This is a genomic window from Aeromonas tecta (assembly GCF_000820185.1).
GTDB classification, from domain to species: Bacteria; Pseudomonadota; Gammaproteobacteria; order Enterobacterales; family Aeromonadaceae; genus Aeromonas; species Aeromonas tecta.
Map to the genome: position 1 here is coordinate 225171 of NZ_CDCA01000028.1, position 56282 is coordinate 281452.

General features: G+C 62.2%; 56 protein-coding genes (2 of these 56 cut by a window edge). 28 read left to right on the top strand and 28 right to left on the bottom strand.

Annotated features, from left to right (window positions below):
• Together metB and BN1137_RS12800 are read left to right on the top strand one after the other, a co-directional pair.
• On the top strand, positions 1-196 hold the end of the coding sequence (gene metB / locus BN1137_RS12795) for a cystathionine gamma-synthase (protein ID WP_050718970.1). 974 nt of this gene lie to the left of the window's left edge; 196 of the gene's 1170 nt are visible here — the last part of the coding sequence; its start codon lies beyond the left edge, outside the window; its stop codon occupies positions 194-196.
• Entirely contained in the window at positions 197-2650 is a 2454-nt protein-coding gene (locus BN1137_RS12800) for a bifunctional aspartate kinase/homoserine dehydrogenase II (RefSeq protein WP_050718971.1), read from the top strand.
• Between the two features lie 76 nt (positions 2651-2726).
• Here the strand turns inward: BN1137_RS12800 and BN1137_RS12805 are convergent, their stop codons facing one another.
• Together BN1137_RS12805 and BN1137_RS12810 are read right to left on the bottom strand one after the other, a co-directional pair.
• Positions 2727-3416 (bottom strand): LrgB family protein, encoded by a 690-nt coding sequence (locus tag BN1137_RS12805; RefSeq protein ID WP_050718972.1) that lies wholly within the window; start codon positions 3414-3416, stop codon positions 2727-2729.
• A complete protein-coding gene (locus tag BN1137_RS12810) occupies positions 3409-3810 on the bottom strand; it encodes a CidA/LrgA family protein (protein WP_050718973.1) in 402 nt (133 codons plus the stop codon). Before BN1137_RS12810 ends, BN1137_RS12805 begins: the two co-directional genes overlap by 8 nt.
• A gap of 125 nt (positions 3811-3935) precedes the next feature.
• Here BN1137_RS12810 and BN1137_RS12815 point away from each other — a divergent pair, with 125 nt between their 5' ends.
• On the top strand, positions 3936-4832 hold the full coding sequence (locus BN1137_RS12815; protein WP_050718974.1) for a LysR family transcriptional regulator: 897 nt from the start codon (positions 3936-3938) through the stop codon (positions 4830-4832).
• An 87-nt stretch (positions 4833-4919) separates the two neighbouring features.
• Here the strand turns inward: BN1137_RS12815 and pdxR are convergent, their stop codons facing one another.
• From pdxR to BN1137_RS23050, 3 genes are read right to left on the bottom strand one after another with little or no spacing between them, the layout of a single operon-like run.
• Entirely contained in the window at positions 4920-6344 is a 1425-nt protein-coding gene (gene pdxR / locus BN1137_RS12820) for a MocR-like pyridoxine biosynthesis transcription factor PdxR (RefSeq protein ID WP_050718975.1), read from the bottom strand.
• A complete protein-coding gene (locus tag BN1137_RS23045) occupies positions 6341-6475 on the bottom strand; it encodes a hypothetical protein (RefSeq protein ID WP_269745123.1) in 135 nt (44 codons plus the stop codon). The genes pdxR and BN1137_RS23045 overlap by 4 nt, the downstream gene beginning before the upstream one ends.
• Entirely contained in the window at positions 6472-6606 is a 135-nt protein-coding gene (locus tag BN1137_RS23050) for a hypothetical protein (protein ID WP_269745124.1), read from the bottom strand. The genes BN1137_RS23045 and BN1137_RS23050 overlap by 4 nt, the downstream gene beginning before the upstream one ends.
• Before the next feature lie 134 nt (positions 6607-6740).
• Here BN1137_RS23050 and BN1137_RS12825 point away from each other — a divergent pair, with 134 nt between their 5' ends.
• From BN1137_RS12825 to BN1137_RS12835, 3 genes are read left to right on the top strand one after another with little or no spacing between them, the layout of a single operon-like run.
• Complete coding sequence (locus tag BN1137_RS12825; RefSeq protein ID WP_050718976.1) at positions 6741-7223, top strand: OsmC family protein; 483 nt, start codon at positions 6741-6743, stop codon at positions 7221-7223.
• On the top strand, positions 7220-7657 hold the full coding sequence (locus tag BN1137_RS12830) for a rhodanese-like domain-containing protein (RefSeq protein WP_050718977.1): 438 nt from the start codon (positions 7220-7222) through the stop codon (positions 7655-7657). Before BN1137_RS12825 ends, BN1137_RS12830 begins: the two co-directional genes overlap by 4 nt.
• A gap of 7 nt (positions 7658-7664) precedes the next feature.
• Complete coding sequence (locus BN1137_RS12835; RefSeq protein ID WP_050718978.1) at positions 7665-8366, top strand: GNAT family N-acetyltransferase; 702 nt, start codon at positions 7665-7667, stop codon at positions 8364-8366.
• A 94-nt stretch (positions 8367-8460) separates the two neighbouring features.
• Here the strand turns inward: BN1137_RS12835 and ybaK are convergent, their stop codons facing one another.
• From ybaK to argE, 4 genes are all read right to left on the bottom strand, one after another.
• Entirely contained in the window at positions 8461-8931 is a 471-nt protein-coding gene (gene ybaK / locus BN1137_RS12840; protein ID WP_042643734.1) for a Cys-tRNA(Pro) deacylase, read from the bottom strand.
• Between the two features lie 275 nt (positions 8932-9206).
• A complete protein-coding gene (yecR, locus tag BN1137_RS22020) occupies positions 9207-9530 on the bottom strand; it encodes a YecR family lipoprotein (RefSeq protein ID WP_083443451.1) in 324 nt (107 codons plus the stop codon).
• A 249-nt stretch (positions 9531-9779) separates the two neighbouring features.
• Complete coding sequence (ppc, locus tag BN1137_RS12845; RefSeq protein WP_050718979.1) at positions 9780-12413, bottom strand: phosphoenolpyruvate carboxylase; 2634 nt, start codon at positions 12411-12413, stop codon at positions 9780-9782.
• 207 nt (positions 12414-12620) lie between these two features.
• Positions 12621-13766, bottom strand: a complete 1146-nt coding sequence (argE, locus tag BN1137_RS12850; RefSeq protein ID WP_050718980.1) for an acetylornithine deacetylase — start codon at positions 13764-13766, stop codon at positions 12621-12623.
• Between the two features lie 261 nt (positions 13767-14027).
• Here argE and argC point away from each other — a divergent pair, with 261 nt between their 5' ends.
• From argC to BN1137_RS12885, 7 genes are all read left to right on the top strand, one after another.
• On the top strand, positions 14028-15035 hold the full coding sequence (gene argC, locus BN1137_RS12855) for an N-acetyl-gamma-glutamyl-phosphate reductase (RefSeq protein WP_050718981.1): 1008 nt from the start codon (positions 14028-14030) through the stop codon (positions 15033-15035).
• Between the two features lie 23 nt (positions 15036-15058).
• Positions 15059-15838, top strand: a complete 780-nt coding sequence (gene argB, locus BN1137_RS12860) for an acetylglutamate kinase (protein ID WP_050718982.1) — start codon at positions 15059-15061, stop codon at positions 15836-15838.
• 25 nt (positions 15839-15863) lie between these two features.
• Positions 15864-16775, top strand: a complete 912-nt coding sequence (locus tag BN1137_RS12865) for an ornithine carbamoyltransferase (protein ID WP_050718983.1) — start codon at positions 15864-15866, stop codon at positions 16773-16775.
• A 55-nt stretch (positions 16776-16830) separates the two neighbouring features.
• Entirely contained in the window at positions 16831-18066 is a 1236-nt protein-coding gene (locus BN1137_RS12870; RefSeq protein ID WP_050718984.1) for an argininosuccinate synthase, read from the top strand.
• 514 nt (positions 18067-18580) lie between these two features.
• On the top strand, positions 18581-19966 hold the full coding sequence (argH, locus tag BN1137_RS12875) for an argininosuccinate lyase (RefSeq protein ID WP_050718985.1): 1386 nt from the start codon (positions 18581-18583) through the stop codon (positions 19964-19966).
• 138 nt (positions 19967-20104) lie between these two features.
• Positions 20105-20632, top strand: a complete 528-nt coding sequence (locus BN1137_RS12880; protein WP_050718986.1) for an RBBP9/YdeN family alpha/beta hydrolase — start codon at positions 20105-20107, stop codon at positions 20630-20632.
• Between the two features lie 84 nt (positions 20633-20716).
• A complete protein-coding gene (locus BN1137_RS12885; RefSeq protein ID WP_050718987.1) occupies positions 20717-21346 on the top strand; it encodes an FMN-binding negative transcriptional regulator in 630 nt (209 codons plus the stop codon).
• A gap of 111 nt (positions 21347-21457) precedes the next feature.
• On the opposite strand, the gene BN1137_RS12890 is transcribed toward BN1137_RS12885, so the two are convergent.
• The 8 genes from BN1137_RS12890 to BN1137_RS12925 form a co-directional block, all read right to left on the bottom strand.
• On the bottom strand, positions 21458-21670 hold the full coding sequence (locus BN1137_RS12890) for a hypothetical protein (RefSeq protein ID WP_050718988.1): 213 nt from the start codon (positions 21668-21670) through the stop codon (positions 21458-21460).
• Positions 21671-21836: 166 nt separating this feature from the next.
• Complete coding sequence (locus tag BN1137_RS12895; protein WP_050718989.1) at positions 21837-22178, bottom strand: DUF1294 domain-containing protein; 342 nt, start codon at positions 22176-22178, stop codon at positions 21837-21839.
• Positions 22175-22762: a sugar O-acetyltransferase gene (locus BN1137_RS12900; RefSeq protein ID WP_050718990.1), complete on the bottom strand. Its 588-nt coding sequence runs from the start codon at positions 22760-22762 to the stop codon at positions 22175-22177. The genes BN1137_RS12895 and BN1137_RS12900 overlap by 4 nt, the downstream gene beginning before the upstream one ends.
• 203 nt (positions 22763-22965) lie before the next feature.
• Positions 22966-23802, bottom strand: a complete 837-nt coding sequence (locus tag BN1137_RS12905; RefSeq protein ID WP_050718991.1) for a transporter substrate-binding domain-containing protein — start codon at positions 23800-23802, stop codon at positions 22966-22968.
• A complete protein-coding gene (locus BN1137_RS12910; RefSeq protein WP_050718992.1) occupies positions 23799-24560 on the bottom strand; it encodes an amino acid ABC transporter ATP-binding protein in 762 nt (253 codons plus the stop codon). Before BN1137_RS12910 ends, BN1137_RS12905 begins: the two co-directional genes overlap by 4 nt.
• Complete coding sequence (locus BN1137_RS12915; RefSeq protein WP_050718993.1) at positions 24557-25219, bottom strand: amino acid ABC transporter permease; 663 nt, start codon at positions 25217-25219, stop codon at positions 24557-24559. The genes BN1137_RS12910 and BN1137_RS12915 overlap by 4 nt, the downstream gene beginning before the upstream one ends.
• Positions 25220-25311: 92 nt before the next feature.
• Positions 25312-25977 (bottom strand): amino acid ABC transporter permease, encoded by a 666-nt coding sequence (locus tag BN1137_RS12920; protein WP_050718994.1) that lies wholly within the window; start codon positions 25975-25977, stop codon positions 25312-25314.
• Positions 25974-27185 carry a threonine synthase gene (locus BN1137_RS12925; RefSeq protein WP_050718995.1) on the bottom strand — a complete coding sequence of 404 codons (1212 nt, stop codon included), beginning with the start codon at positions 27183-27185 and terminating at the stop codon, positions 25974-25976. The genes BN1137_RS12920 and BN1137_RS12925 overlap by 4 nt, the downstream gene beginning before the upstream one ends.
• Before the next feature lie 231 nt (positions 27186-27416).
• On the opposite strand from BN1137_RS12925, the gene BN1137_RS12930 reads away from it, so the two are divergent.
• Together BN1137_RS12930 and BN1137_RS12935 are read left to right on the top strand one after the other, a co-directional pair.
• Complete coding sequence (locus tag BN1137_RS12930; protein WP_050718996.1) at positions 27417-29564, top strand: prolyl oligopeptidase family serine peptidase; 2148 nt, start codon at positions 27417-27419, stop codon at positions 29562-29564.
• 238 nt (positions 29565-29802) lie between these two features.
• Complete coding sequence (locus BN1137_RS12935) at positions 29803-31959, top strand: AsmA family protein (RefSeq protein ID WP_050718997.1); 2157 nt, start codon at positions 29803-29805, stop codon at positions 31957-31959.
• 71 nt (positions 31960-32030) lie between these two features.
• Here BN1137_RS12935 and BN1137_RS12940 read toward each other — a convergent pair whose 3' ends face one another.
• The 3 genes from BN1137_RS12940 to bufA2 form a co-directional block, all read right to left on the bottom strand.
• Positions 32031-32816, bottom strand: a complete 786-nt coding sequence (locus BN1137_RS12940; protein ID WP_050718998.1) for an HvfC/BufC N-terminal domain-containing protein — start codon at positions 32814-32816, stop codon at positions 32031-32033.
• The gene (gene bufB / locus BN1137_RS12945) at positions 32800-33666 is read right to left on the bottom strand and encodes an MNIO family bufferin maturase (RefSeq protein ID WP_050718999.1); all 867 of its coding nucleotides are present in this window, start codon (positions 33664-33666) and stop codon (positions 32800-32802) included. Before bufB ends, BN1137_RS12940 begins: the two co-directional genes overlap by 17 nt.
• A gap of 86 nt (positions 33667-33752) precedes the next feature.
• Positions 33753-34019, bottom strand: coding sequence for a BufA2 family periplasmic bufferin-type metallophore (gene bufA2 / locus BN1137_RS12950; protein WP_050719000.1), 267 nt, complete (start codon positions 34017-34019; stop codon positions 33753-33755).
• A 450-nt stretch (positions 34020-34469) separates the two neighbouring features.
• Between bufA2 and BN1137_RS12955 the strand changes: the two genes are divergently transcribed.
• Positions 34470-35213, top strand: a complete 744-nt coding sequence (locus BN1137_RS12955; protein ID WP_050719001.1) for an SDR family oxidoreductase — start codon at positions 34470-34472, stop codon at positions 35211-35213.
• 265 nt (positions 35214-35478) lie between these two features.
• On the opposite strand, the gene BN1137_RS12960 is transcribed toward BN1137_RS12955, so the two are convergent.
• The gene (locus BN1137_RS12960; RefSeq protein ID WP_050719002.1) at positions 35479-36681 is read right to left on the bottom strand and encodes an NAD(P)/FAD-dependent oxidoreductase; all 1203 of its coding nucleotides are present in this window, start codon (positions 36679-36681) and stop codon (positions 35479-35481) included.
• A 117-nt stretch (positions 36682-36798) separates the two neighbouring features.
• Between BN1137_RS12960 and BN1137_RS12965 the strand changes: the two genes are divergently transcribed.
• Positions 36799-37338, top strand: a complete 540-nt coding sequence (locus tag BN1137_RS12965; RefSeq protein WP_232306940.1) for an RrF2 family transcriptional regulator — start codon at positions 36799-36801, stop codon at positions 37336-37338.
• A gap of 120 nt (positions 37339-37458) precedes the next feature.
• Here the strand turns inward: BN1137_RS12965 and glnE are convergent, their stop codons facing one another.
• The 3 genes from glnE to BN1137_RS12980 all read right to left on the bottom strand — a co-directional run bounded on the left by glnE (position 37459) and on the right by BN1137_RS12980 (position 42287).
• The gene (gene glnE / locus BN1137_RS12970; protein WP_050719003.1) at positions 37459-40344 is read right to left on the bottom strand and encodes a bifunctional [glutamate--ammonia ligase]-adenylyl-L-tyrosine phosphorylase/[glutamate--ammonia-ligase] adenylyltransferase; all 2886 of its coding nucleotides are present in this window, start codon (positions 40342-40344) and stop codon (positions 37459-37461) included.
• A 180-nt stretch (positions 40345-40524) separates the two neighbouring features.
• The gene (locus tag BN1137_RS12975; protein WP_050719004.1) at positions 40525-40965 is read right to left on the bottom strand and encodes a GNAT family N-acetyltransferase; all 441 of its coding nucleotides are present in this window, start codon (positions 40963-40965) and stop codon (positions 40525-40527) included.
• 71 nt (positions 40966-41036) lie between these two features.
• Positions 41037-42287, bottom strand: coding sequence for a methyl-accepting chemotaxis protein (locus tag BN1137_RS12980; protein ID WP_050719005.1), 1251 nt, complete (start codon positions 42285-42287; stop codon positions 41037-41039).
• A gap of 100 nt (positions 42288-42387) precedes the next feature.
• On the opposite strand from BN1137_RS12980, the gene BN1137_RS12985 reads away from it, so the two are divergent.
• The 9 genes from BN1137_RS12985 (at position 42388) to BN1137_RS13025 (ending at position 52211) form a co-directional block, all read left to right on the top strand.
• Positions 42388-43140 carry a potassium channel family protein gene (locus BN1137_RS12985; RefSeq protein WP_050719006.1) on the top strand — a complete coding sequence of 251 codons (753 nt, stop codon included), beginning with the start codon at positions 42388-42390 and terminating at the stop codon, positions 43138-43140.
• A gap of 152 nt (positions 43141-43292) precedes the next feature.
• Complete coding sequence (locus BN1137_RS12990; protein WP_050719007.1) at positions 43293-43898, top strand: TIGR04211 family SH3 domain-containing protein; 606 nt, start codon at positions 43293-43295, stop codon at positions 43896-43898.
• A 155-nt stretch (positions 43899-44053) separates the two neighbouring features.
• Positions 44054-44833, top strand: coding sequence for an NAD(+) diphosphatase (gene nudC / locus BN1137_RS12995; protein WP_050719008.1), 780 nt, complete (start codon positions 44054-44056; stop codon positions 44831-44833).
• A gap of 153 nt (positions 44834-44986) precedes the next feature.
• Complete coding sequence (hemE, locus tag BN1137_RS13000) at positions 44987-46054, top strand: uroporphyrinogen decarboxylase (RefSeq protein WP_050719009.1); 1068 nt, start codon at positions 44987-44989, stop codon at positions 46052-46054.
• 219 nt (positions 46055-46273) lie between these two features.
• Positions 46274-47203 carry an ROK family protein gene (locus BN1137_RS13005; RefSeq protein WP_050719010.1) on the top strand — a complete coding sequence of 310 codons (930 nt, stop codon included), beginning with the start codon at positions 46274-46276 and terminating at the stop codon, positions 47201-47203.
• Between the two features lie 46 nt (positions 47204-47249).
• Entirely contained in the window at positions 47250-48260 is a 1011-nt protein-coding gene (gene epd / locus BN1137_RS13010; RefSeq protein ID WP_050719011.1) for an erythrose-4-phosphate dehydrogenase, read from the top strand.
• A gap of 63 nt (positions 48261-48323) precedes the next feature.
• Positions 48324-49487 (top strand): phosphoglycerate kinase, encoded by a 1164-nt coding sequence (locus tag BN1137_RS13015; RefSeq protein WP_050719012.1) that lies wholly within the window; start codon positions 48324-48326, stop codon positions 49485-49487.
• Between the two features lie 115 nt (positions 49488-49602).
• Positions 49603-50682 (top strand): class II fructose-bisphosphate aldolase, encoded by a 1080-nt coding sequence (gene fbaA / locus BN1137_RS13020; RefSeq protein ID WP_050719013.1) that lies wholly within the window; start codon positions 49603-49605, stop codon positions 50680-50682.
• 215 nt (positions 50683-50897) lie between these two features.
• Positions 50898-52211 (top strand): NAD(P)/FAD-dependent oxidoreductase, encoded by a 1314-nt coding sequence (locus BN1137_RS13025; protein ID WP_050719014.1) that lies wholly within the window; start codon positions 50898-50900, stop codon positions 52209-52211.
• Positions 52212-52270: 59 nt separating this feature from the next.
• On the opposite strand, the gene BN1137_RS13030 is transcribed toward BN1137_RS13025, so the two are convergent.
• The 3 genes from BN1137_RS13030 to cutA all read right to left on the bottom strand — a co-directional run bounded on the left by BN1137_RS13030 (position 52271) and on the right by cutA (position 54936).
• Positions 52271-52711: a hypothetical protein gene (locus BN1137_RS13030; protein WP_050719015.1), complete on the bottom strand. Its 441-nt coding sequence runs from the start codon at positions 52709-52711 to the stop codon at positions 52271-52273.
• A 126-nt stretch (positions 52712-52837) separates the two neighbouring features.
• Complete coding sequence (locus BN1137_RS13035) at positions 52838-54622, bottom strand: protein-disulfide reductase DsbD (protein WP_050719016.1); 1785 nt, start codon at positions 54620-54622, stop codon at positions 52838-52840.
• The gene (gene cutA / locus BN1137_RS13040; protein ID WP_050719017.1) at positions 54619-54936 is read right to left on the bottom strand and encodes a divalent-cation tolerance protein CutA; all 318 of its coding nucleotides are present in this window, start codon (positions 54934-54936) and stop codon (positions 54619-54621) included. The genes BN1137_RS13035 and cutA overlap by 4 nt, the downstream gene beginning before the upstream one ends.
• 194 nt (positions 54937-55130) lie before the next feature.
• Between cutA and BN1137_RS13045 the strand changes: the two genes are divergently transcribed.
• Positions 55131-55472 (top strand): hypothetical protein, encoded by a 342-nt coding sequence (locus BN1137_RS13045; protein ID WP_050719018.1) that lies wholly within the window; start codon positions 55131-55133, stop codon positions 55470-55472.
• Positions 55473-55546: 74 nt separating this feature from the next.
• Here the strand turns inward: BN1137_RS13045 and BN1137_RS13050 are convergent, their stop codons facing one another.
• A complete protein-coding gene (locus BN1137_RS13050; RefSeq protein WP_050719019.1) occupies positions 55547-55984 on the bottom strand; it encodes a PACE efflux transporter in 438 nt (145 codons plus the stop codon).
• 144 nt (positions 55985-56128) lie between these two features.
• Between BN1137_RS13050 and BN1137_RS13055 the strand changes: the two genes are divergently transcribed.
• On the top strand, positions 56129-56282 hold the 5' portion of the coding sequence (locus BN1137_RS13055) for a LysR family transcriptional regulator (protein ID WP_050719020.1). 728 nt of this gene lie beyond the right edge of the window; 154 of the gene's 882 nt are visible here — the first part of the coding sequence; its start codon is at positions 56129-56131; its stop codon lies beyond the right edge, outside the window.

A 56282-nucleotide genomic window follows, 5' to 3' on the forward strand; every position in this document is an offset into this window, starting at 1 on the left:
CCTCGGCGGGGTGGAGAGTCTGGTGGCCCATCCCGCCAGCATGACCCACAGGGCCATGACTCCGGCGGCGCAACAGGCGGCGGGCATCAGCGCCCAGCTGCTGCGCCTGTCGGTGGGCATAGAACACGGTGAAGACCTGGTGGCCGACCTGGCCCAGGCATTTGAACAAGCAGCATTGGCAGAGCAGGTGAAGTAAATGGAACAGCAGCAAGGAGAGGTAGCGGTGGCAGCAGAAGCGGTACAAAAGCGGCGCCATGTGCACAAGTTTGGCGGCAGCAGCCTGGCGGATCCGGTCTGTTATCGCCGGGTCGCCGCTATCGTCGAACAGCAGGTCGGCGGTCATGAACTGATCGTGGTCTCCGCCGCTGGCAAGACCACCAACCGGCTGATCCAGCTGGTGGAGCTGGCGGAAGCCGGGGATGAGGCCGCCGGTGAAGCCATCACCGCCCTGCACGCCTATCAGCAGAGCCTGATCGACGGCCTGCTGGAGGGGGAATTGCAGCTCGACTTGAGCAAGCAGCTCGCCGACGACACCCAGCTGATCGCCAAGACCCTGGAAGGGCAGTTCGATCGCTTCGAGCGCAACGGCCTGCTCGCCTTTGGCGAAGTCTGGTCTGCGCGCCTGTTGGCCGCCCTGCTCAGCAGCCGTGGCGAACCCACCATCTGGCTCGATGCCCGCAGCTTCCTGCGCGCCGAAGACGGCGCCCTGGTCAAGGTCGATACCGCCATCTCCAGTGAGCTGCTCAAGGCCCGCCTGGCGGAGCACTCCGGTCGCATCGTGGTGACCGGCTTTATCGCCGCGGATCTGGAAGGGCGCTCCTTGCTGCTCGGTCGCAACGGCTCCGACTACAGCGCCAGCCTCTTGGCGGCGCTGGCGGACGGCGAATCCACAACCATCTGGAGCGACGTGGCCGGGGTTTATAGCGCGGATCCGCGCCGGGTCAAAGAGGCGCGCCTGTTGGAGCGCCTGAGCCTGGCGGAGGCCAACGAGCTGGCCCGCCTCGGTTCTTCCGTGCTGCATTCCCGTACCCTGCAGCCGGTGGCCGACAGCCGCCAGCGCCTCACCCTGCGTTGCAGCTACAACCCGGACGAGGGTTGCACCCATATTCTGCGCCGGGCACCGCGCTCCGGCGGGGCGCGCATCGTCTCCTCCGTGGATCAGATTGCGCTGATCGAGCTCAAAGTGCTGCCCCAGACCAGCTTTGAGCAGACGGTGGCGGTTATCGAGGCCCATCTGGCCCGCCATCGCCTCAACCCACTCACCCTGCAGCGCCAGCCGGATCGGCGGGTGCTGCGTCTGGCCTACACCCTGGAAGTGGCGGAAGGGGCCTTCGAGGTGCTGCGGGATTTCCAGTTGCAGGGCAGCTTCACCGGCCTCATCCAGAAGGAGGGCTTCAGCCTGGTGGCGCTGGTCGGCGCCGGCGTCACCGACAACGCTGAGCAGTGTCACCGCTTCTATCAGCTGCTGGCGGATCAGCCGCTGGAGTTCGTGCAGGTGGCCAGAGATGGTCTGAGCCTGGTGGCCGTGGTGCGCCAGGTGGTGCTGGAACCCCTGCTCATCGCCCTGCACAGCGCCCTGTTCAGCCGCCCGACCCGGGTCGGCCTGGTGGTGTTTGGCAAAGGTAACATCGGCGGCCACTGGCTTAGCCTCTACGCCCGTGAGAAGGCACGGCTCGAACATGAGCTCAACCTGGCACTCACCCTGTACGGGGTGTTCGACTCCAAGGGCGGCTTGTTGGACGAGGAGGGGCTGGATCCCCTCAAGGTGCGGGACAAGTTTGACCCCAAACCCCTCATCTGGCCCGAGCTACTGGGTCAGCTGGAGCAGCACGGCTTCGATACCCTGATCGCGCTGGACCTGACCGCCAGCGAGACGGTGAGCCGCTACTACCCGGACTTCGCCCAGCTCGGCATTCACATCATCGCCGCCAACAAGTTTGCCGGCGCCGCCGAGAGCGAGTTCTACCAGCGCATCAAGCAGACCTGCCGGGATCATCAGGTGCAGTGGCGCTACAACGCCACGGTCGGGGCCGGCCTGCCCGTCCAGTCCAGCATCCAGATGCTGCGCCAGAGCGGCGATCGCATCCAGAGCGTGTCCGGCATCTTCTCCGGCACCCTCTCCTGGCTGTTCCAGCAGTATGACGGCAGCCGTCCCTTCTCCGAGCTGGTGGACGAGGCCTGGCAGCACGGCCTGACCGAGCCGGATCCGCGCGAAGATCTCTCCGGTCAGGATGTGCGCAGGAAGCTGCTCATCCTGGCCCGTGAGGCGGGCTTTGAGCTGGATTCCGCCGACATCGAGCTGGAAAATCTGGTGCCCGTGTCTCTGCGCAAGCTGACCACGGATCAGTTTATGGACCGCCTCAAGGAGCTGGATGCCCCCATATTGGCGGCGTTCGAGGGGGCGCGCCGGGTCGGCAAGGTGCTGCGCTATGTGGCCCGCTTCGAGCACGACGGCAAGGCGCGGGTCGGATTGGAGGCGCTGGAGCCACACCACCCGTTTGCGAACCTGCTGCCCTGCGACAACGTGTTCGCCATCGAGAGCGACAGCTATCGCACCAACCCCCTGGTCATTCAGGGGCCGGGGGCGGGGCGTGAGGTGACGGCGGCAGCGATCCAGTACGATCTGTGGCAGATCTGCGCCAGCCTATGATGGTTAAGAGCAATGAAGAAGAGGCGCCCCAGGGCGCCTCTTCTGTTTTTGTGGCAGAGCAGATGGTTGGCGTGCGTTACCAGAACAGCTTGCCGAGCAGGGGGGCGAACAGCACGGTCGCCATGCCGGCGATCATCATCACCATGCTGGAGACCACCCCCTCCTCGTTACCCATTTGGTACGCCTTGGCGGTGCCGGCGCCGTGGGCGGAGGCACCAAAGCCCGCCCCCTTGCCGAGGCGGCTGCGAATGGCGAGCACCGCCAGCACACTTTCCCCCACCGCCATGCCGATCACTCCGGTCAGCACCACGAACAGGGCAGTGAGATCGGCGTTGCCACCCACGGAGCGGGTCGCCTCCACCGCGAAGGGGGTGGTGATGGATCGCATGGCCATGCTGCGTTGTAGCAGCTCGGAGAGGTGCAGCCAGCGCGCCAGCAGCACTGTGCTGCCCACCGCCATGATGACGGAGGCGATGACCCCCACCGACAAGGAGAGCCAGTGGCGGCGCATCAGCTGGCGGTTCTCGTAAACCGGCACCGCGAAGGCGACGGTGGCCGGTCCCAGCAACCAGAGCAGCCAGTGGGATTCGGCCATGTAGTCCTGATAGGGGATCTTGAACAGCATCACCATCGCCACCAGCAGGGCCGGGGCCAGCAGCAGGGGCATCAGCGGCAGTATGCGCTTGCGGGCATAGAGCCATTTGCTGGCGTAGTAGAACAGCAGGGTGAGGGCGAAGCAGAGCAGGCCGAGCAGGGTGTCAGACATGGCGACGACTCCGGCGAGCCAGCATCAGTTCGAAGCGATAGACTCTGTCAACCACCAGTGCGGTAGTGCCAAGCACCAAAATTGTGCTGACAACCAGCACCAACATGATGCGCCACCCGTCTTCCAGCAGCAGATCCTGATAGTTGACCACGGCCACCACGGCGGGCACGAAGAACAGCAGCATCTCCGCCAGCAGCCAGCGGGCGCCGGCGCTGAACCACTGGGCCTTGACCACCCCGAGCAGGATGCAGACGAGCAGCAACAGCATGCCGGTGAGGTTGGCGGGCAGGGGCAGATGGAAGGTGCGCACGGCGGTGTCCGCCAGCAGCCAGATGCCGGCCAACAGGACGATTTGGGAGATGGTTTGCAGCCAGCGAAGGCAGAAGGTTTTCATGATGGAGGTCTGTCTGTGAATCTGATCACAGTATAAGAGGGTGGTAAACCTGCAAAAAATGAATTTAAATTATAAAAATAATGCCAATTTGGCATGTTTTAAACTTCATCACCAGGATCCCCGCCATGGATATCCGAGCCCTGCGTTACTTCGTCGAACTGGTGCGGGAGCAGAGCTTCACCCGCGCCTCCGAGAAGCTGTTCGTCACCCAGCCCACCATCAGCAAGATGATCCGCAGCATGGAGGAGGAGTTGGGTCAGCCCCTGCTGAGTCGCTCGGGGCACAGCTTCACCCTGACCGACAGCGGCCAGGTGCTGTTCACCCATGGCCAGTTGGTGCTGGCCCAGATGCAGCAACTGGAGGCGGAGCTCGCCGATCTACAGAGCCTGCAACACGGCCGCCTCGCCCTCGGCATCCCGCCCATGGTGGGCCACGTCTATGCGGATCTCATCCGCACCTATCGCAGCCGCTACCCCAAAGTGGAGCTCTCCATCGTCGAATATGGTGGGCGGCGCATCGAGCAGGCGGTGCTGGAGGGGGAGCTGGATCTCGCCATCACCATGTTGCCGACCAAGGAGGAGGGGGCCCTGAGCGCCCTTGAGCTGGATTGCTATCCCATCCAGGTGGTGCTGCCGGATCTGCCGCGCTGGCGGGATAGGGCCGAGATCCGGCTGGGGGATTTGAAAGAGGAGCCATTTTTGCTCTACACCCAGGCCTTCACCCTGAGCGAGCGGCTGGAGCAGGCGTGTCAGCAGGCGGGGTTCACGCCCCAGGTGGCGGCGCGCAGCAGCCAGTGGGACTTTCTCACCGCCATGGTGCGCAGCGGCATGGGGGTCGCCTTCCTGCCAGAGCCCATCTGCCGGCGGCTGACTCCGGACGGCCTGGTGTTGCGGCCACTGAAGCCCGAGCTGAGCTGGCGGCTCGGGGTGATCTGGCCCGCCAAGCGCTACCTCTCCCGCACCGCCGAGGCCTGGCTGGAGCTATGCAGGGACAGTCAGGATAGGCCTGTGACTCCCCTCTGAGCCGACGTGCGAGCTTGGGGGCCATGCTCTGCCTCACCGGGCAGAGGCTGGTCGAGTCTCGCCTCGTCGTGTGACAGAGGCGCAGGGCTAACCCCTCATTACCTCACCCAGCCGACGACAAAGCTGGCGCAGGGTCTGGTTGTCGAGGCAACCAAAGCCGAGCAGCCAGCCCTCCAGCCTGGGCTCGCCCAGGTAGAACTGGGCAAGGGGGCGCAGGCCCAGCCCCAGTGCATTGGCGGCCAGAGTCCAGCGCTCCTCGCCGCCCGCTGGCAGCAAGGCGGCGCACTGCAATCCGGCGCCGCTGTGGATGGGGGTGAGCAGAGGGCAATGCTCGGCCAGCTCCCGTAGCAGCAGATCCCGCCTGCTTTGGTAGAGCAGGCGGCTCTGGCGCAAATGGGTGGCAAAGTGGCCGGCGCGGATAAAGTCAGCCGCGACCGCCTGCTGCAACTGGTTGCTGTGACCGTCGAAGGCGGCGCGGGCCCGGCTGAAGGCCTCCATCAGCGGGCGCGGCAGCACCAGATAGGCGAGCCGCAGTGAACCGAACAGCACCTTGCTGAAGGTGCCCACATAGATGACCCGCCCCTGGCTATCGAGCCCCTGCAGGGCGGGCAGCGGGCGCTGATCGTACTGATACTCACCGTCGTAATCGTCTTCCAGCACCCAGGCGCCGTGGCGCTCGGCCTCCGCCAATATTGCCATCCTGCGCGCCAGGCTCATGGGCACCCCGAGGGGATACTGGTGGGCCGGGGTGCAGTAGATGAGCCTGGGTTGCGGTAGCCCCCCCGTGGGATTGAGGCCCTCTGCGTCAACCGGCACAGGGTGGATGCGGGCGCCGGCACTCTCCATGGCGGTGCGCGCACCGGGATAGCCGGGATCCTCCACCCAGACGCTATCCCCTGCATCGATGAGCAACTGGGTCGCCAGCAAGATACCCTGCTGGGAGCTGGTGAGGATCAGGATCTGATCCGGTTCGCACTGCACGCCGCGCGATTGCACCAGATAGCCGCTGATGGCGGCGCGCAGCTCGGCCAACCCCTGCGGATCCCCGTAGTTCATCCAGTGGCTGGCACGCTGGCGCCACTGCTGCTGCATCAGCCGGCCCCAGAGTGCCTGTGGGAAGATACGCGGATCCGGCTGGCTGGAGGCAAAGGAGCTGCCCACTTCTGGCACCTCCTCGCAGGCGCCCCCTGCCGCCATCTCCTGACCACGGCGGGACAGCCCGGCCGCCGACTGGGGCGGGCGAGGCTTGGGTCGCACCGCCGCCAGCGCCACAAAGCTGCCTGCGCCCACCTTGCGCACTAAGTATCCCTCGGCCTCCAGCCGGCCATAGGCCAGCTCCACCGTGCTGCGGGAGATGCCGAGATCGCTCGCCAGCAGGCGGCTCGCGGGCAAGCGGCTGTGCTGGGGCAGGTGCCCGGCCAGAATTGCGCCGCGCAGGGTGCGTACCAGCTGCTCATGCAGCGGCAGGTCGTTTTGCTGCTGGTCGGCAAAAAGTGTCGGCAGGGCGGTCATATCAGGCTCCTCGTGGGCTTGGGCAGATGAGCCCTCACCAAGATGGCCTCCCGCAAGGTGCGTACCAGCTGCTCGTGCAGCGGCAGGTCGTTTTGCTGCTGGTCGGCAAAAAGTGTCGACAGGACGGTCATATCAGGCTCCTCGTGGGCTTGGGCAGATGAGCCCTCACCAAGATGGCCTCCCGCAAGGTGCGTACCAGCTGCTCGTGCAGCGGTAGGCTGCTTTGCTGCTGATCAGCAAACAGGGTGGGCAGGGCGGTCATGCTGGCCTCCGGGTGGGCCCTCGGCCCACAAAAATTGGTCTGCTTATATTGGCAAAATTGGTCGGGGTGGCAAGTCCATTATGGCGCTACATTGAGGATCTGAGACAGGAGTACAACCACCACAAGGAGTCGGAATGTCAGAGTTCAGTGCCCTTATCAACTGGCAACGGGGCGCCAGCGAGCCCTTCTTCGATCAGCGTTACAGCCGGGCCCATGAGTGGGAATTTGATGGCGGTGTGCGGGTACCCGCCTCCTCCTCTCCCCATGTGGTGCCCTTGCCCTATTCGGTGGCAGAGAATGTCGACCCAGAGGAAGCCTTTGTCGCGGCGCTCTCCAGCTGCCACATGCTGACCTTCCTCTGGTTGGCGGCCAAGGCGCGCTATCTGGTGGAACGCTATCGCGATCAGGCGATCGGCATCATGGAGGTGGACGAGCGCGGTCGTCAGTCCATCACCCGCGTCACCCTGCGCCCCCAGGTGCTGTTTGCCGGTGAACGCCAGCCGAGCCTGGCCGAGCTGGAGCAACTGCATCATCAGGCCCATGAGCAGTGCTTTATCGCCAACTCGGTCAGAACCCAGGTCAGTACCGAGGTCTCGTTATATCAGGAGTCCGTATGAGTCATGTATTGAGTACCGGGGTGGCGAGCCCACAAGATGCCCGCGCGTTTTTCGAGGCACAGCTGCAATATCGCACCGATCCGGCGGATCTGGCCGCGGACCTGCTTAAGGGAGAGGAGGGGATTGTGGTCATCGACACCCGCTCCCCCGCCCACTACGCCGAGGGCCATGTTCCGGGGGCGGTTTCTTTCCCTCATCGCACCATGAATGCCGCCAGCACGGCGACCCTGCCGAGGGACAAGGTCTATGTCTGCTACTGCGATGGCATCGGCTGCAACGGCTCGACCCAGGGGGCCTACAAGCTGGCGGCGCTGGGCTTTCAGGTAAAAGAATTGATCGGTGGCCTGCACTGGTGGCGCCAGGACGGCTTCGCCGTCGCCACCGGCAGCGAGGCCGGTGTCTTGTTGGAAGGAGGGATTGCCTGTGCCTGTTAAGCCATTGATGAACGAGTTTGATCAACCCGTTGGCGCCGAGGTGCCGGAGTGGGCGGGGGCCGAGTTTCCTCCCAAGGCCATCATGAGCGGTTGGGGCTGCCGGCTGGAGCCGCTGGATCCCGCGCGCCACTGCGGCTCACTCTGGCAGGCATTTGGTGCCGACAGCGGGGCCATGTGGACCTATCTCACCAGCGGCCCCTTCGAGGACGAGCCGGCCATGCTGGCCTGGCTGCAACAGAGCGCCAACAAGGTGGATCCCCAGTTCTACGCTATTGTGGACGAGGCGAGCGGCAAGGCGCTGGGGCTCGTCAGCTATCTGCGTATCGATCCCGCAGCCGGCAGCATAGAGGTGGGTTGGCTGCACTTCTCCCCCGCCCTGCAGCGCACCCGCCTCTCTACCGCCGCCATGGCGCTGATGATGGGCAACGCCTTCGCGCTCGGCTACCGGCGCTACGAGTGGAAGTGCAACGATCTCAACTGGCCCTCCCGTCATGCGGCGCTGCGTCTCGGCTTCAGCTATGAGGGCACCTTCCGCCAGGCGCGGGTGGACAAGGGGCGTAGTCGGGATACCGCCTGGTTCTCTGTGATCGACGGCGAATGGCCGACTTTAAAAACGGCCTTCGAGCGCTGGCTGGCGGATGAGAACTTCGATGGGCAGGGACGCCAGATATTGCGCCTCTCAGATCTCCGCCTGCCGCGCCAAGGGTGATCAGGTTGGCATCCATGGCAGGCCCATAAGAGCAGCAGGCCCATAAAATGAGAGAGGCCCCGGATGACGGAGCCTCTCTCATTCAATCTGCGGCTCAGTCGTGATGATCGCCAATGGGGGCTGCGATCCACTTCATCAAAGTGAGCATGTCTTGCGGTGCCACCCCCACCGAGAGGCCGCGCTTGCCGCCGCTCACCAGGATCTCGTCATACTGCATGGCAGAGTCGTCCAGCACGGTCGGCAGCAGCTTCTTCTGGGCCAGCGGGCTGATGCCGCCCACCTTGTAACCGGTCAGCTTCTCGGCCTCCGCCGGCTTCATCATCTCCACCTTCTTGAGCCCCGCCGCCTTGGCCAGCTGCTTCAGGCTGCACAGGCCGGAGGAGGGCACTATGGCCACCACCGCCTGCTTGTCGTGATGGGCGATCAGGGTCTTGAACACCTGTGCCTCCGGTAGGCCGAGCTGGGTCGCGGCATGCTTGCCGAAATCGTCGTGGGCCTCGCACTCGTAGGGATAGAGCTTATGGGGGATCTTCAGCTTTTTCAGCAGGTTGATAGCGGGGGTCATCAGATTTCCTCGAGCCGGGACAAGGCCAAGCAGTCTGCTCCTACTGGCCAAGAGGTGCAAGTTTACGAAGATAAGGTGTATGAATAGGTCAGATTTTTGTGTCTGGAAACGTTCAGGAGCACATAGTGACCATTTCACAATATACGACTATTTATCCGGTAATTTTATCGAAATTTAGGATCTAATTATGTGAAGCGGAAAACTAATAGTACCTAATAATGAAAGTAGAGATATTTATAGTGGCAGCAGAATACTGCCACTAGTGTCGGTGCAATTTATTGGGTGCTAGAACCAGTACATTGATATTCTTTGGTCACCATCCAGCTGGTACAACTACCGAAACCGTCAGTCATATTACATTGCTTTGTAACTCCACCAAAGGCCTCTGCATGGGTGTAACCCCATACTGAACATCTTCTTGCTGCCAGTGAAATTGCTTGTTCTTCATTTAGTTGGGGGACTTCAAACTGACCAAACTCGTATGAGAGTCTAATTACGCCGTCAGCTTTACTTCCTCCTGTTGCAGACCAGTCTTTTGTCGTTGAACAACCACCTAACAAGATTGAAGTAAGCGCTAGCAATATTGCAATTTTATTCATATCACATCCTTATGAAATAGGGCTCAACATAGACCCTATGGATACTTTATTTTTAGTTATTTAAATTGTCATTACTTGTAATGGGTTCTGTGACAAGGGTCACCAGTCAACCATTGTTATTAGTTAGATTACGATGTGCTAATCGAATCTATGGATATAAGGGACATCAAGTGGAAGTTTTTTATTCAATATAAAAAGGGCGCCATATTGGCGCCCTTTTTCATTGCGGGGAGTTTGATAGCCCGCCTATCAACCCGTGTTGCGCATACCTGCCGCTATACCGGCGATGGTGACCATCAGCGCCTGATCCAGCTCGGGGTGCAGGGTCTCGGCGTGGTTGCGCGAGCGGCCCAGCAGCTCGACCTGCAGCACGTTGAGGGGATCCGTGTAGGGGTTGCGCAGCTTGATGGACTCCTTGATCCAGGGCTGATCGTCGAGCAGTTCGCCCTGCGGGCGCAGCTCAAGCACCACCCGAATGGAGTCGGCAAGCTCTTGACGCAACTGCTTGCCCAAGCCCCACAGCTCGGTCGGCACCAGCCGGGTGTCGTAGTACTCGGCCAGCCAGAGGTCGGCTTTGAGGAACACCATCTCCAGCATCTCGAGGCGGGTGCGGAAGAAGGGCCACTGGCGGCTCATCTCTTCCAGCACGGCCTTGTTGCCGCCATCGATGGCCTGTTGCAGCCCCTTGTGGGCACCGAGCCAGGCCGGCAGCATCAGCCGGTTCTGGGTCCAGGCGAAGATCCAGGGGATGGCGCGCAGGCTCTCGACGCCGCCGTTCGGCTTGCGTTTGGCGGGACGGGAACCGAGCGGCAGCTTGCCGAGTTCCATCTCCGGGGTAGCGGCGCGGAAGTAGGGCACGAAGTCCTGATGGCCACGCACGATAGAGCGGTAGTGTTCGCAGGAGGACTCGGCGACCTGCTCGATCACGGCGCGCCAACTCTCTTTCGGCTTCGGCGGTGGCAGCAGATTCCCCTCCAAAACGGCACTGGTGTAGAGATTCAGGCTGTGAATGGCGACCTTGGGTAGTCCAAACTTGAAGCGGATCATCTCCCCCTGTTCGGTCACCCGCAGGCCACCGCGCAAGGATCCCGGCGGTTGGGACAGGATCGCCTGATGGGCGGGGGCGCCGCCGCGACCGACGGTGCCACCACGGCCGTGGAACAGGGTCAGCCGCAGGTTGTTGGCCTCGGCCAGCGCCACCAGGGATTCCATGGCGGCATACTGGGCCCAGCCGGCGGCCATCATGCCCGCGTCCTTGGCGGAATCCGAGTAGCCGATCATCACGTACTGACGGCCCTGGATGTAGCCGCGATACCAGTCAACCGACAGCAGGCGCTCCATCACGGCGGTGCCCGCCATCAGGTCTTCCTGGGTCTCGAACAGCGGCGCTACCGGCATGCGGAATTTGCAACCCGCTTCTTTGAGCAAGAGCTGCACCGCCAACACGTCGGACGGGGCGCCGGCCATGGAGATGATGTAGATGCCAAACGCATCGGGATCGTGCGCGGCGATCACCCGGCAGGTGTCGATGGTCTCGCGAGTCTCGGCGCTCGGTTCCCAGTCGGTCGGGATCAACGGGCGGCGGGAGTTCAGTTCGTTGAGCAGGAAGGCCTGCTTGTCGTCTTCGCTCCACTCGGCGTAGTCGCCCATGCCCAGATAGCGGGTCAGCTCGGAGAAGACCTGGCCGTGACGCTCGCCGTCCTGACGGATGTCGAGTTTGACCAGATGGATGCCGAAACAGGCCAGCTTGCGCAGCACGTCCAGCAACATGCCGTCGGCGATGTTGCCCATGCCGCAGGCATGCAGGGAGTGGTAGCAGAGCTCCAGCGGCTCGCGCAGCTGGGCCGTGGTCTTGACCAGATCCCGGCTCTCGCTGACCTGGCCCTGTACCTTGGCGGTGAGGAACTCCTGGGTCTCGCGCAGCTGTTCACGCAGCTCGCGCACCAGGGCGCGGTAGGGCTCGGGGTGATCGCCCACTCGCTCGCGCACGGCATCGGTGCAATCGGCCATGGAGAGCTCGGAGGTGAGCTCCTTGATATCTTTGTAGAACAGGCTCACCGCCATCCAGCGGCCCAGCTCCAGCACCTCGGCGGTCACCTTGGCGGTGACGAAGGGGTTACCGTCACGGTCGCCACCCATCCAGGAGGTGAACTTGACCGGCGCGGCATCCAGCGGCAGCCGCACACCTAGGTGCTGCTGCAGACGCTCGTCCAGGGTGCGCATGAATTCGGGAATGGCGGGCCAGAGGCTGTTTTCCACCACGGCGAAGCCCCACTTGGCCTCGTCGACCGGAGTCGGCCGCTGTTCGCGGATCTCGTTGGTGTGCCAGGCCTGATTGACCAGCTGTTCGATGCGATTGAGGATCTTGTCCCGTTCGCGAGGCAGCAGATCGGACAGCTCCAGCGCTTCCAGGCAGTCATTGAGCTGCACGTGCTTGTGGATCAGGGTGCGACGGGTCACCTCGGTCGGGTGAGCGGTCAGTACCAGGTCGATATCCAGCTCGCGCACGGCCTGGATGATGGCCTCTTGCGACAGGTTGGAGGCCTTGAGCTTGGCAAACATCTGCTCAAGGGGATCCGGGGTGCTCTCCTGCTCTTCGCTGCGGCGGGAGATGGTGTGGAACTGTTCTGCCACGTTGGCCAGATTGAGGAACTGGCTGAAGGCGCGGGCCACGGGCAGCAGCTCGTTATCGGATAGGGTGCGCAGGGTTTCGAGCAAGCGTTCCCTGTCTGCTTCATTGCCCTTGCGAGAGGATTTGGCCAACTGACGAATGGTTTCGATCTTGTCGAGGAAGGCTTGTCCCTGATGATCCTTGATGGACTTGCCCAGCAGCTGGCCCAGCATGCCTACGTTGGCGCGTAGTGCGGCGTACTTTTCGTTCATTCCACATCCTTATTTTGTTGGTGCCCCTTTACCTTCCGAGGTGAGAGGCAGCCTCACTTATTGTTGTGCGATTACAACATATGCTCCGTCATCTTAGGGGGACAATCTAGCCAGATTGTCTGCGCAAGGTCAAATAACAGGCCGATTCAGAACATGTATTTCCTTCACCTGTCCCTGGGTGGCATGTCATGTAACTTACTTACATTCCTACAGACAGAAGCGTCGGATCAGGTGTTGCAGCACCGCCGTGGTCGGTTTGACGAACGACAGATCCAGATACTCGTCCGGCTGGTGTGCCTGAGTGATATGACCCGGTCCCAGCACTATGGTTTCACAGCCGAGCCGCTGGATGAAGGGGGCTTCGGTGCAATAGTTCACGGATTGCGCGGCTTGCCCGCTCGCCAGCTCAGCCTCGCGCACCAGCACTGAGTCATCGGCGCAGGCGTAGGCGGGAATGGGCTCGTGCAGGTGTTGCAGGTGCAAACAGCCCGGCTGGTGAATCTCGATGGGGGAGAGCGCCTCTTTCAGCATGCCCATCAGCTCATCCGGTCCCACCTGGGGGGTGGGCCTCATGTCGATGTGCAGCTCGCAGCAGCCGCAGATGCGGTTCGGGCTGTCGCCGCCCTGGATATAACCCAGGTTCAGGGTGGGTTGCGGCACAGCGAAGCGATGATCCGCGAATTTTTCCTTCAGATCCCGCTGCAGTTTCAGCACCTGTCCCATGGCCTGATGCATGATCTCCATGGCATTGACGCCATTGCTGGGATCCGAGCTGTGGCCGCTCTTGCCCGTGATGCGAATGGCCTCGGACATGTGCCCCTTGTGGGCCACCACCGGCACCAGCCCGGTCGGCTCGCCGATCACCGCGTAGTCGGGTTTGAGCTCGGCCGCATCGGCGATGGCGCGCGCACCGGCCATGGTGGTCTCTTCATCGGCGGTGGCGAGGATGCGCAGGGGCTTGTTGAGGGTGGTCAGATCGATCTCTTTCAGTGCCTCGACGATGAAGGCGAAGAAGCCCTTCATATCGATGGTGCCGAGGCCATAGAGGCGGTTGCCCTCCTCGGTCACCTTGAACGGATCCTTGCTCCAGCCGCCCTCATCGAAGGGCACCGTATCGGTGTGACCCGCCAGCAGCAGACCCCCTTCCCCCTGGCCCATGGTCGCCACTAGGTTGAACTTGCCGGGCAGGTTCGGCAGGGCCGTGACTTCGCAGTGAAAGCCGAGCTGGCCGAACCAGTCGGCCAGCAGACGGATCACCGCCTCGTTGCTCTGATCCCAACGGGGATCCGTGCTGCTGATAGAGGGAATCGCAATAATATTCTTATAAAGTGAAAAAAAATCCAGATTAGCCATCAGCTGCTCCTTGCGTCCCCTGAATGTTTCTGTTAGAAAATACTAATGCAAAGTGAGTGCATGAATATTCTTTTCGAGTGCTCATCGACAAGGCTTCTAGTTGTAAGGGAAAGTTAATGTTCTGTCACCTGATCTATAACCGACGACACACACCCGCCTGAATTGCCCCTCCGCACTCGTTGCATCAAAGGGGCGATAGCTCACCCCTTGCACCGCAGCACCATGCTGTGAACTTCGAACTCAGACTTGGAATACTCAACAATGCTTAACACCGTTATCGTCGGTGCCAGTGGCTACGCGGGAGCCGAACTGGCCGCACTGGTCCAGAACCATCCACAACTCAAGCTGTTTGGCCTCTATGTGTCAGCGGGCAGCCAGGATGCACACAAGCGTTTCTCTGCTCTGCATCCCCAGTGGGTCGGTGCGCTGGATCAGCCGCTGCTGCCGCTGGACGATGATGGCATGACCCGGATCCTGACCCAGGCCGATCTGGTGCTGCTGGCCACCGCCCACGAAGTGAGTGCCGAACTAGCGCCCAAGTTCCTGGCCAAGGGGCTGCCGGTGTTCGATCTCTCCGGCGCCTTCCGGGTCAAGGATCAGGCGTTCTATTCCTCCTTCTACGGTTTCACTCACCAGAGCGAGCAGTGGCTGGAGCAGGCTGCCTACGGTCTGGCCGAGTGGAATGCCGATGCCATCCACAACGCCCAGCTGATCGCGGTGCCCGGTTGCTATCCGACTGCGTCGCTGTGCGCCCTCAAGCCGCTACAACAGGCCGGGCTGATTGCCAAGGAGTGGCAGCCCATCATCAACGCGGTCTCCGGCGTGTCCGGGGCCGGTCGCAAGGCGGCCATCAACACCAGCTTCTGCGAGGTGAGCCTGAACCCTTACGGCACCTTCAATCACAGACACCAGCCGGAGATCAGCCACCACTTAGGCTGCGAGGTGCTGTTCCAGCCTCACCTTGGCAACTATGTGCGCGGCATCCTGGCCACCATCTATGTGCAGCTGGCGGACGGCGTGACGCCGACCCAGGTGGATCAGGCCTATCTCAAGGCTTATGAGGGCAAGCCGCTGGTGCGCCTCACCGGTCAGATGCCCTCCATCCGTGGCGTGGCGAGCACTCCCTATTGCGACATCGCCTGGCAACAGCAGGGCAAGATGCTGGTGGTGGTCTCCGCCATCGACAACCTGCTCAAGGGTGCCGCCTCCCAGGCCATCCAGTGCATAAATATCAAGTTTGGTTTTGAACCGGCCACCGGCCTGATGTAACGACTTAAGGAAGGATCGAGAAGATGGACAAGCAGACGCTGGTAATCAAATTGGGTGGGGCACTGATCGAGAACGACGAGGCGCTGACCGCCCTGTTCGCCACCCTCAAGAGCTTCCTGGATGAGCAACACAGACCCCTGGTGCTGGTGCACGGCGGCGGCTGCCTGGTGGACGACCTGCTCAAAGGCCTGGGGCTCACCTCCACCAAGAAGAACGGCCTGCGGGTCACCCCGTTCGAGCAGATCCCCTTCATCGCCGGCGCCCTGGCCGGCACGGCGAACAAGATGATGATGGCCAAGGCCATTTCCACCTGCATCCCGGCGGTGGGGCTCTGTCTCGCCGATGGTGGTCTCTGTCAGGTGACCCAGCTCGCGCCCGAGCTCGGCGCGGTCGGTGACTGCCGGCCGGGCAACCCGGCACTGGTGCAGGGCATCCTGGGGCAGGGCTTCCTGCCGGTGGTGAGCTCCATCGGCATCACCGCCGAGGGTCAGCTGATGAACGTCAACGCGGATCAGGCGGCCACCGCCATTGCCGAGGCGCTCGGCGCCGATCTGGTGATGCTGTCGGACGTGAGCGGCATCCTGGATGGCAAGGGCAAACTGGTGCCGCAACTGGACAAGGCGACCGCGCTGGATCTGATGGAGAAAGGGGTGATCAGCGATGGCATGGCGGTCAAGGTGAAGGCCGCGTTGCACGCCGCCGAGACCCTGGGCAAACCGGTCTGTGTCGCCAGCTGGCGCTACCCGGATCAACTGCTCAAGCTGCTGGCCGGCGGCGCCGTCGGCACTCAAGTCAGCCTCTGACATTCACCGGGAAAAGGACAATCCGATGCAACATCTTCTGAAAGACAGTGATTTAAGCAAGGCCCAGATCGAGGCGCTGATCGCCCTCGGCAAATCGGTCAAGGCCGCTCCGAAAAAGTACGGCCAGGCACTGGCGGGCAAGAGCGTGGTCACCCTGTTCGAGAAACCTTCCCTGCGCACCCGGGTCACCTTCGACATCGGCATCGCAAGGCTCGGCGGTCACAGCGTCTATCTGGATCAGCAGAACGGCGCGCTGGGCAAGCGCGAATCGGTGCAGGATTTCGCTGCTAACCTGTCGCGCTGGTGTGACGCCATCGTCGCGCGGGTGTTCGATCACCAGACGCTGGTGGGCCTGGCCGAGCACGGCACTGTGCCTGTGGTGAACAGCCTGTGCAACCTTTACCACCCCTGTCAGGGGCTGGCCGACTTTATGACCATCGCCGAACACTATGACGATCTCTCCAAGGTGAAGCTCGCCTACCTCGGTGATGGTAACAACGTCAGCCACTCCCTGCTGCTGCTGGGGGCGACCCTTGGCACCGATGTGACCCTGGTCTGCCCCAAGGGTCATGGCCCGGACACCCAGATCTTCCTGCAGGCCCAGGCGCTGGCGGCGAACTCTGGCGCCACCATTCACATCAGCGATGACGTGAGCGCCATCGAAGGCTTCGACGTGGTTTATACCGATACCTGGGTCTCCATGGGTGACAACACGCCAATGGAGCAGGTAAAAGATATCTTTATGCCTTATCAGATCAACCAGGCCCTGCTCGAGCGCACCGGCATCCAGCACGTGCTGCACTGTCAGCCGGCGCACCGGGAACTGGAGATCACCTCGGGGGTCATGGACGGCCCAGCCTCCCTCATCATGGATGAGGCAGAAAACCGGATGCATATCCAGAATGCCGTGTTGCTGACCCTGCTCGGGCACAAATGACGCGGCTCCCGACCCTGAATAAAACACCTTATCGAATCATCATGGAGAGAAGTAAATGAGCGGAATCAACAAGATCGTATTGGCATACTCGGGCGGACTGGATACCTCGGCCATCATTCCCTGGCTGAAAGAGAACTATGACGCGGAAATCATCGCCTTCGTCGCCGACGTCGGTCAGGAGCGTGACGATCTGGACGGGATCGAGCAAAAAGCCATCGCCTCCGGCGCCACCAAGTGCATCGTCAAGGATCTGCGCGAAGAGTTCGTCAAAGAGTACGTCTACCCGACCCTGAAGACCGGCGCCGTCTACGAAGGCACCTATCTGCTGGGCACCTCCATGGCGCGTCCGATCATCGCCAAGGCGATGGTGGAAGCGGCCCTGGCAGAAGGCGCCGATGCCATCTCCCACGGTTGCACCGGCAAGGGCAACGATCAGGTGCGTTTCGAAGGGGCCGTGGCCGCCCTGGCGCCACAGCTGAAGGTGATCGCCCCCTGGCGTCTGTGGGACATGCGCTCCCGTGAGGATCTGCTGGCCTATCTGGAAGCCCGCGACATCCCCTGCAAGGCGACCCTGAAGAAGATCTACAGCCGCGATGCCAACGCCTGGCACATCTCCACCGAGGGTGGCGAGCTGGAGAGCACCTGGAACGAGCCGTCCGAAGCGGTCTGGCAGTGGACTGTGTCCGCCGAGCAGGCACCGAACGAGCCGGAATACGTCAAGCTGACCGTGGCCCAGGGCGAAGTCGTCGCCGTGGACGACCAGCCGCTGACCCCGCACCAGATCCTGACCACCCTGAACGAGCGTGCCGGCAAGCACGGCGTCGGCCGTATCGACATCACCGAGAACCGCATGGTGGGCATGAAGTCCCGTGGCTGCTACGAGACCCCGGGTGGCACCGTCATGGTCGCCGCGCTACGCGCCGTGGAAGAGCTGGTGCTGGACAGACCGACCCGCGCCTGGCGCGAGAAGCTGGGTGCCGAGTTTTCTCACCTGGTCTATGACGGTCGCTGGTTCACCCCGCTGTGCAAGGCCATTGTCGCCTCCGCCAACGCCATCGCCGAGGATCTCGACGGTGAAGTGGTACTGAAGATGTACAAGGGTCAGGTCACCGCGGTACAGAAGAAGTCGCCAAACAGCCTCTACTCCGAAGACTTCGCCACCTTCGGCGCCGACGAGGTGTACGACCAGAGCCACGCCGAAGGCTTTATCCGTCTCTACACCCTGGCCAGCCGCATCCGCGCCATGAAAGAGCAGCAGCAAGCCATCGGTGGCGATCACACCCACGGTTGATGCGCTGGTTTGCCCCGCTAACACCGGTGAGGGGGCTTGGCCCCCTCATCCATAACTGACGGCTTGGTTCCCTCATCGATACGTGGGGGAGGGATAACCGATGAGCTGTGACAAGAGCGGCAGCACCCTGGCCGCTTCTGTGAGATAACAGGGCCGGTTTGAATAAGATGCTGAAATATTTATCTCCCTTCTCCCCTCGTGGGAGAAGGGTTGGGGATGAGGGGGAGGTCATTGGCCATTCCCCTCACCCTAGCCCTCTCCCAGAGGGAGAGGGAACCGATCGAGGTTAGCTGTGGTGGAGGTGGCTGCTCATCTTTTGTGGGCAGATTAACCACGATTTATCCGTCGTTCACCCTTTGCTCCCTTCTCCCCTCGCGGGAGAAGGGTTGGGGATGAGGGGCGGTAACTGTAACCGCATCGATCACCAGCGCACTGTTATGCAGAAAAATACAGGGCAAGATTTCACGCTCGGCAGGCGCAAGGCGCCGCCGGCAACGCATTCAAGGAGAGCAGTATGGCACTTTGGGGTGGACGCTTCAGTCAGGGCGCAGACAGCAGATTCAAGCAATTCAACGACTCCCTGCGCTTCGATTACCGCCTGGCGGAGCAGGACATTCAGGGCTCCATGGCCTGGGCCCGTGCCCTGGTCAAGGTCGGCGTATTGACCAGTGACGAGCAGGCACAGTTGCAACAGGCGATGGAGGTGCTGCTGATCTGCGTGCAGCAGGATCCCCAGCAGATCCTGAGCTCGGACGCCGAAGACATCCACTCCTGGGTTGAGGGCAAGTTGATCGACGCCGTGGGAACGCTCGGCAAGAAGCTGCACACCGGACGTTCGCGCAACGATCAGGTCGCTACCGACTTGAAGCTCTGGTGCAAGGCCCAAGGGGAGCTGCTGCTCGGCTCCATCACAGGCCTGCAGCAGGGGCTGGTGGCGTCGGCCCGTGCCAATCAGGCCGCGGTGCTGCCCGGTTACACCCACTTGCAGCGCGCCCAACCGGTCACCTACGCCCACTGGGCGCTGGCCTATGTGGAGATGCTGGAGCGGGATCACTCCCGCCTGCAGGATGCGCTCAAGCGCCTCGACACCAGCCCGCTGGGTTGCGGCGCCCTGGCGGGTACCGCCTACGCCATCGACCGTGAGGCGCTGGCGCTGGACATGGGCTTTGGCGGCGCGACCCGCAACAGCCTGGATTCGGTGTCGGACCGGGATCACGTGGTGGAGCTGATGCACGTGGCGTCTCTCTCCATGGCGCACCTGTCCCGTTTCGCCGAGGATCTTATCTTCTACAACACCGGCGAGGCGGGCTTCGTCGAGCTGTCCGATGCGGTCACCTCCGGCTCCTCCCTGATGCCCCAGAAGAAGAACCCGGATGCGCTGGAGCTCATTCGTGGCAAGACCGGCCGGGTGGTCGGCGCCCAGATGGGCATGCTGATGAGCCTCAAGGCGCTGCCGCTGGCCTACAACAAGGACATGCAGGAAGACAAGGAAGGGCTGTTCGATGCCCTGGACACCTGGCACGACTGCCTCGATATGGCGGCGCTGGTGCTGATCGACTTGAAGGTGAACGGTGAGCGCACCAAGGCCGCGGCTCAGGGCGGCTACGCCAATGCCACCGAGCTGGCGGACTATCTCGTCGCCAAGGGCATCCCCTTCCGTGAGGCGCACCATATCGTCGGCGAGACTGTGGTCTATGCGATCGGCGTGAAGAAGCCGCTGGAGGGTCTGTCTCTGCCCGAGTTCCAGCGCTTCAGCCCGGTGGTGGGCGAGGATGTCTATCCGAACCTGGAGCTGGAGGCGACCCTGGCCAAGCGGGTCGCCAAGGGCGGCGTCGCCCGCGAGCAGATCGAAGGTGCACTGGTCGCCGCAGAAGCCTGGCTGGCCAAGCGCGCTGGCTGATAGATAGCAGTTCGAGCGAATCAACAACGGCAACCCTATGGTTGCCGTTTTATTGTCTTGGGGGTCCTTCTCCTGCCAAGATGGAAGGCCCTGTCGCACAGGGTGATCCGGATCTAGTCGCAAAAGGAAATTTGCCATATGAAAGTGCTGATATTGCCAGGGATAGGAAACTCGGGGCCAGATCATTGGCAGAGCCATTGGGAGCGAACCAACGGTGGCTATAGCCGGGTTGAACAGCTGGATTGGGACAGCCCGGCGTGCAGCGACTGGGTTGCGTCGCTCGAGGCCAGCGTCAAGCACCATGGCGAGGAGACGATCCTGGTCGCTCATAGCCTGGCGTGCCTGCTGGTCGCCCACTGGGCGGCGCGCACCGAATTGACGATCAAGGCCGCCTTGCTGGTGGCGGTGCCCGACCCTCAGGGCCCGGTATTTCCGACCCAGGCAACGGGGTTCGCGCCCTTGCCCATGGCGAGCCTGCCATTCAAATCCATATTGATTGCCAGCGCCGATGACCCCTATGGTGACATCGCTCACTCGGCGCTATGTGCGGCCAGCTGGGGCAGCACTTTGGTGAACATCGGCGAGGCGGGCCACATCAATGGCGCCAGCGGCCTGGGCGCCTGGCCGGCAGGCTATCAATGGCTGCAAGAGTTGGCCATGGCCTGATGGCCCTGGATTGAATCTCTGTGCTCGCCAAGGCGAGTTCTTCCCGAACGGAACGCGAGTTTTGCCGTCGTCCAAGGAGTCGTTATGTATCTGCCAACCCATTTTGCCGTCACCGATCCCGAGGCGCTGCATGCGCTGATGCGGGCCTATCCGCTGGGCACCCTGGTGACTCATGGGGAAGGGGGACTGGATGCCAACCACCTGCCATTCGAGTTCGATGCAGGGGAAGGGGAGCGGGGAATCCTACGCGCCCATGTGGCGCGCAACAACCCGCTCTGGCAAGAGGTGATGGACGGGCAGGAGGTGCTGGTTGTCTTCAAGGCCGCCGACGGCTATGTCTCCCCGAACTGGTATCCGAGCAAGCAGGAGCATCACAAACAGGTGCCGACCTGGAACTACGCCGTGGTGCACGCCCATGGCCGCATCCGGGTGCGCGACGATGCCCGCTTCGTGCGCCGCCTGCTGGCGAGCCTGACCCGGGTTCATGAGGCGGCCGAGCCCAAACCCTGGAAGATGGCGGACGCGCCGCGAGACTATCTCGAGGCCATGGTAGCGGCGGTGGTCGGCATCGAGATCGAGATAAGCGAGCTGGTGGGCAAGTTCAAGCTGAGCCAGAACAAGGAGGCGGCGGATCGGCAGGGAGTCGTCGATGCCCTGCAGGAAAGGGATCAGGCAGCGCTGGCAGAATCGATGCAGCGCCGACCCTCTCAATAGAGGTAGTGATAATCACTGCCTTTCATCGTATGGTGAAATATTAGGCTGTTAAATCACATAAAATAAGTGTGTTACACTGCCTGTTGGCGGCGTGTCGTCAGCCTCTGGGGCTTATAGATCCTTGAATGGCCGCCGCTTTTCCTCTTCGATAACAATGGCTTCCAGGTTGGCGACCCGCCCCTGCAGTTCCTTGATGATCATGTCCTGCTTGCCGAGGCGATCCGTGATGCGAGCATCCCCCAGCCGATAGCGGGCGCGCTTGCCGAGATAGCCGAACAGCACACTGATAAAGACGATCAGGACTATGCCTGCCCACATGGTCATGGGTGACTCCTTGCCAGCAAGAGGCGACAACCCGCCTCACAGACCTTTCTTGTCTCACAGCCGGCGGTTGGCGGCAATGCCCGGCGGGGAGAACGCTGGCTCCCAATCCTGCGCCTGCCTGCCATCCGCCTGGCTCACCGCCCCGCTGCAGGCTCATCGAGAGGGGTCAGGCCCCTTGCCAGAGCGGCCTGCCGACCCAGAGTCCCCACAGGGTCAGGTGCAGCAGCACGATAAACCAGAACACCAGCCGGTAACTGCCCTTCTGGGTCTTGTGGCGCAGCCAGTGGCGGGCGATCAGCGCCCCGGGCCAGCCGCCGAGCAGCTCCAGCAGATGCAGGCGAGCTTCCGGCACGCGCCAACCGCCGCGCACGGCCTGACGCTTGTCATGGGCGTAGGCCAGCGCCGTCAGCAGGCTCATGGTGGTGATCAGAGCCAGCGGCCACCAGTTGGCATCCACCATGCCGAGCCAGCCGCCCCACAGCAGGGGCAACAGGGCGAGCCAGATCATGATGTCAGTTCCAGATCCCGCGGCTCGTCCGGACTCAGGGTGCGGATGATTCTGGCCGGGTTGCCGACGGCCAGCGAATCGGCCGGGATGTCGCGGGTGACCACGGCGCCGGCCCCTATGATGGATCTTGGCCCTATGGTGACGCCGGGGCAGATGATGGCGCCGCCACCTATCCAGCAGTCATCGCCGATCTGCACCGGCTTGTTGTAGGCGGTCCAGTTGCGGCGTTCCAGGTGGTTCAGGCTGTGGGTGGCGGTGTAGATCTGCACGTTCGGGGCCAGCAGCACATTGTTGCCGATGTGCACCTCACCCACGTCGAGTATGGTGACGTTGAAGTTGAAGAAGGTCTTCTCGCCGATGTGGATGTTGCGACCGAATTCGCAGATGAAGGGGGAGCTTATCCAGCAAGAGTCCGGGCAGTGGCCGAACAGCTCGCCACACAGGCGCTGGCGCGTCTCGTGATCCCCCGCCGCAGTGGCGTTGAGGGTCGCCAGCAGGGCCTGGCCGCGGATGCGGTCGTTGGCTATCTCCTCGGTCTGGGTGAGGGGGCCACCCGCCAGAATGTCGTCCCAATCACTCGCCATGCTCTCATCTCCTCATGTGCCAAGAGGCGCCAGTATACGCAACTTGTCAGTAGGCGTCAGGAGGCTCTCATCTGAGACTGATGATCCCCGTCAATAAAAAAGGCGTCACCCCAGTCGGGGGACGCCTGCAAAACCAAACCTTGCGGTTTGCGGACCAACGGAACCAAAGATCACACACTCAGCACTTGCTTGGATGGCGGGGATCAGCCCTGCCACTTGCCTCCTTCCACTATCACGTCGTTGGGATCGGTGTCGGCGCTCAACTTGTCGCGCACATACTGGTCATACAGCTTGAGCAGGTACTTCTCTTCCCCCAGCTTGGCGAGACGGTCGTTGACCCAGTCACGCAGCTCGATATTGCCCTTCTTCACCGCCGGGGCGATCGGATCTTCCGAGCCCAGCTTCTGGGGCAGCACGCGGTAGCCCGGATTCTCCTTGGCCCAGCTGAACAGCACCAGGTTGTCCTGGGCGTAGGCATCGCCGCGGCCCTGGGCCAGCGCCTGCAGGGATTCGGAGTTCTTCTCGAACTTGAGCACCTTCCAGTCCGGGTGGTTGCGGGTCAGCCAAATGTCGGCTGTGGTGCCGGTGGTGACGATCAGGGTCTTGTCCGCCAGATCGTCCAGCCCCTTGGCGGCGCTTTTCTCCGGCACCAGCACCTGCACCGCCACCCTCAGGTTCGGGTTGGTGAAGTCCACCACCTCGCGCCGCTCCGGGGTCACCGTCATGTTGGCGAGGATCAGATCCACCTTGTCGCTCTGCAGGAAGGGGATGCGGCTGGCGGGTTCGACCGCCACGAATTCGATCTTGTTCTCGTCCCCCAGCAGATCCTTGGCGAAGCGGCGGCCAAGATCGGTGTCGAAGCCCACGTAGCGCCCCTTCTCATCCACAAAGCCGAAGGGGGGCTTGTCGGTGAAGACCCCGACGATGAGCTTGTCGCGCGCCTTGATCTTGTCGAGGGAACCGTCTGCCGCCTGGGCGGCGCCGCTGGCGATGCCCAGGCCGATGAGGGCACTAAACAGAACCGAAGTGATTTTCTTCATGCTGACTCCTTTCGTTTGATGACATTTGTATAAGAAAACTTGGCGAGGAACTGGCGCGCACGCTGGCTCCTGGGGTTATCGAAAAACTGGCGGGGGCTGGCCTGCTCCAGGATGTGGCCCTCCTCCATAAAGACGATGCGATCCGCCACCGCCTGGGCGAACGCCAGCTCGTGGGTGACGATGAGCAGGGTCATGCCGCTGCCGGCGAGATCCCGGATCACCTCCAGTACCTCCTGCACCATCTCGGGATCCAGCGCGGCGGTGACCTCGTCAAACAGCATCACCTCGGGGTTCATGCACAGGGCCCGCACTATGGCGATGCGCTGCTGCTGGCCGCCGGAGAGCTCGCGCGGATAGGCGTGGCGTTTCTCCCACAGGCCCACCCGGGTCAGTAACTGTTCTGCCTGCAGCAGGGCCTCGGCCCGTTCTCTCTTTTGCACCTGAAGAGGCCCGAGCAGCACGTTCTCCAACACCCTCAGGTTCGGGAACAGGTGATAACTCTGGAACACCATGCCGATGCGCTGGCGCAGTCGCTGCCAGTCGGTAGCGGCATCCAGGGGTTGGCCATCAAAGCGGATCTCGCCGCCCTGAATGGGTTCGAGCCCGTTGAGGGTGCGCAACAGGGTGCTCTTGCCGCAGCCGCTCGGCCCCAGGATCACGATCACCTCCCCGGCAGCCACGGCGAGGCTGACCTTGTCCAGCACCCGGTTCTGACCGAATTGTTTGCTGACAGCATTGAGTTCAAGCAGAGGCGTCATACCGCATTACCCCATTTTTGCTCCAGCCGGCGCGAGGCCAGCGAGAGCGGATAGCAGACCAAAAAGAAGAACAAGAACAGCAGGCCGTAGATAAGCAGCGAGGCATAGGTGCGCTCGATGATCTGCTGGCCCACCTTGATCACCTCCACCACTCCAATCAGCACCGCCAGGGAGCTGGTCTTGATGATGCGGGTGTGGATGTTGATGGTCGGCGGCGTCAGCCGTTGCAGCGCCTGGGGCAGCAGCACGTGGCGATAGAGCTGCCAGCGGGAGAGGCCAAGCGCCAGTCCGGCCTCCTGCTGCCCACGGGCCAGAGATCCAAGCCCGCCGCGCACCACTTCCCCCACCTCGCTCGCCCCCCACAGGGAGAGCACCAGCACGGCGCACCAGAAGGCCGGGATATCGAGGCCGAAGACGATGGGCAGCCCGAAGAAGAACAGATAGAGCCACACCAGCACGGGCACCACCCGAAACAGCTCCAGATACACTCGCAGCATCCCTTGAGTCAGCCGCCCGCCCTGCTGCGCCAGCACGCCGTAACCCAGGCCGCCCAGAGTGGCGAACAGGATGGCGAGCAGGGAGATGGCGAGGGTCTGACCTGCGCCGACGATGAGCAGGGGCAGGGCCTGGCTCAGCAACTCAGAAACCGGAGTGGCCATACTCATTCCTCCCTTCCAATACGTATTGTGTGGGTGACGGGAGTGGCAGAAAGATCCGTGCCCACATAGGAGTCCTCGATTGCATCAGCGACTCAGTGACCGAACTGACCATATTGCAGCCTCCTCTCAAGGGCTCGCAGGGCGAGGGACAAGGGCAGAAAGATCAGCACGCACATCAGGGTCAGCACCGCCAGCATCTCGTAGGTCTTGTAGTAGAGGGCGATATAGTTCTTGGTGGTGTAGAGCAGCTCGGGCACCGCCACCGCCGAGGCTACAGTTGTCTCCTTGAGCAGGAAGATGAAGTTGGCAAAGAGCGCCGGCAGGCTGGCGAGCCAGGCCTGGGGCAGTTGCACGTGGCGCAGCAGCTGCCAGCGGGAGAGGCCGATGGCCTGGCCCGCCTCCAGTTGACTGTGGGGCACCGCCGCCACTCCGGCCCGCAGCGCTTCTGTGAGGTAGCCACCGCCGAGGAAGGTCATGGCGATCACCGCCGTGGCAAAGCCAGACAAGGACAGCCCCAGGGCCGGCAGCCCGAAGTAGAGGAAGAACAGCTGGATCAAGAGCGGCGTGTTACGGGCCAGCTCCACATAGCCGCGGATCACCCCGCTCAGCAACGGCCTGTGCAGGCCGAGCAGCGCTACGTTGAGCAGGGCCACTGCGAGGGAGGTAGCGATGACGATGGCGCCGAGTTGCAGGGTGACCCAGACCGACTTGCCAAAGGCGGGCAGGGTGGAGACGATAAAGGCCCAGTCGAACGTCATGCGGGGATCCTCCCGTCACGGCGCAGCCGCTGGGGCACCACTGTGATGGCGTCCGGGTACTTGATGCCGGCGCCGGTGTTGAGCACCACCACCCGATCGCCTTCCTTGATCCAGCCCGCTTCTCGCAGTTGGCGGGCGGCGGCGAAGGCGGCGGCCCCTTCCGGGCAGACGAAGCTGCCCTCCTGGGAGGCGAGCTGGCGAATTTCGCTCTGGATGGCCCTGTCGTCCACCGCGATGGCATAGCCGTCGGTGCTGTAGAGGGCGTCGAGCACCAAGAAATCCCCTAGCGCCTTGGGCACATTGATGCCAAAGGCCAGGGTCTGGGAGTCGGGCCAGAAGGTCGATTCTGACGCTCCTTGTTGCCAGGCCTGTACTATGGGGGCGCAGCCACTCGACTGCACCGCCACTAGCCGGGGCAGATCCCCTTTGATCCAGCCCAGCTCCTGCAACTCCCGCAGCGCCTTGTAAATGCCGATGAGGCCGACCCCGCCGCCGGTGGGGTAGAGGATCACGTCCGGCAGGGTCCAGCCGAACTGCTCGGCGATTTCCAGCCCCATGGTCTTCTTGCCCTCGATGCGATAGGGCTCCTTGAGGGTGGAGGCATCGAACAGGGACTGCTCCGCCACCGCCTGGGCCACCTGGCGACCGGCGTCGCTGATGAGGCCGTCCACCAGATAGAGGCGGGCCCCGGCCAATGAGGTCTCCAACCGGGTGATGGCGGGGGCCGCCTGGGGCATGACTATGGTGCTGCGCAGGCCGGCGCGGGCGCCGTACAGGGCCCAGGCCGCGCCGGCGTTGCCGTTGGTGGGCATGGCGAAATGGGCGATGCCGAGCTCGCGGGCACGGGAGAGGCCGACCGCGGCGCCACGGGCCTTGAAGGAGCCGGTGGGGATGATGCTCTCATCCTTCATCCAGAGATCCGGGATGCCAATTTGCTTGCCGAGTTTCGGCAGGGGCACCAGCGGGGTGAAGCCTTCCCCAAGGGTCACCACCTGGGCGGGATCGCGCACCGGCAGCAGCTCGTGGTAGCGCCACAGGCTGGCGGGGCGACCCAGCAGATCGGCCGGTCGCCAGGCCTGCTTCAGGGCCTCGAGATCGTAGCTTGCCAGCAGCGGCGCCCCGACCCGGCTCAGTTGCTGGGGCTGATCGGCATCATGGATTTCACCTGTCTTGCTGCAGCGCAAATGGGAGAGATAGCTATAGGGCATGGATTATCCTGAGCGAGTCGTCTGGGCTGGTCGGTTATGCCATCCTGTGACCCAAGTGCCGGATAACAAACAAAATAAAGCGGCAAACTTAAGCGAAAAGATGGCTATGGCACTGAGCCTCTCTGGCACGGGGATGTGCTCGCCTGAGTCAGGTCGCCCCCTGGGGGGTTGGGGGCCCTGCCACTCTTTGCTAACCTGCCTGCTTCATTCGAACCGCAGGGAGTTGCCTCGATGCGATCCATTGTCTGTCTGCTGGCCCTGACATTGCTCGGTGCCTGCAGTGGTCACTCAACTCAAGAGGATGCCATGTCAGGGAAAATGCGCCTTCACTACCCCGTCACCCGCCAGGGCGATCAGGTGGATCACTACTTCGGTCAGGCCGTGGCCGATCCCTATCGCTGGCTGGAGGACGACCGCAGTCCCGAGACCGAGGCCTGGGTCAAGGCCCAGAACGCCGTGACCCAGGATTACCTGGCCAGGATCCCGTTTCGCGAGGCGATCAAGAGCAAGCTCGCCGCCTCCTGGAACTACGCCAAGGAGGGGGCGCCGTTTCGCGAGGGGCGCTACCACTACTTCTTCAAGAACGACGGCCTGCAAAACCAGAACGTGTTGTGGCGCCATGCGCCGGGCAAGCCCGCCGAGGTGTTCCTCGATCCCAATACCCTCAGCCCCGACGGCACCACGGCGCTGGATCAGCTGAGCTTCTCCCGGGATGGCAAGCGGCTGGCCTACTCCTTGTCCCTGGCCGGCAGCGACTGGCGCGAGATCCACCTGATGGATGTGGAGAGCAAGCAGCCCCTGGAGGCGCCCCTCAAGGATGTGAAATTCAGCGGCATCAGCTGGCTTGGCAACGAGGGCTTCTTCTACTCGAGCTATGACAAGCCGGACGGCAGCGAGCTGTCGGCCAAGACGGATCAGCACAAGGTCTATTTCCACCGCCTCGGCACGGTGCAAGAGGACGATCGGCTGGCGTTTGGCGCCATCCCGGCCCAGAAACACCGCTACGTGGGGGCCAGCGTCACCGAGGATGATCGCTACCTGCTCATCTCGGCGGCGAACTCCACTTCTGGCAATCGCCTCTATGTGAAGGATCTGACCCAGGACAATGCACCGCTGTTAACGGTGCAGGGGGATCTGGATGCGGACGTCAGCCTGGTGGACAACCGGGGCAGCACGCTTTACCTGCAGACCAATCGCGGCGCCCCCAACGGCCGGCTGGTGACAGTCGATGCGAGCAATCCTGGCCCCCAACACTGGCGCGGCCTCATCCCCGAGCGCTCTCAGGTGCTGTCGGTGCACAGCGGCGCCGGTTATCTGTTCGCGGAATATATGGTGGATGCCACCGCCCGGGTCGAGCAGTTCGACTATGAGGGCAACAAGGTACGGAACATTGCACTGCCTGGGCTCGGTAGCGTCAGCGGTTTCAACGGCAAGCGCGACGATCCCGAGATCTACTTCGGCTTTGAGAACTATGCCCTGCCGCCGACCCTCTATCGGCTGGCCCCCAAGAGCGGCGCCATCAGCCTCTACCGCGCCTCGGCGGCGCCGTTCAATCCTGCGGATTATGTCTCGGAGCAGCGCTTCTACCAGAGCAAGGATGGCACCCGGGTGCCGCTCATCATCAGCTACCGTAAAGGGCTCAAACTCGATGGTAGCAACCCCACCATCCTCTATGGCTACGGCGGTTTTGACGTCAGCCTGACCCCGAGTTTCAGTGTGTCGGTGGCGAACTGGCTGGATCTGGGGGGAGTCTACGCGGTGGCGAACCTGCGCGGGGGCGGCGAGTACGGCCAGGCCTGGCACCTCGCGGGCACCCAGATGAACAAGCAGAACGTGTTCGACGACTTCATCGCGGCGGCCGAGTACCTGAAGGCCCAAGGCTACACCAGCACCGACAAGCTGGCGGTGCGCGGCGGTTCCAACGGCGGTCTGCTGGTGGGGGCCGTCATGACCCAGCGCCCGGATCTGATGCGGGTTGCCTTGCCGGCGGTGGGGGTGCTCGACATGCTGCGCTACCACACTTTTACCGCCGGGGCGGGCTGGGCCTATGACTATGGCACCAGCGCCGACAGCGAGGCCATGTTCGCGTATCTGAAGGGCTACTCGCCGCTGCACAACTTGCGTGAGGGGGTGAGCTATCCCTCGACCCTGGTGACCACGGCGGATCACGACGATAGGGTGGTGCCGGCCCACTCCTTCAAGTTCGCCGCCACCTTGCAGGCGGATAACGAGGGCCCTCACCCTCAGCTCATCCGCATCGAGACCAATGCGGGGCACGGGGCGGGCACGCCGGTCACCAAGCTTATCGAGCAGAGCGCGGATCTCTACGCCTTCACCCTCTACGAGATGGGTTACCGGCAACTGCCGTTGCAACCATAGCCTGAGTGAGATGGGCTATCGGCAACTGCCGTTGCAACCATAACCAAAGAGGGGTTGCTGGCAGCTGCCGCGCCCCCCTTGACGACAGGGCCCCACGGGGCCCTTTTTCTTGTGTGATGTACGAGGGAAGGGGCGCGACCATCCCTGTCTCGCCAATTCCCCGTTTTGGCTCCGCCTTGCCCTCTGCTATCCCCCCGGTGGTATAGTCAGCCGCAGGATCTGCATTGAGGAAGTCATCGTGAAGAAGATCGTCTACATACTGCTGGGGTTGGCACTGGCCGCCCTGGTGGCCATCGTCGCTCTGGTGAGCCTGATTGACCCGAACCAGTTCAAGCCCCAGTTGGCTGAGCAGGTGAAGAAGAACACCGGCCGCGAGCTGGTGATGGAGGGGGATATCGGCTGGCGCTTCTGGCCGAGTCTGGGGCTCTCCCTCGAGAAGGTTGCCCTTCGCAACCCCGCCGGTTTCGCCGAGCCGGATCTTATCCGGGTCGAGAAGGGGGAGGCCTCGGTGGCCCTGTTGCCCCTGCTCTCCCATCGACTGGAGATAGGCGAGGTGACCTTGAGCGGCGCTCACCTCTTCATCCAGACCAAGTCTGACGGCAGCAGCAACCTGGCGGATCTGGTCAAGGACAAGGAGCTGGCGCCGGCCGGCGGCGAGACCTCAACGCCAGCCAGCCCGGCGAGCGAGAGTAAGCCGTGGCAGATCCAGCTGCAAGGGGTGGTGCTTGAGCAAGCCAGCGCCCTGGTGCAGGACGATCGCAGCGGCGTCAGCTCGCGCCTCGAGCGCCTGGATCTCAGTCTGGGTCAGCTGACCCTGGGGGAGTGGGTGCCGGTGACCCTGGCCGCCAAGGGCGCGCGTGGAGATCTGGGTTTTGATATCAAGGGGCAGGCCGAGATCAAGCTGGCCCGGGATGCCCATGACAGCGAGCTGAAGAATCTGAGCCTGAGCGGCAGCCTGGGGGATCCCAAGCAGCGGCTGGATGACTTCTCTCTCAAGGCGGATCGCCTGGCGCTGGGGGAGTGGGGCAGCCTGACCCTGAGCCTGAACGGCGCCCAGGGGGAAGTGGCCAAGCCGACCCTGGCCGGTTCGCTGGAGGGCACCCTCAAGGCGCGCCTCGACAAGGGCCTGCAGCTGGTGGAGGTGTCGGATGCGGTATTGGCCGCCAAGCTGACCGGTGAGGGCCTGCCGCGCTCGCCGCTCTCCCTCAAGCTGGCCGGCTTTGCCCGCGCCGAGCTGGACAAGCAGTTGATCACCCTGACCAACCTGGTGATGGGCGCAGATGATGCGTTGCTGAGCGGCAATGGCATCGTAAAACTCGGCGCCGTGCCCAGGATCGAATTCGATCTCAAGGGTGACAAGCTGGATCTCGACGGCTGGCTCGGCACGCAGGATGGGGCCAAGACCGCCGCATCTTCTGCCGCACCGGCCACAGTGGCGGCGGGTGAGCAGGGCGCAGCGGCCAAGCCAGCCTCCTCGGCTCAAGCCCTGTCCACGGCAGAGCCTGACTTGAGCGCCCTCAAACTCGTGGATCTGGCGGGTCGTCTGCAACTGGGCAGCCTGAAAGTGAAGGGGCTGGATCTCAGCGCCGTCGATCTGCAACTCGCCCTGAGCGGTGGTCAGCTCAACCTCAAGCAGTTCAGCACCGGCGTGGCCGGTGGTCAGGTGAGCGCTAACGGGGTACTCGATGCGCGCCAGCAACCGGCGAGCTATCAGGTTCACAAGCGGATACAAGGGGTGAATGTGCGCCCGCTGTTGCAAACCCTGGCCCAGAGCGATCTGCTGGAAGGTAAGGGCGATTTGGATATCCAGGTACAGGGCCGCGGTCTCTCCGAGCAGGCGCTGCGCAGCCAGATGCAGGGCACTGTCAGTCTAAAGCTGAGTGATGGTGCACTTCATGGCATCAACCTGGCGGAGATGATCCGCGAGGCGCGAGCCACCCTCACCGGCAAGGGCGCGGAGCAGGTCAAGGAGGCGCGCAAGACCGATTTTAGCGATCTTCACGCCAGCTTCCAGATAGCGAATGGCATCGCCAGCAGCAACGACATCCAGCTGGCTGCCCCGGCGCTGCGGGTGCAGGGCCAGGGCCAGACCGCCCTGGTGCCCGAGAGCCTCGACTTCCTGTTCCTTACCTCGGTGGTGGAGAGCAGCAAGGGCCAGGGCGGCAAGACGGTGGATGAGCTCAACGACATCACCATTCCGGTGCGCATCGGCGGCCACTGGCAGGCGCCCAGCTACAAGCTGGATGTGAAGGAGCTGCTCAGCAACAACAAGGTGCTGGAAGAGAAGGCCCGCAAGGAGGCCGAACGCGGCCTGAAAAAACTGCTGGGGGACAAGGCCAACGACGAAGGGATCAAGGGGGCGGCGGATCAACTGCTCAAGGGGCTGTTCAAGTAGAGGCGCCTCGCTGTACGGATTCATGACAACGGGCCCTAGGGCCCGTTTTTTTTTGGGCTGCTGGTGGCCGCTCAGTCCCGGTGAAAACCGCCGATCAGCCCCTCGGCCAGCCAGAGCTGCAGAAAGCAGCCGGCCCGAAAGGCGGCGACCTCTTCTCCCAATCGCTCGCCAAGGTGCAGGCAGAGGCTGGCGAAGTTCTCCCGCCGAAAAAGGTCCTGCACCGCCGTTGCCTCGTCGGGTTCCAGGCTGCGATAGCGGCTGAGGCGCTCGATATCCCGCCAGATGAGGCAGAGGCTGGCGCTCTCCTGATACTGGGGGGAAGGTGGCACCTGCTCCTCCTTGAGCGCCTTCCATACCGCCAGGGTATTGAAGTGCTGGGGATGCAGGCTGGCCGATGGCACGGTCAGAAAGCGCAGCTCGGGCCAGGACTCGGCGGGTTGGCGCTGGATCTCGCTCAGGGTCAGGGCCTCGGTATCGGCGGCGTCGAAGGCGGCGCGCAGCCGCCACTCGAACTCGGCGAGCTCGGCCACCTGGGGGTGCTCCGCCAGGGCTTGTTCGAGATAGTGGGGAAAGCCCGCCCCCAGTGCACGCAGAGTCCAGCTACGGGGTGGGTGCTGCGCCAGATAGCCGAGGCAGCATTGCTCGAACAGCTCATCCCCCACATAGGCCCAGGTCTGCTCGAAATCTTCCTGCAGACACTCCAGCAGGCGGCTCTGGTAGGCGTTGGCATAGATGTGCCAGCGCAGTTCAGCGGGCAGGTGGCCCGGGATCACGGTCACGGGAGGCACATCGGGTTGCTCCTGCAGGCCCCGCATAAAGGCCTGCTGCAAGGCTTGCAGCTCAACTAGCGCTGGCATGGGGCACCTCGCCTGGGGCCTTGCTTGAGGGCCAATGGGGAGCCGCGATGCGTCTGGCCTGGTTTAGCTCGGTCACCAGCTCAGCGAAGGGAGGTATGTGATCGTCGCGCTCTATCATGGTGCTGACGGGGCCAAAGCGGCGTACCGCCCGCTCGAACAGGGCCCAGACCGGATCGACGATGGGGTGGTCATGGGTATCGATGACGTAGTCACCGTAGTCGCTGTGCCCGGCGAGGTGAAACTGCACCACCGCCTCGGTATCGATCTCGTCCAGATAGGCGTTGGCATCGAAGCCGTGATTACGGCTGCTGACATAGATGTTGTTGATGTCGAGCAGCAGGCGGCACCCACTTTGGCGGCTGAGCTGGTTGAGAAAGTCCTGCTCCAGATACTCATCCCCGGCGAAGGCGAGGTAGGTGGAGGCGTTCTCCAGCACCAGGGGGCGGCCGAGGTAGTTTTGTACCGCGTCTATGCGATCGCACAGGTGGCCGAGCACGGCATCCGTCAGGGGGAGGGGCAGCAGATCGTGGCTGCTCTGGCCGCCGACGCCGGTCCAGCAGAGGTGATCTGACAGCCAGACGGGCTCTATGCTGCGCATCAGCTCCCGCAGGCGGGCGAGGTAGTCCATGTCAAGAGGATCGGTGGAGCCGATGTTCATGGAGACCCCGTGCATGACGATGGGGTAATCGGCGCGCACTTGCTCCAGGTAATATCTCGGCTTGCCCCCCGCCACCATGAAGTTTTCCGACAGGATCTCGAACCAGTCGGCGCCCTCGACGCCGTCCAGCACGTCCTGAAAATGCGGGGGCCTGAGCCCGAGGCCGAAGCCAAGCCAGGGGAAGTGGTGCATCCAAGCTCCTTGAGTTAGGTGGTGCTTAAAAAAACAGGCCGGTAGCCCTTGGCAGGGACCGGCCATGACAAGCACGAGTGGCCAGCTTAGCGCACTTTGCCGCCCTTGGCGGTGCACTCTTCCCGGGTCATGCTGAGGAAGCCTTGGCCCTTGCAAGAACCTTGTCCCTTGCAGCTGTTCTTGGCGGTCTTGCAGTCGTTGTGGCCCTTGCAGCTGTTGACTCCCCAGCACTGGACCTGATTCTCACCATGTTGTCCGGTGTTGGCTGCCATGGCTGCGCCAGAGAGAGAGACGGCGGCCATTGCCAGTGCGGCGCCTGCCAGACAGTTGATGGTTTTACGGGTTGCGTGCATGTTGTTCTCCTTGAACATTCCGTCACTCTGCCAGCATTGGCGAGTGTCCGTGTGGCGTCATCTTGGTGAGGAGCTGGCCCCCGGTACTGCTCTCACGGAGGTTGTGACTCACAGACCCTATTACGATCCGGATGGAGCAATTGGATCATCAGGGGTCTCGATAACTGCGCCACTCTACAAGACCGTTGTGGCTGGCTTTTACATTCAGGCAACATGCGTTTTTTGTGAAAAAGAGATGGCAAGGGTTGCTGTGCCTGGCCTGGCAAGCCGGTCCGAGGAGTCGGCAGGGCGACAACATAGTCATCTGCGCGCCCCCCCTGTCATGCCGAGCGAATGTGTTAAATCTGAGCTGTTGGGATGGCGCACCGTCACAACATATCAGCCGCGGGCTCTCGCCTCTGCCCCGTCTGGGGTAAGATCCGGCTCAACACATCATGGAGGAGCGCGGCAATGGAAAAGCGGGTTTTGATCACCGGCGCCAGTCGGGGCATAGGGGCGGCGACGGCGCACTATCTGGCGGGGCAGGGCTATGGGGTTTGCCTCAACTATCGGCAGCAGCGGGCGGTCGCCGAGGCGCTGGCGGCCGAGATCCGCGAGCGTTATGGGGTTGCCTGCATCGCATTGCAGGCGGATGTCAGCGTGGAAGCCGAGGTGGTGCGACTGTTCGAGGAGATGGATCAGCAGCTAGGATCCGTCACTCACCTGGTGAACAACGCCGGCATCTTGCAGCCGCAGATGAAGGTGCTGGAGATGAGCGCCGAGCGCATCAACAAGACCCTGACCACCAATGTCACCAGCTACTTTCTGTGTTGCCGGGAAGCGGTGCGGCGCATGCAAAAAGGGCAAACTGGGGGCGCCATCGTCAACGTCTCCTCCGCCGCCGCCCGCCTCGGCTCCCCCGGGGAGTATGTGGACTATGCGGCCTCCAAGGGAGCCATCGATGTCTTGACCAAGGGCCTGTCGCTGGAGGTGGCGGCGCAAGGGATCCGGGTCTACGGGGTGCGACCCGGTTTTATCTATACCGACATGCATGCCGATGGCGGTGAACCCGGTCGGGTGGAGCGAATAAAGGGGAATATTCCACTGCTACGGGGTGGTCAGCCAGCAGAAGTCGCTGCTGCTATCGCCTGGCTGTTGTCGGACGAGGCCTCCTACGCCACCGGTACCTTTATCGATGTGGCGGGCGGGCGCTGAGAGGCCTGGGGCAGGCTGGCCTTCCCCAAACCTTGATGATTCAAAACGGCTATCGCTGTCATTTCTCGAGCCATAAAGGCTGATATTTCATCGACTTGATCGGTGGAGTCTCAGGTTTCTTTTTTGCTCTTCATCAAGCAAGCCTATGTATATCTGCTTGGCGTTGAGGCGCTGCCTGTACAGTGATTGAGATGATGCCTTCAATTCGCAGACATGAGTGCGAGCCAGGCTAAGGCCTGACTCGCACTCTGGTCGTGGTGGGAAATCAAACAAATTTAGCCAAGGGATCGGCGGCGGCAAAGGCCTCGTCGCGATTAGGCTTAGGCGGATAAATCAGTTCATTGGTGATGGCTATTTTGAGTTTCTTTGCTTCCTCGCGAACCAGTTTTACCTGCTGATCCCAGCCTTCGGTATAGACGGCGCCCCAGGCCCCCAGATCAAGACAGGTCACATAGTTGACCTGGCGATAAGGCAGCGGACTGACGCCCAGCAGGCTTGCAGCGACGTTATGCCCGGCAAATTTGCCTAACTGGATGGCGTGTTGGCAGGTCATCAGTGCCGTGTTGCCGAGGTCATCCGTCTTGGCATGGGCCATGTCGCCCGTGGCGTAGATATTCGGGTAACCAGGGATCTGCAGCTCTGGCGTGACGATGAAACGTCCTTGCGCATCGCGCTCGGCGGCGATGGACTCCCCCAGCGAACTGGCTTTGACGCCAGCGGTCCAGATCACGGTGGCGGCGTCTATCCGGCTGCCATCTTGCAGCGTCACTCCGGCCGCATCCACCACTTCCACGCCGGTATTCAGCCGCCACTCTACACCCAGCTCATCGCAGGCGTTGCGGATCACCTCACGCAGCGCCTCACTGTACTGGCCACCGATGACAGAACTACGCTCTACTACGACTACTTTGGTATTCGTATTGGCGCCTAACAGCGTTTTCAACCGCGACGGCAGTTCGGTAGCCAGCTCGATCCCGGTGAAGCCACCGCCACACACCACCACGGTATTGCGCGCCGGACTCTCTGGCTGGGTTGCCAGGGCATTGAGGTGCGCTTCGAGGCGCTGCGCCGTCTCCAGCTGGTCGATGTCGAACCCATATTCGGCGATGCCTTTCACGCCGAAGCTGTGCAACTGGCTGCCGCCAGCGAGCACCAGTCGATCGTAAGCGATGCTGGTCATCTCGGCTTGATCGTTGCGATACCAGACCTGGTGTTCCTGAGGCTCCACCTGGTCAACGCTGCCGGCAATGAAGCGGATATCGAGCGCCTCAAACAAGGGCCGCAGATCGGCGGTCAGCGAGGCCACATTTGCCTCATAAAAGCGTGGTCTGACCCGCAGTTCAGGCTGGGGTGACAGCACGGCGATCTCCAGCTCATGGCTGCCCTGAAGATATGCCAGACGGGCGGCACCGACGGCGGCCCACATGCCAGCAAAACCACTGCCGATGATAAGAATACGTTGCTTCATGTTTTTCCCTTCCAAAGGTACAGGCTGTTCGTCTCGATAACTGCGACTATACTTATCTGAGTTAACTGCGACAAGATCTTTCTGAGTATCTGCTGTACCATCAGCAGGACGAACAAGATGGAGCAAGCAATGGCGTTTTACAGTTCTGGTGTGGAATACGGCATTCACAGCCTGATGAGCATGGTCGATGCAAAGGGCGCTGAGCGTGAGCTGAGCGTGCGCGAAATGGCCGAATTGCAAAACGTTCCATACGACTATCTAGCCAAGATATTTACCCGTCTTTCCCGGGCGGGACTGGTGGTGAGCTCAGAAGGCAAGGGGGGAGGGTTCAGACTCGCTCGGGCCAGCGAACTGATCACAGTGCTCGATGTGGTTCAGGCCATCGACGGGGACAAGTCACTATTTGAGTGTCGCGAAATTCGCCAGCGACTGGCCTTGTTTGATGAGACGCCGCCCTCCTGGGCTTGCGATGGCCCCTGCGGTGTTCGCTCCGTCATGGATAGCGCTCAACAGCGCATGGAAGAGGAGCTGGCCCGATGCAGCATCCTCGATCTGGTTCGCAAAATGTACCGAAAAGCCCCCGATACCTTCACCATTGAAGTGAAACAGTGGATCAACGATCGTCGCAGCAAGGCGGCCACCCCTGAACGGGGGTGATATGTTTCGGGCGCACTCCTCGCCAAGGCGATTTTCCTGAAGAGGGAAAGCGCAGAGGTCAGTTCAGAATAAAGAGAAGGCGCCGTGGCGCCCTCTCTTATTGTGCTAATCAGGGTTAACTCACTCCCCCAACAGCTGTTGCCAGACGGCCAGTACATGGCCTCGCTCGGTGAGCAGTTGATCGTCTCCCACCTTGCGGGAGATCTCCGACAGATTGAGGCGATGGCCCAGGTTGCGGATCTCCAGATAGGCCTGCTTCAGCCCCTCCGCCTGCTCCAGGCTCAGCACCCCGGCCAGCACGCACTCATCGAAGATACGCACGTTATCGGACCAGCGGGTGAGCGTCTCCGGTTCGCCGCTGGCATGGGCCAGCACCAGGTACTGGGCGATGAATTCGATGTCCACCATGCCGCCGGGAGACTGCTTGAGATCGAACTCTCCCTCGCCGGCCTTGAGTAGGTGATCCCGCATCTTGTGGCGCATCTCGCGCACCTCGCGGGCCAGGGTAGGCAGGTCACGCTCCCTGGCGAGTACCGCACGACGCACCCGGGCAAACTCGGCCTGGATGGCCTCGTCACCGTAGATGGGGCGGGCCCGCACCAGCGCCTGATGCTCCCAGGTCCAGGCATCGCTCAGCTGGTATTGCTCGTAAGCGGAGAGCGATGACACCAGCAGGCCCGCATCGCCGGAGGGGCGCAGCCGCATGTCGATCTCGTACAGAATGCCGGACGGGGTACGGGTGCTGAACAGGTGCAGGATGCGCTGGGCCAGGCGCAGATAGAACTGACGGCTGTCGATGGACTTGGGGCCGTCGGTGTAGCTGTTGGGATCGCCGCCGTGCAGGAACACCAGATCCAAGTCCGAGCCATAGCCGAGCTCGATGCCACCGAGCTTGCCGTAGGCGACGACAGCAAAGCCGCGTTGGCCGCTCAAGGTCACCTCGGGCGGCACCCCGTAGCGTTCGCTCATCTGGATCCAGGCCTGATTGACTACCTCCTCGGTGATGGCCTCCGCCAGCCAGGTGAGGTGATCGCTCACCTTCATCAGCGGCAGGGCGCCGGCGATATCGGCCGCCACTATGCGTAAGAGTTGCACCTGCTTGAACTGGCGCAGCGCCTCCATCTGCTGCTCGACATCCTCTTCGGGAATGCGCAGCAGGAACTGGCGCAGCTGGGGTTTGTATTGATCGAGCGGGGTGGGGTGGTAGAGGTGCTGGGGATCCAGCAGCTCGTCGAGCAAGATGGGATAGCGGGCGAGCTGCTCGCTCACCAGGTGGCTGGCGTCACACAGCCGCACCAGCTGGCGCAGGGCTGCGGGGTTTTCCGCTAGCAGTTGCAGATAGGCGCTGCGGGTGAAGATGCGGGTCAGCAGGGTGCAGACCCGCTCGAACAGCCGGGCTGGCTGCTCGCTGGCGACCACCAGCCGCAGCAGTTCCGGCATCAGTGCGTCAAGGGCGACGCGCCCCTGGGGGCCGACCTGGCGGCGCCGATACTCCTCTTTGAAGCGCAGCAGGGCGCTGCAGAGCGGCGCCGTCTCCTCGATGCCCTGGGTGCCGAACAGCTGTGCCAGCTCGGCGGCGTCGAGTTCGGTGCGCCACAGATCGAGCCAGAGCTGATCCAGATGGTCCGGGGCCTCTTTCTCTTCCCCCACCACGGCGACGAACTCCTGATGGACGGCGGCCATCTCCTCGTCCAGCCGGGCCATAAAGGATCCCCAGTCATCGAAGCCCAGCGAGAAGGTCAACCGCTGACGATCCCGCGCCTCGGTGGGCAGGGTCTGGGTCTGCTGATCGCCAATCTCCTGCAGAATGTTTTCGACCCGGCGCAGGAAACGATATGCCTCGAGCAAGCGAGTGGCGCGCTCCTCTTCGAGTGCGCCGCTGTGGGCGATGGCGGCCAGCGCCTCTGGCAGGTGGCGCACCCGCAGCGCGGGTTCGCGGCCACCACGAATGAGCTGCAGCGCCTGGGCGATAAATTCCACCTCACGAATACCGCCAGAGCCTAGCTTGATGTTGCCCTCCAGCCCCTTGCGGCGCACCTCGGCGGCGATCATCGCCTTCATCTGGCGCAGGCCGTCGATGACGCCAAAATCGATGTAGCGGCGAAACACGAAGGGGCGCAGCAGTTCGGTGAGCGCCTGGGCGTGCTCGCATTGGGGGCCCAGCACCCGCGCCTTGACCATGGCGTAACGCTCCCAGTTGCGACCGTGGTGCTGGTAGTAATCCTCCATGGCGGCAAACGAGATGGCGAGCGGTCCCGCTTCGCCGAACGGGCGCAGCCGCATGTCGACTCTGAACACCTGACCATCCTGGGTCGGCTGGTGCAGGGCGTTGATCAGGCGCTGGCCGAGCTTGATGAAGAACTGCTGGTTCGCCAGCTCCCGCCGCCCGCCGACGGTGTAGCCGTTGTCCGGGAAGGTAAAGATGAGGTCGATATCCGAGGAGAAATTCAGCTCGCCCCCGCCTAGCTTGCCCATGCCGAGGATCAGCAGCGGCTGGGGATCGCCATTGCCATCCATCGGGGTGCCGAGCTCGGTGCATTGCTTGGCGTAGAGCCAGTCGCGGGCGCCGCAGATAAGCGTATCCGCGAGCCGGGTGAGATGGATAAAGCTCTCTTCGACCTCCGATTCCCCCAGCAGCTCACGCCAGGCGATCACCAGCATGCGGCTGCGCCTGAACTGGCGCAGTACCCGCTTGAGCGCCTCTTCATCACCGACCCCGGCGAGCAGGGCCGCGAGATCTGGCTCATAGGCGGACCAGCGCTCTCGCCGTGTGAGATCTCCCGACGCCAGGGTCTCTTTTAGCAGTTCAGGCTGCTTGATAAGGGAATCGGAGACGAAGTCGGAGAAACCGAACAGGGTAAGCAGCGTCTGCTGCTGATCTTGAGGCAGATCCCCATAGTCGGGTGCCAACTCGAGCAGTCGTTGCCACTGGCGCTGGGCCTGCTCCTGCAACAAGGAAGGGAGAGCGGGGGAGACAGACGAGAGAGAAGAGGAATGCTGGGCCACGGTTACCGTCCTTGTGATTAACGGATCTGCAGGTTGAGTGAAAAAGCTGGCTGCCAATCTAGCACTGCCACGGCTTTCGTCACAGTGCAGAGGTTATCCGAGTCGCCGGTTCTGCCCTCTGGCATGGTCATCGACGAGCGCCATGACGCTCGTCGAAATGGGCGGGCGTCTAGGGCTGGCTCAGGGGCGTTGATAGATCTCGGGGTCGTGCTTTTCCATCAGATTCTCGGGGCGAGCCGGTGGTACGAAGCCAAAGCCGGCGTAGAGCCCATGGGCATCGGCAGTGGCCAGGGAGAGGCGACGCAGCCCCTGCAGTTCGGGATGGGCGAGGATGGCGGCGATCAGCGCCTTGCTGTGACCCTGGCCACGATGGCCCGGCAACACGAACACATCGGCGAGATAGCCGAAGGTCGCCTTGTCGGTGATGACCCGGGCGAAGGCCACCTGCTGGCCCGCCAGATATCCGCCGAAGCACAGCGAATGGTTGATGGCCCGCTGCACCGTCGAGCGCGGAATGCCGAGGCTCCAGTAGGCTTCCTCGGACAGGAAGCGGTGGATCAGCGGCACGTCGAGCCGCCCCTTGTCGTCGCTGATCTCAAGCTGAGATTCTGTGGTCTGCATCCTGGCTCCTTGCCGTGATATCAATAAGAAAGGCCCCTGACGGGGCCTTCCAGTTTACTCAAATCAGCTTATCAGGCCAGCTTGAAGGCCTGGATATGGGTATCCAGCGTCTGGCTGTGGTGTTCTACCAGCTCGGAGGCCTCTCTCAGCTCCCGCAGCACCACCACTGATCCTTCCACCACCTGCTTGACCTGCTCCAGGTTGGCGCTCATCTCCTCGGCCACCGAGCTCTGCTGCTCGGAGGCTGCGGCGATCTGGCGGTTCATGTCCGCCACCCCTTGCACCCGCTGCACTATGGTGGCGAGTTGATCTCCGGCCTGGGTGACTTGCTCCACCCCCTTGTCGGCCTGCTGCACGCTCTCGCTCATCAGGCCGACGGCCTGGCGGGCGTTGCCCTGCAACTGCTCGATCATCTTCTGGATCTCGACGGTGGCGGCCTGGGCCCGGTTGGCCAGCTCGCGTACCTCGGAGGCGACCACGGCGAAACCGCGACCCGCTTCGCCGGCGCGGGCGGCCTCGATGGCGGCGTTCAGCGCCAGCAGGTTGGTCTGCTCCGAGATGCCGCGGATGGTATCCACCACGGAGCCGATGCGATCGACCCCCTGCTCCACCTCGTTGACCACGGAAGAGGAGCGCTGGATGTTGCCGGACAGGGTGTCGATGGTGGAGACGGTGGCGGCCACGCAGCGACTGCCTTCCCGGGCCAGCTCGCTGGCGTCGGCGGTGGCGTGGGAGGCTTGCTCGGCGTGGGCGGCCACCTCACGAATGGCGCCAACCATCTGGCTCATGGCGCTCGCCAGCTGTTCTATCTGTACGAACTCTTCGTTGATCGCCTCGTTGGCCTCCTCCATGCAGAGGGTCACCTGGGAGGCAATGTCGTTGAGCTCCTTGCAGGCGACCCGCTGGGTGCCAAATACCTGCTTGAGGTTTTCCTGGGAGTGGGCGACCGCCTTGGCGATGTCACCGAATTCGTCGCGGGACTTGAGCAACACGCTGTGGCTGAGATCCTTGCGCGCGAAGCGCTCGAGCAGGCCGACCAGGTAGTGCACCTGCTTGACCATGAGACGGGAGCCGGTCAGCAACAGCACCACGAAGATGACCCCCATCAGCGCCGTCTCCATCACGCCGGTCCACAGCAGGCGATCGGCGATATCATTGGCCTTGGCGGGATCTATCCCCTCACTCAGCAGGGTGGATTCCAGATTGCTGGCATCGAACCAGAGTTTGGCCAGCAGCAACAGGGTGCTGAACACCATGAGCAGTACCACTTTGGGCACCAGCCGGATGTTGCTCATTCGCCGCTCCAGCGGGTTTAACTGCATAATGTTTCTCCTTTTAATGTCCGTTTTTCCTTTGTCATCATGACTATCGGCATTATCTTCCTTTTTATTAATTCGCACCGCACCTGAAGTAGGAAAATGTATGCGACATCACTTAACTCACCTGCGCGCCATGGATCTGTTGATGGCCTTTCTGTCGGTGATCTCCGTGACACTGGTCTGTGCCCGCTGGTGGGGGCATGGGGATCTGAGCCCGCAGACCCGCCAGCTGTTCTATGACCTCGACAGCCTTATCTGCTACTTCTTCCTCGCCCACTTCGCCTATGGCTGGGTCAGAGCCCCGGACCGCATGGCCTTCTTCAAGGCGAACTGGTTCTATCTGCCGGGCAGCCTGCCCATGGTGGAGCAGCTGCGCTGGGCACGGCTCATCCAGTTGTGGCGGGTCTATCAGCTGATCCGCACTGGCCCGGATCTGCTCGGCATGTTTCGCCGCGAGCGCAACGAGACGACCCTGTCCGGCATCCTGTTCCTGTTCTTCCTGCTGCTGGGGGTGGGCTCAGGGGTCATCTACTGGCTGGAGTCGGGTCATCCGGGCAGCCTGATCAAGACCCCTTATGATGCGTTCTGGTGGACGCTGGTGACGCTCTCCACCGTGGGCTACGGGGATCTGGTGCCGAGGACCGAGGAGGGGCGCTTCGCCGCCAGCCTGCTGATCCTGTTCGGGGTCGGCCTGTTTGGCGCCCTCAGCGGCTTCATGGCCAGCCTGTTCGTGCACCCGGGGCGGACCAACGACGAGACCAACAAGTGGCGCCACCGCCAGAGCGAGCAGCAGGATCTGTTGCTGCAGGAGATAAGAGCATTGCGGGAAGAGGTGAAGTCACTGAAACAGAAGTAGTCGCCGACGTCTGGAATGGTCGCGTGGCAAACGGGGAAGTTGCGAGCAAGCTCTCAGGGAGGGGGGCGGCGCTTTTCTTTGCTTGTCCTTTGACCCGCGAGCAGCTTAACATTCGGCCTGTCACCTAACTCAACGAAGAGAATCGATCGACCATGCGCGCCCTTCTCGGGATTTTGATCTGCTTGTGTGCCCAACAGGCACTGGCCGATACCCGTTATGTTTCAGACGACATATTTACCTATATCCACAACGGTCCTGGTACCCAGTACCGGATCCTCGGCAGCGTCAAAGCCGGTGAACCGCTGGAGGTCAAGGCGGTCAACAACGAGGCCGGTTTCACCCAGGTGGTGGACGGTCGCGGCCGTGAGGGCTGGATCAAGAACGCCGAGCTGCAAACTGGCATCAGTCTGCGCGAGCGTCTGCCCCAGGTCGAAAAAGAGCTGGAAGAGGCCAAGGCCCGCCTGCTGAACCTCAACGGTGACAACGAGCGACGCTTCACCGAGAAGGATGGCAAGCTGGCCGAACAGACCAAGGAGATCACCAGTCTGAAGGCTCAGCTCGATAGCCAGAGCACCGAGATGGCGAGCCTCAAGGAGCAGAACGACGCCCTGACCCAGAGCTATGACAACCAGGAGCACGACATGCAGATGGACTGGTTCATCCGCGGTGGTGCCATGGTTGGCGGCGGTATCCTGCTCGGCATCCTGTTGCCCATGCTGCCCCGTCGTCGCAAGAGCAGCGAGCGCTGGATGAACTGACGGGCATTGCCGGTTGGATGAAAGAGGGGTCGCCGATGCGGCCCCTTTTTTTATGCCTGATGTGGCTATCTGGTCGCCACGGGCCACGCCCGACCGTAAGATAGCCCCCACTTGTCCGTGCCCTGCACACCCCTTTCAACAAGAGCGTTCATCTTATGTCTTCGACCGAACAGGCCCGCTGGTTTGTACTGGGGGGCGATCACCTAGTCCTGCTGGATGCGCAGGGGCAGATCCCGCAGGGCGCCCGTGCCCAACTCCCCGCCCATCTGCAAGACGCCCCGTTCGAGCGCTTTGACGACTGGGATGGCGAGCCCTGCTATCTGCTAGATCTGGGGGCTGATGCCGATACCTCGGCTATGGCAGGCCTGCGCCAGCTGATGGTGGCGGGGGATGAGGAGGGCTTTCGTCTCGCTGGCCGCGCCTGGCAGCTGGCCACCTTTCGTCGCAGCCATCGCTTCTGCGGCGAGTGCGGCGCGCCCATGGCCCCCAAGGCGGGGGAGTGGGCACAAGAGTGCCAACAGGGTCACGTCGTCTACCCGCGCATCTCCCCCTGCATCATAGTGGCGGTGCGCAAGGGGCCGGCCATCTTGCTGGCGGCCCATCGCCGTCACTATCAGGCCGACGATCCCATGTATACCGTGCTGGCAGGTTTCGTGGAGGCGGGGGAGAATCTCGAGCAGTGCGTGGCACGGGAGGTGTTCGAGGAGAGCGGCATCCGGGTCGGCAACATCCGCTACGTGGCGAGCCAGCCCTGGCCCTTCCCCCACAGCCTGATGATGGGCTTCACCGCCGACTACCAGAGCGGCGAGATCAAGGTGCAGGACGATGAGCTGGTGGCCGCCGATTTCTTCGAGGCCAATCGACTGCCGCGCTTGCCGCCCCACGGCACTATCGCGCGCCGGCTGATCGAGCAGTGCCTTGCAGACGAGGCGTGACCGCCATCTGAACCAGGAAGAGGGGGCGCTTGTTTGCGCCCCTTCACATCTTTGCACTCGAACCGGCCGGGCCATGTGTTTGAGCCGCCCGTTGGCCCACACAAAGTGGTATCATATCCGCCATTTTATGCTGGATATGACTCAGGAACTGGGATGAACGAGCTGAAGAACGATCGATACCTGCGCGCCCTGCTGCGCCAGGATGTGGACCTGACCCCGGTCTGGATGATGCGCCAGGCTGGCCGCTACCTGCCGGAATACAAGGCCACTCGCGCCATCGCCGGGGATTTCATGTCCCTGTGCCGCAACGCCGAACTGGCTTGTGAAGTCACTCTGCAGCCTCTGCGCCGCTATCCGCTCGATGCCGCCATCCTCTTCTCCGACATCCTGACCGTGCCCGATGCCATGGGGCTTGGCCTCTACTTCGAACACGGCGAAGGCCCACGCTTCGAGCGGCCCATCACCTCCATGGCTGACGTGCAGGCGCTGCCCATCCCGGATCCGGAAGACGAACTCGGCTACGTGATGAACGCGGTGCGCACCATCCGCCGCGAGCTCAAGGGCGAAGTGCCGCTGATCGGTTTCTCCGGCAGCCCCTGGACCCTGGCCACCTACATGGTGGAGGGGGGCAGCTCCAAGGCGTTCACCAAGATCAAGCAGATGATGTACGCCGAGCCCATGACCCTGCACCTGCTGCTCGACAAGCTGGCGGACAGCGTGATCGGCTACCTGAATGCCCAGATCAAGGCTGGCGCCCAGTCGGTCATGGTGTTCGATACCTGGGGCGGCGTACTGACCCCGCGGGATTACCGCGACTTCTCCCTGCAATACATGCACAAGATCGTCGACAGCCTGATCCGCGAGCACGAAGGGCGCCGCGTGCCGGTGACCCTGTTCACCAAGAACGGTGGCCAGTGGCTGGAGCAGATCGCCGCCACCGGTTGTGATGCCCTTGGCCTGGACTGGACCACCGACATTGCGGACGCCAAGCGCCGGGTCGGCGACAAGGTCGCGCTGCAGGGCAACATGGATCCCTCCATGCTCTACGCAGCGCCTGCCCGCATCCGTGAAGAGGTCGCCACCATTCTGGCGGGCTTTGGTCAGGGCAACGGCCACGTCTTCAACCTGGGCCACGGTATTCACCAGGATGTGGATCCTGAGCACGCAGGCGTCTTCGTCAACGCGGTACACGAGCTGTCCGCTCAATACCACGGTCGCTAAGGCGATTGACCAAGATGATGACAACGGGGCCTGCGGGCCCCGTTTGCTTTTCGGCGATGCAGTGGTGAAGGAGTTACTGGCTGGGCGCACTGTTTGGGAGCTGCGCCGGGGGCCCGGCTCGGGTTACACTGCGCCATCTGTGGCGGTGGCCACACACAAGATGAGCGACAGCGCCTGAGGCCGCGTATCGGCCGGCGTGCTCGCCATGCAGGAGGCAACATGAGCAAGAGATCGTGGGATTGGGGCATCGACTTGGGCGGGACCAAGTGCGAGTGCGTGGTGCTGGACGGCGACGAGGTGCTGCTGCGACATCGCATTCCCACCGAACGACGTGGCGGATATCAGCACATGATCGGCCAAATTGCCAAGCTGGTGGACGAGTGTGCTGAGAAACTCGGTCAGCGCCCCAGCATCATCGGCATGGGCACCCCGGGGGCGCGGGATCCCCAGACCGAGCTGATGAAGAACTGCAACACCACCGAGCTCAACGGCCAGCCGTTCAAGGAAGACTTGGAACGCAGGCTCGGTGTGCCTGTGCTCATCGCCAATGACGCGAACTGCTTCGCCCTTGCGGAAACCCATTTGGGGGCGGTGCGCCAGCACCATCCCGAGGCCAAGGTGGTGTTCGGCATCATCATGGGCACCGGCGTGGGGTCCGGCATCGTCATCAACGGCCAGATCCTCAACGGCCACCACGGCATCGCCGGGGAGTGGGGCCATAACGTGCTCTCTCCCGACGGCCCCGAGTGCTACTGCGGCAAGCGCGGCTGCGTCGAGACCTTCATCAGTGGCCCGGCGCTGGAGGCCTGGTATGAAGCCAAGGCCAAGCGTCACTTGTCGCTGGCCAAGATAGCGGCGGCCAGCGCTCACGATCATGTGGCCAAACTCACCATCGATCGTTTGCACCTGCTGTTTGGTCAGGCGTTGGCCAACGTGGTCAACATCCTGGATCCGGACGTCATCGTCATCGGTGGCGGGGTCGGCAACCTGCAGAGCCTCTACAGCGTTGGCAGGCAGACGGTGCTGCCTTTCCTGTTCAACCCTCGCTTCGCGACCCCCATCATAGCGCCAGCACTGGGTGACAGTGCCGGTGTCTTTGGGGCGGCGCTGCTGGCTCGCGGCGTCTTCAAGGATGCCTTGCTGTCATGAATCATCCATCGGCCCTTTTAGTGCTCGCTAAGGACACAGTTTTTCCATGATCAAGATTGCCATCAACGGGTACGGGCGCATCGGTCGCAACGTGCTGCGGGCCCTCTACGAGAGCGGCCGTGACAAGAACATCAAGATAGTTGCCATCAACGAGCTGGCGGCGCCCGAGGCCATGGTGCATCTCACTCGCTTCGATACCAGCCACGGTCGCTTCCACCATCCGGTGCAGCTGGCGGGCAACAGTATGCTGGTGGGGGAGGATCTCATCTCCCTGTTTGCCGAGCGGGATCCGGCCAATCTGCCCTGGCGAGCGCTGGGGGTGGACGTGGTGCTGGATTGCACCGGGGTGTTCGGCTCGCGGGCCGATGCCGAGCGTCATCTGGGCGCGGGGGCGGGCAAGGTCTTGTTCTCCCATCCGGCGGATGCGGACGTGGATGCGACAATCGTTTTCGGGGTGAACCATCAGGTGCTGACCGGACGGGAGCGGATCGTCTCCAATGCCTCCTGTACCACCAACTGTGTGGTACCCGTCATCGAAACATTGCATCGAGAGTTCGAGATAAATTGTGGTACTATTACGACAATTCATTCGGCCATGCACGATCAGCAAGTCATCGATGCATACCACAGTGACTTGCGCAGAACCCGAGCAGCCAGCCAGTCCATCATCCCGGTGGATACCAAGCTGGCAAAGGGGTTGGAGCGGATCCTACCGCACTTCGCCGGCAAGTTCGAAGCGATCGCGGTACGGGTGCCGACCATCAACGTAACGGCGATGGATCTCAGTATTACTGTACGTAAAAAAGTGACAGTTACTGACGTAAATCAAGCCCTGCAACGGGCATCCAGAGGTACATTAAGCGGTATCCTGGATTACACGGAAGAGCCTTTGGTTTCCGTAGACTTTAATCATGATGCACACTCCTGCATCATTGATGGTACCCAGACTCGGGTGAGCGATGCCAACCTTGTCAAGATGCTGATGTGGTGTGATAACGAATGGGGCTTCGCGAACCGCATGCTGGATACCACCCGGGCCATGATGGCCGCAGGCTGAGAGCCTGCACGGGTGCAAGGTTACTGTTTTTTTAACATTACCTGAAAATATAGAGGACTGAATATGTCTGTTATCAAGATGACCGACCTGGATCTGGCGGGTAAACGCGTCCTGATCCGTGCTGACCTGAACGTGCCGGTAAAAGACGGCAAGGTCACTTCCGATGCACGTATCGTCGCTACCCTGCCGACCATCAAGCTGGCTCTGGAAAAGGGCGCCAAGCTGATGATCACCTCCCACCTGGGTCGTCCGACCGAGGGTGAATACAACGAAGAATTCTCCCTGGCTCCGGTTGTCAACTATCTGAAAGACGCTCTGTCCTGCCCGGTCCGCCTGGCCAAGGATTACCTGGATGGCGTAGACGTCGCCGCCGGTGAGCTGGTTGTGCTGGAAAACTGCCGCTTCAACAAGGGCGAGAAGAAAAACACCGAAGAGCTGGCCAAAAAATACGCCGCCCTGTGTGATGTCTTTGTTATGGATGCCTTTGGTACTGCTCACCGCGCCGAAGGTTCTACCTACGGTGTTGCCCAATTTGCCCCCATCGCCTGTGCCGGTCCGCTGCTGGCCGGTGAACTGGAAGCTCTGGGCAAAGCCATGCTGAAGCCCGAGCGCCCGATGGTTGCCATCGTTGGCGGCTCCAAGGTCTCTACCAAGCTGACCGTGCTGGAATCCCTCTCCAAGATCGCTGATCAGCTGGTCGTCGGTGGTGGCATCGCCAACACCTTCATCGCCGCTGCCGGTCACAACGTCGGCAAGTCCCTGTGTGAACATGACCTGCTCGACACCGCCAAGAAACTGGCCGCTGAGACCAACATTCCGGTCACCACCGACGTAGTTGTGGGTACCGAGTTCTCCGAATCCACCCCGGCTACCATCAAGTCCGTCGCTGACGTGACTGACGGCGACATGATCTTCGACATCGGCCCTGACTCTGCCAAGGCCTTGGCCGACATCATCATGAACGCCAAGACCATCCTGTGGAACGGTCCGGTCGGTGTGTTCGAGTTCGACCAATTCTCTGCAGGTACCAAGGTTATCGCCGAAGCGATCGCCGCCTCCCCGGCCTTCTCCATCGCTGGCGGTGGTGACACCCTGGCTGCCATCGACAAGTTCGGCATCGCCGACAAGGTCTCCTACATCTCCACTGGCGGCGGCGCCTTCCTGGAGTTCGTAGAAGGCAAGGTACTGCCGGCCGTTGCGATGCTGGAACAGCGCGCCAAAGCCTAATTGACCCGGGACGGGGGGCAAAAGCCTCCCGTTTCGTTTATCATGTGACCGCTGTGCCGGTTCATGATGAACCCCCATTTTTTATTAACGGCATACGAGAACAGGACGATTTAACATGTCTAAGAAAATTTTCGACTTCGTAAAACCCGGCGTAATCACTGGTGATGACGTTCAAAAAGTGTTCGCCATCGCCAAGGAAAACGGCTTCGCTCTGCCAGCCGTCAACTGCGTCGGTACCGACTCCGTCAACGCCGTACTGGAAGCTGCCGCCAAGGTGAAGGCTCCGGTCATCGTTCAGTTCTCCAACGGTGGTGCCGTGTTCACCGCCGGTAAGGGCCTGAAGCTGGAAGGTCAGCAAGCCGCCATCCTGGGTGCCATCTCCGGTGCCAAGCATGTGCATGCCGTTGCTGCCGCTTACGGGGTTCCGGTGATCCTGCACACCGACCACGCTGCCAAGAAGCTGCTGCCGTGGATCGACGGTCTGCTGGACGCGGGCGAGCAGCACTTCGCCGAAACCGGCAAGCCGCTGTTCTCCTCCCACATGCTGGACTTGTCCGAAGAGCCGCTGGAAGAGAACATCGACATCTGCTGTGAGTACCTGACTCGCATGGCCAAGATGAACATGACCCTGGAACTGGAACTGGGTTGCACCGGTGGCGAAGAAGACGGTGTGGACAACAGCCACATGGATCAATCCGCCCTGTACACCCAGCCGGAAGACGTGGCTTACGCCTACGAGCGTCTGTCCAAGATCAGCCCGCGTTTCACCATCGCTGCCTCCTTCGGCAACGTGCACGGTGTGTACAAGCCGGGTAACGTCAAGCTGACCCCGTCCATCCTGGACGCTTCCCAGAAATACGTTTCCGAGAAGTTCGGTCTGCCGGCCAAGTCCCTGGACTTCGTGTTCCACGGTGGCTCAGGCTCCACTCTGGAAGAGATCCGCGAGTCCATCTCCTACGGCGTCGTGAAGATGAACATCGACACCGACACCCAGTGGGCGACCTGGGAAGGTCTGTTGCACTTCTACAAGACCAACGAAGCTTACCTGCAGGGCCAGCTGGGCAACCCGGAAGGCGCTGACAAGCCGAACAAGAAGTTCTACGATCCGCGCGTATGGCTGCGTGCCGGTCAGACTTCCATGATCGCTCGTCTGGAGAAAGCCTTCTCCGACCTGAACGCCATCAACGTACTGTAATTCGTACCTTGATTGCATAAAAAGGCGCCCTACGGGGCGCCTTTTTCATTGTGGTCGCGCTGCCCAGCCGGAATCCGGGTGGCTGGCGATAATGAGGTGTCCTTTGGGGCACCTTTTGCATTTATGTGATCCCGGCAGGCTGGATAGTCGCCCATGGGCTGGGTATTATCGATGAAGAAACGTTTAATTTAGTAAACAAATGCGACCAAGGCAGGATGCTGAGTATGCAGACAGGAAGACAGCACGGACATCAGGAGCACGTCACCTCCTACTATGCGGCGACCCGCAACGATCATCAGCAGTGGCCCGAGCTCAGCGGTGAGCTGGACGCCGACGTCTGCATCATCGGTGGCGGCTTCACCGGCCTCAACACCGCCATCAACCTGGCAGAGGCGGGCTACAAGGTGGCCCTGCTGGAGGCGAACCGCATCGGCTGGGGGGCATCCGGTCGCAACGGCGGCCAGCTCATCCGTGGCATTGGCCACGACACCAGCCAGTTTGCCCGCTGGATCGGCGAGCAGGGAGTGCGCGAGCTGGATCTAATGGGACTGGAGGCCGTCGAACTGGTGCGCCAGCGCATCGAGCGTTTCAACATCGACTGCGATCTGCGCTGGGGTTATTGCGATCTCGCCACCAAGCAGCGCCACCTGGCGGGGTTTGAGGAGGAGATGGTGCACCTGGCCAACCTGGGTTACCGGCATGAGACCAGGCTGGTATCCAGGGCCGACATGGGCTCGATCGTGGGCTCGGATCGCTATATCGGCGGCATGACCGACATGGGATCCGGCCACCTGCATCCCCTCAATCTGGCACTCGGCGAGGCGCGCGCCGCCGCGAGCCTCGGCGTCTCCCTGTTCGAGCACTCCAGGGCTCTCCACATCGACTATGGCGAGCGGGTGCAGGTCACCACGGCCCATGGCCGGGTCAGCGCAAATTACCTGGTGATCGGCTGCAACGCCTATCTCAACGATCTCAATCCCGAGCTGGGTGGGCGAGTGCTGCCGGCCGGCTCCTATATCCTCGCCACTGAGGTGCTGGAGAAGCGGCTGCGCCAGCGCCTGTTGCCCCAAAATATGGCGGTGTGCGATCAGAACGTGGCGCTCGACTACTACCGGTTATCCGCCGATGGCCGGCTGTTGTTTGGCGGGGCCTGCAACTATTCGGGCCGGGATCCCAAAGACATCAAGGCCTTCATGCTGCCCAAGTTGCTGCGGGTCTTCCCGGAGATCGCGGGCACCGCCATCGAATTCCAGTGGGGTGGCATGATAGGCATCGGTGCGAACCGCCTGCCGCAGATCGGTCGTCTCAAACAATATCCCAACGTCTTCTATGCCCAGGCCTACTCGGGCCACGGCCTCAACGCCACCCACATGGCGGCCAAGCTGGTGGCTGAGGCGATCAAGGGGGAGAGTCGGGGCTTCGATCTGTTCAGTAGCGTGCCTCATATGACCTTCCCGGGCGGGCCCTCCCTGCGCTCACCCCTGCTGGCGCTGGGGATGCTGTGGCACAGGATGAAGGATCTGCTGTGAGGAGATGATCGGCGCCGAGGAGGCGCCGGGTTAAATCAGCAAGATAAAGCGGGGGGCTGTCAGGAGGCGGGAGTGTTCGGTACTGGTGTCTGGCCGGGCTCGGCCAGGCGCCAGCCCTGCTCCGTCTTCATCATCCAGATGCTGGCTTCTTGCGGCAGAATTTGACCTTCATCGAACTCGCCGTATTTTCGCTCCAGCTCCATCAGACCCATCTCCTGTTGAAAGGGGCCGACTCTGTCGTAGATCAGATCCTCATCGTGCAGGATCTGCAACTGCTCCAGCCCCTGCTTGAAGTGCAGCTGATAGCCCACCTTGATCAGATAGACGCCTTCCATCCGCTCTTCCTTGCCAATGACGGTGAAGTCACTGATATCAAACAGATTGGGATCGGTCTCTGCCTGCAGCTTGGCGACGACCTGGCGCTGAACTGTCTCTTCATCTGGACCTGCATTACAACCATAGAGCCAGAGGGCCAGCAGGGGGATGAACCACTTTTTCATCAAAACTCCGGACGAACGAGACGGGAAAGGGCAAATTCTGCCACGCCGTCTCGCAGATACAAGGGATAGCCAGAAAAATCAGCGGCGTATGGGCGCAGACTCGGGGCACTTGCCCCGAGCCTGGCCTCAGCGCAGCTTGTCGAGTTGACCGAGGAACTCGGTGGGGCCCATAAAACCAGTCACCCGTTGGCCGCTCACTTCATTGCCGGCGCTATCGAAGAAGATCAGGGTCGGCAGCCCCAGTACGTTGAGGCCGTTAAGCAGCTCGACGTCGGCATCGTCATTGGCGGTGACATCCGCTTGCAGCAGCATCATGTCGGCGAAGCGCGCCCGCACCGCCGGGTCACTGAAGGTCTTGTGCTCGAACTCCTTGCAGGCCACGCACCAGTCGGCATAGAGATCCAGCAGCACCGGCTTGCCGCGGGCGGCGGCGAGCTGGCTCTTGAGATCATCCAGGGTCTTGATGCGGATAAACTGCGGTGCCTCGCGCTGGGTGCTGGCGACGGCGCGCGGGTCTGGCAGCAACAGATCCTTGGCTACCAGCACGGTGCCCATCATCGCCAGCAGCAGGGCGAAGCCGCACAGGCTCTTGCCCACCGAATGGGGCCTGTGCTGGTTGTGGTGATAGAGATAGGCACAGAGCGCCAGCCCCCAGACCAGCCAGGCCAGGGTAGTGATCTCTTCGCTCCACAGGCGGGAGAGCAGCAGCAGAGGCACCGCCAGCAGCGCGAAGCCAAACAGCTGCTTGATCACATCCATCCAGGCGCCGGCTCTGGGCAGCAGCTTGCCCCCCGAGGTACCGAGCAGCAGCAGTGGCAGTCCCATACCCAAGGAGAGCGCATAGAGGGCTGCGCCGCCGAGCCAGAGATCGCCGCTCTGGGCCACGTAGATGAGGGCGCCCGACAGCGGCGCCGTGGTGCAGGGGGAGCAGACCAGGCCGGAGACCATGCCCATGATGCCGACGCCCACCACAGAGCCGCCCTGCTGACGATTGGAGAGGCCGGAGAGCCGGGTCTGCAGGCTGCTCGGCAGTTGCAGGCTATAGAGCCCGAACATGGAGAGCGCCAGCAGCACGAACATCACCGACAGGCCGATCAGCACATAGGGGTGTTGCAGCGCGGCCTGGAATTTCAAGCCGGCCGAGGCAACCACCAGCCCGAGCAGGGTGTAGGTGATGGCCATGCCCTGTACGTAGACGAAGGAGAGCAGGAAGGCGCGACGGGTGGAGAGGCGCTGACCTGCGCCGGCGATGATGCCGGTCAGGATGGGGTACATGGGGAAGACACAGGGGGTGAAGGCGAGCCCCAGCCCCAGCGCGAAGAAGGCGGCGAGGCTGAGCCAGAAGCCCTGGCTGCCGAGGGCGGCGGCCAGTTGATCCTGCTGGCTGCTGGTGGCGGCGCTGGCCGTCTCGGAGCGAGTCGCCGCTCCCACCTCGCCGACAGACGATGTGGCCGCAAGGGGCTGCACCTCGACGCGCTGATCGGTGGGTGGATAGCACAGCCCCTCGGTGCAGCCCTGATAGCTGACAGTGAGGCTGGCCGCCTTGCCTGCCTCGGTCAGGGTGAGGGGGATCTCGACCTGCTGGTAATAGACCTGGGTCTTGCCGAAGAAGTCATCTTCGTGCGCGGCGCCGGCGGGCAACTCGGGGGTCTGGAAGGCGAGGTTCTCCCCCTTGAAGCTGAAGCGATGGCGATAGAGGTAGTAGCCATCGGCGATCTGCAAGGTCAGCAGCAGCTTGTCTCCCTGCTGCTCGCTCTGAAGACGGAAGGCTTCATCGACTTTCAGAAACTGGGGCTGTGCACGGGTCTCGATGCCGAGGCTGCTGAGCAGGTCCTGGCCGCTGGCCTGCGCGGGGGAGGCCAGCAGGGCCAGCAGGATGAGCAGAGAAGAGATCAAGGGGCGCAACATCATGAGGTCTCCTGGGTCAGCCAGTCGAGATAGGGCTGATGGCCCTGGCTGGTCGGCAGTGCCAGGATCTCCGGCACCTCGTAGGGATGATGGTCCAGGATACATTGGCGCAGCGGCTCGAACAGGCAGGATCTGGATTTGATGATGAGCTGGATCTCGCGACTGCGCTCGATCTGCCCCTGCCAGCGATAGACGGAGGTGAGCCCTGGCAGTTGATTGATGCAGGCGGCGAGGCGGCGGTTTAGCAGTTGCTCGCAGATGAGGTCGGCACTGGCTTCATCCGGACAGGTGCAGAGCACCAGAATGGCGTCGGTCATGGTGTGGCATGTCTCGTCTGAGGGGGCCGCTCGGCCCTCTGGATCAGCGGTTACTATACCGAGCAAAGGGGCAAATAGCACCCGATGCACGCCCGGTTATCCGACCTGTAAATAAGTGGTGTAGCCGAGATGGACGCTGTGAAAAGGACAGGGCAAAATGAGCTGGCTTGTTCCCACTCTACGTAAGGAAATGTATGACCCAACAGAATGAGCAGCAGAGAAACCGCATGTTGAGCCTGCTGCGTGAGGGTGAGCGCCGCATGCTGGTGCAACTGGCCGGTCTGCTGCGTACCAGCGTCGACGAGATCAATGCCGAGCTGGAGAAAGAGGAGTTGTTGTCGGCGTTGGAGCAACCCATCACGGTGGAGTACCTCAACGGCGTGATCCAGCACCATCTGTTCGAGCGTCTGCACAAGGGTGACATGCACGCGGCCCAGCGCATGCTGAACCAGTATCAGAGCGATCTCGAGGCCATGCTGAACCAGGAAGCGGCCCAGGCCGACGCGCCCGCCGAAGAGGTGAAGGCGCAAGCCTGAGCCCCCTGACGATTCAAACCAGCACCATCATGCAGCCTGCATGATGGTGCCTCGTCATCTCGGATGTTGCTCGATTAGCCAGGTACCCGCTGGGCTGACTGGCTCGGGATGGGGAATACCTTGTCATAGCTCCAGTTGTAGACGAAGGCATAGACCAGGTAGAACACCACGAAGCCCAGATCCAGCAGCAGCGCCTCCAGCAGGCCAACGTTAAGCCACCAGCACATGGCCGGCAGGGCGACGATCAGCAAGCCCCCCTCGAAACCAAAGGTATGCAGCACCCGTTGCCACAGCGTCTTGTGGGTATGCCCCTGATAGCGCAGCAGCAGCTTGTCCACGCCGATGTTGTAGACATAGTTCCAGACGGTGGCGACCACCGAGAAGAACAGAGCCAGCGGCCCCATGTGGTTGAGACCGACGCCGGTGACCCAGCTCGCCAGCGGGGCGGCGATCAGCAGGCCAATCAGTTCGAAACCAATGGCATGGCGCAGGCGGTCACGGGTATTACGCATCTTTATGTCTCCCTTATCTCGATTAACAACGGTTGATGGGGGGCAATTTATCGCGATTTACCGATAGGTTCACGTTGGTATCTATCGCTAAAATAGATACATCGCTGGGCCAAACCGCGGCCCGGGCATGACAGGAGCAGGCTGATGACCCCTTCGCTGGAACAACTCAAGGCGCTACTGGCGACGGCCGAGACCGGATCTTTCTCCGCCGCCGCCCGCAAATTGGGCAAGGCGCAATCCGTGGTGAGCACCGCCATCGCCAATCTGGAGATCGATCTTGGCCTCGAGCTGTTCGATC

Coding starts and splice junctions, on each gene's coding strand:
- BN1137_RS12800 (WP_050718971.1), top strand. CDS start 197: ATGGAACAGCAGCAAGGAGAGGTAGCGGTGGCAGCAGAAGCGGTACAA.
- BN1137_RS12805 (WP_050718972.1), bottom strand. CDS start 3,416: ATGTCTGACACCCTGCTCGGCCTGCTCTGCTTCGCCCTCACCCTGCTG.
- BN1137_RS12810 (WP_050718973.1), bottom strand. CDS start 3,810: ATGAAAACCTTCTGCCTTCGCTGGCTGCAAACCATCTCCCAAATCGTC.
- BN1137_RS12815 (WP_050718974.1), top strand. CDS start 3,936: ATGGATATCCGAGCCCTGCGTTACTTCGTCGAACTGGTGCGGGAGCAG.
- pdxR (WP_050718975.1), bottom strand. CDS start 6,344: ATGACCGCCCTGCCGACACTTTTTGCCGACCAGCAGCAAAACGACCTG.
- BN1137_RS23045 (WP_269745123.1), bottom strand. CDS start 6,475: ATGACCGTCCTGTCGACACTTTTTGCCGACCAGCAGCAAAACGACCTG.
- BN1137_RS23050 (WP_269745124.1), bottom strand. CDS start 6,606: ATGACCGCCCTGCCCACCCTGTTTGCTGATCAGCAGCAAAGCAGCCTA.
- BN1137_RS12825 (WP_050718976.1), top strand. CDS start 6,741: ATGTCAGAGTTCAGTGCCCTTATCAACTGGCAACGGGGCGCCAGCGAG.
- BN1137_RS12830 (WP_050718977.1), top strand. CDS start 7,220: ATGAGTCATGTATTGAGTACCGGGGTGGCGAGCCCACAAGATGCCCGC.
- BN1137_RS12835 (WP_050718978.1), top strand. CDS start 7,665: ATGAACGAGTTTGATCAACCCGTTGGCGCCGAGGTGCCGGAGTGGGCG.
- ybaK (WP_042643734.1), bottom strand. CDS start 8,931: ATGACCCCCGCTATCAACCTGCTGAAAAAGCTGAAGATCCCCCATAAG.
- yecR (WP_083443451.1), bottom strand. CDS start 9,530: ATGAATAAAATTGCAATATTGCTAGCGCTTACTTCAATCTTGTTAGGT.
- ppc (WP_050718979.1), bottom strand. CDS start 12,413: ATGAACGAAAAGTACGCCGCACTACGCGCCAACGTAGGCATGCTGGGC.
- argE (WP_050718980.1), bottom strand. CDS start 13,766: ATGGCTAATCTGGATTTTTTTTCACTTTATAAGAATATTATTGCGATT.
- argC (WP_050718981.1), top strand. CDS start 14,028: ATGCTTAACACCGTTATCGTCGGTGCCAGTGGCTACGCGGGAGCCGAA.
- argB (WP_050718982.1), top strand. CDS start 15,059: ATGGACAAGCAGACGCTGGTAATCAAATTGGGTGGGGCACTGATCGAG.
- BN1137_RS12865 (WP_050718983.1), top strand. CDS start 15,864: ATGCAACATCTTCTGAAAGACAGTGATTTAAGCAAGGCCCAGATCGAG.
- BN1137_RS12870 (WP_050718984.1), top strand. CDS start 16,831: ATGAGCGGAATCAACAAGATCGTATTGGCATACTCGGGCGGACTGGAT.
- argH (WP_050718985.1), top strand. CDS start 18,581: ATGGCACTTTGGGGTGGACGCTTCAGTCAGGGCGCAGACAGCAGATTC.
- BN1137_RS12880 (WP_050718986.1), top strand. CDS start 20,105: ATGAAAGTGCTGATATTGCCAGGGATAGGAAACTCGGGGCCAGATCAT.
- BN1137_RS12885 (WP_050718987.1), top strand. CDS start 20,717: ATGTATCTGCCAACCCATTTTGCCGTCACCGATCCCGAGGCGCTGCAT.
- BN1137_RS12890 (WP_050718988.1), bottom strand. CDS start 21,670: ATGACCATGTGGGCAGGCATAGTCCTGATCGTCTTTATCAGTGTGCTG.
- BN1137_RS12895 (WP_050718989.1), bottom strand. CDS start 22,178: ATGATCTGGCTCGCCCTGTTGCCCCTGCTGTGGGGCGGCTGGCTCGGC.
- BN1137_RS12900 (WP_050718990.1), bottom strand. CDS start 22,762: ATGGCGAGTGATTGGGACGACATTCTGGCGGGTGGCCCCCTCACCCAG.
- BN1137_RS12905 (WP_050718991.1), bottom strand. CDS start 23,802: ATGAAGAAAATCACTTCGGTTCTGTTTAGTGCCCTCATCGGCCTGGGC.
- BN1137_RS12910 (WP_050718992.1), bottom strand. CDS start 24,560: ATGACGCCTCTGCTTGAACTCAATGCTGTCAGCAAACAATTCGGTCAG.
- BN1137_RS12915 (WP_050718993.1), bottom strand. CDS start 25,219: ATGGCCACTCCGGTTTCTGAGTTGCTGAGCCAGGCCCTGCCCCTGCTC.
- BN1137_RS12920 (WP_050718994.1), bottom strand. CDS start 25,977: ATGACGTTCGACTGGGCCTTTATCGTCTCCACCCTGCCCGCCTTTGGC.
- BN1137_RS12925 (WP_050718995.1), bottom strand. CDS start 27,185: ATGCCCTATAGCTATCTCTCCCATTTGCGCTGCAGCAAGACAGGTGAA.
- BN1137_RS12930 (WP_050718996.1), top strand. CDS start 27,417: ATGCGATCCATTGTCTGTCTGCTGGCCCTGACATTGCTCGGTGCCTGC.
- BN1137_RS12940 (WP_050718998.1), bottom strand. CDS start 32,816: ATGCCAGCGCTAGTTGAGCTGCAAGCCTTGCAGCAGGCCTTTATGCGG.
- bufB (WP_050718999.1), bottom strand. CDS start 33,666: ATGCACCACTTCCCCTGGCTTGGCTTCGGCCTCGGGCTCAGGCCCCCG.
- bufA2 (WP_050719000.1), bottom strand. CDS start 34,019: ATGCACGCAACCCGTAAAACCATCAACTGTCTGGCAGGCGCCGCACTG.
- BN1137_RS12955 (WP_050719001.1), top strand. CDS start 34,470: ATGGAAAAGCGGGTTTTGATCACCGGCGCCAGTCGGGGCATAGGGGCG.
- BN1137_RS12960 (WP_050719002.1), bottom strand. CDS start 36,681: ATGAAGCAACGTATTCTTATCATCGGCAGTGGTTTTGCTGGCATGTGG.
- BN1137_RS12965 (WP_232306940.1), top strand. CDS start 36,799: ATGGAGCAAGCAATGGCGTTTTACAGTTCTGGTGTGGAATACGGCATT.
- BN1137_RS12975 (WP_050719004.1), bottom strand. CDS start 40,965: ATGCAGACCACAGAATCTCAGCTTGAGATCAGCGACGACAAGGGGCGG.
- BN1137_RS12980 (WP_050719005.1), bottom strand. CDS start 42,287: ATGCAGTTAAACCCGCTGGAGCGGCGAATGAGCAACATCCGGCTGGTG.
- BN1137_RS12985 (WP_050719006.1), top strand. CDS start 42,388: ATGCGACATCACTTAACTCACCTGCGCGCCATGGATCTGTTGATGGCC.
- BN1137_RS12990 (WP_050719007.1), top strand. CDS start 43,293: ATGCGCGCCCTTCTCGGGATTTTGATCTGCTTGTGTGCCCAACAGGCA.
- nudC (WP_050719008.1), top strand. CDS start 44,054: ATGTCTTCGACCGAACAGGCCCGCTGGTTTGTACTGGGGGGCGATCAC.
- hemE (WP_050719009.1), top strand. CDS start 44,987: ATGAACGAGCTGAAGAACGATCGATACCTGCGCGCCCTGCTGCGCCAG.
- BN1137_RS13005 (WP_050719010.1), top strand. CDS start 46,274: ATGAGCAAGAGATCGTGGGATTGGGGCATCGACTTGGGCGGGACCAAG.
- epd (WP_050719011.1), top strand. CDS start 47,250: ATGATCAAGATTGCCATCAACGGGTACGGGCGCATCGGTCGCAACGTG.
- BN1137_RS13015 (WP_050719012.1), top strand. CDS start 48,324: ATGTCTGTTATCAAGATGACCGACCTGGATCTGGCGGGTAAACGCGTC.
- fbaA (WP_050719013.1), top strand. CDS start 49,603: ATGTCTAAGAAAATTTTCGACTTCGTAAAACCCGGCGTAATCACTGGT.
- BN1137_RS13025 (WP_050719014.1), top strand. CDS start 50,898: ATGCTGAGTATGCAGACAGGAAGACAGCACGGACATCAGGAGCACGTC.
- BN1137_RS13030 (WP_050719015.1), bottom strand. CDS start 52,711: ATGAAAAAGTGGTTCATCCCCCTGCTGGCCCTCTGGCTCTATGGTTGT.
- BN1137_RS13035 (WP_050719016.1), bottom strand. CDS start 54,622: ATGATGTTGCGCCCCTTGATCTCTTCTCTGCTCATCCTGCTGGCCCTG.
- cutA (WP_050719017.1), bottom strand. CDS start 54,936: ATGACCGACGCCATTCTGGTGCTCTGCACCTGTCCGGATGAAGCCAGT.
- BN1137_RS13045 (WP_050719018.1), top strand. CDS start 55,131: ATGACCCAACAGAATGAGCAGCAGAGAAACCGCATGTTGAGCCTGCTG.
- BN1137_RS13050 (WP_050719019.1), bottom strand. CDS start 55,984: ATGCGTAATACCCGTGACCGCCTGCGCCATGCCATTGGTTTCGAACTG.